This is a genomic window from Desulfitobacterium sp., assembly GCF_034927245.1.
In the GTDB taxonomy this organism is placed as follows: Bacteria; Bacillota; Desulfitobacteriia; order Desulfitobacteriales; family Desulfitobacteriaceae; genus Desulfitobacterium_A.
Map to the genome: position 1 here is coordinate 1 of NZ_JAYFQK010000007.1, position 57,671 is coordinate 57,671.

48 protein-coding genes and 1 riboswitch (1 of these 49 running past the window's edge) are annotated in these 57,671 nt (G+C 44.6%); of the genes, 15 read left to right on the forward strand and 33 right to left on the reverse strand.

The genetic code is table 11. The features are described from left to right. Positions 1–119 precede the first annotated feature (119 nt). The 6 genes from mutY to VB077_RS01695 all read right to left on the reverse strand — a co-directional run bounded on the left by mutY (position 120) and on the right by VB077_RS01695 (position 8,949). Positions 120–1,280: an A/G-specific adenine glycosylase gene (mutY, locus tag VB077_RS01670; protein WP_323413474.1), complete on the reverse strand. Its 1,161-nt coding sequence runs from the start codon at positions 1,278–1,280 to the stop codon at positions 120–122. A gap of 51 nt (positions 1,281–1,331) precedes the next feature. Then, positions 1,332–4,166 carry an EAL domain-containing protein gene (locus tag VB077_RS01675; RefSeq protein ID WP_323413475.1) on the reverse strand — a complete coding sequence of 945 codons (2,835 nt, stop codon included), beginning with the start codon at positions 4,164–4,166 and terminating at the stop codon, positions 1,332–1,334. A gap of 128 nt (positions 4,167–4,294) precedes the next feature. Beyond that, the gene (locus tag VB077_RS01680; protein WP_323413476.1) at positions 4,295–4,486 is read right to left on the reverse strand and encodes an aspartyl-phosphate phosphatase Spo0E family protein; all 192 of its coding nucleotides are present in this window, start codon (positions 4,484–4,486) and stop codon (positions 4,295–4,297) included. A gap of 255 nt (positions 4,487–4,741) precedes the next feature. After that, complete coding sequence (locus tag VB077_RS01685) at positions 4,742–6,109, reverse strand: PFL family protein (RefSeq protein ID WP_323413477.1); 1,368 nt, start codon at positions 6,107–6,109, stop codon at positions 4,742–4,744. Positions 6,110–6,509: 400 nt separating this feature from the next. Beyond that, a complete protein-coding gene (locus VB077_RS01690) occupies positions 6,510–6,809 on the reverse strand; it encodes an ACT domain-containing protein (RefSeq protein ID WP_323413478.1) in 300 nt (99 codons plus the stop codon). 81 nt (positions 6,810–6,890) lie between these two features. Continuing rightward, a riboswitch (glycine riboswitch) is annotated at positions 6,891–6,984 on the reverse strand. Between the two features lie 477 nt (positions 6,985–7,461). Then, positions 7,462–8,949: a DEAD/DEAH box helicase gene (locus tag VB077_RS01695; RefSeq protein WP_323413479.1), complete on the reverse strand. Its 1,488-nt coding sequence runs from the start codon at positions 8,947–8,949 to the stop codon at positions 7,462–7,464. 161 nt (positions 8,950–9,110) lie between these two features. On the opposite strand from VB077_RS01695, the gene VB077_RS01700 reads away from it, so the two are divergent. Continuing rightward, positions 9,111–9,506: a hypothetical protein gene (locus VB077_RS01700; protein ID WP_323413480.1), complete on the forward strand. Its 396-nt coding sequence runs from the start codon at positions 9,111–9,113 to the stop codon at positions 9,504–9,506. A 23-nt stretch (positions 9,507–9,529) separates the two neighbouring features. Here VB077_RS01700 and VB077_RS01705 read toward each other — a convergent pair whose 3' ends face one another. After that, positions 9,530–10,702 (reverse strand): amidohydrolase, encoded by a 1,173-nt coding sequence (locus tag VB077_RS01705; RefSeq protein ID WP_323413481.1) that lies wholly within the window; start codon positions 10,700–10,702, stop codon positions 9,530–9,532. A 140-nt stretch (positions 10,703–10,842) separates the two neighbouring features. Here VB077_RS01705 and VB077_RS01710 point away from each other — a divergent pair, with 140 nt between their 5' ends. Beyond that, positions 10,843–11,196, forward strand: a complete 354-nt coding sequence (locus tag VB077_RS01710; RefSeq protein WP_323413482.1) for a cupin domain-containing protein — start codon at positions 10,843–10,845, stop codon at positions 11,194–11,196. 89 nt (positions 11,197–11,285) lie between these two features. Here the strand turns inward: VB077_RS01710 and VB077_RS01715 are convergent, their stop codons facing one another. After that, positions 11,286–12,725: a sodium:solute symporter family protein gene (locus VB077_RS01715; protein WP_323413483.1), complete on the reverse strand. Its 1,440-nt coding sequence runs from the start codon at positions 12,723–12,725 to the stop codon at positions 11,286–11,288. Further along, positions 12,718–14,007 carry a nickel-dependent lactate racemase gene (gene larA / locus VB077_RS01720; protein WP_323413484.1) on the reverse strand — a complete coding sequence of 430 codons (1,290 nt, stop codon included), beginning with the start codon at positions 14,005–14,007 and terminating at the stop codon, positions 12,718–12,720. The genes VB077_RS01715 and larA overlap by 8 nt, the downstream gene beginning before the upstream one ends. Before the next feature lie 358 nt (positions 14,008–14,365). Between larA and VB077_RS01725 the strand changes: the two genes are divergently transcribed. Next, positions 14,366–15,532, forward strand: a complete 1,167-nt coding sequence (locus tag VB077_RS01725) for a Fic family protein (RefSeq protein WP_323413485.1) — start codon at positions 14,366–14,368, stop codon at positions 15,530–15,532. Positions 15,533–16,069: 537 nt separating this feature from the next. On the opposite strand, the gene VB077_RS01730 is transcribed toward VB077_RS01725, so the two are convergent. Next, positions 16,070–16,336 carry a type II toxin-antitoxin system Phd/YefM family antitoxin gene (locus tag VB077_RS01730; protein ID WP_323413486.1) on the reverse strand — a complete coding sequence of 89 codons (267 nt, stop codon included), beginning with the start codon at positions 16,334–16,336 and terminating at the stop codon, positions 16,070–16,072. 225 nt (positions 16,337–16,561) lie between these two features. Between VB077_RS01730 and VB077_RS01735 the strand changes: the two genes are divergently transcribed. Further along, positions 16,562–16,813: a type II toxin-antitoxin system RelE family toxin gene (locus VB077_RS01735; RefSeq protein WP_323413487.1), complete on the forward strand. Its 252-nt coding sequence runs from the start codon at positions 16,562–16,564 to the stop codon at positions 16,811–16,813. Between the two features lie 4 nt (positions 16,814–16,817). After that, on the forward strand, positions 16,818–16,997 hold the full coding sequence (locus tag VB077_RS01740; protein ID WP_323413488.1) for a hypothetical protein: 180 nt from the start codon (positions 16,818–16,820) through the stop codon (positions 16,995–16,997). 235 nt (positions 16,998–17,232) lie between these two features. Here the strand turns inward: VB077_RS01740 and VB077_RS01745 are convergent, their stop codons facing one another. The 3 genes from VB077_RS01745 to VB077_RS01755 all read right to left on the reverse strand — a co-directional run bounded on the left by VB077_RS01745 (position 17,233) and on the right by VB077_RS01755 (position 22,731). Beyond that, on the reverse strand, positions 17,233–20,364 hold the full coding sequence (locus tag VB077_RS01745; RefSeq protein ID WP_323413489.1) for an efflux RND transporter permease subunit: 3,132 nt from the start codon (positions 20,362–20,364) through the stop codon (positions 17,233–17,235). Continuing rightward, the gene (locus VB077_RS01750) at positions 20,361–21,497 is read right to left on the reverse strand and encodes an efflux RND transporter periplasmic adaptor subunit (RefSeq protein WP_323413490.1); all 1,137 of its coding nucleotides are present in this window, start codon (positions 21,495–21,497) and stop codon (positions 20,361–20,363) included. The genes VB077_RS01745 and VB077_RS01750 overlap by 4 nt, the downstream gene beginning before the upstream one ends. A 172-nt stretch (positions 21,498–21,669) precedes the next feature. Then, positions 21,670–22,731 (reverse strand): HD-GYP domain-containing protein, encoded by a 1,062-nt coding sequence (locus tag VB077_RS01755; RefSeq protein ID WP_323413491.1) that lies wholly within the window; start codon positions 22,729–22,731, stop codon positions 21,670–21,672. Positions 22,732–23,189: 458 nt separating this feature from the next. Here VB077_RS01755 and VB077_RS01760 point away from each other — a divergent pair, with 458 nt between their 5' ends. From VB077_RS01760 to VB077_RS01785, 6 genes are all read left to right on the forward strand, one after another. Then, complete coding sequence (locus VB077_RS01760; RefSeq protein ID WP_323413492.1) at positions 23,190–24,584, forward strand: polysaccharide deacetylase family protein; 1,395 nt, start codon at positions 23,190–23,192, stop codon at positions 24,582–24,584. A 128-nt stretch (positions 24,585–24,712) separates the two neighbouring features. Continuing rightward, positions 24,713–26,830 (forward strand): cell wall-binding repeat-containing protein, encoded by a 2,118-nt coding sequence (locus VB077_RS01765; RefSeq protein ID WP_323413493.1) that lies wholly within the window; start codon positions 24,713–24,715, stop codon positions 26,828–26,830. Positions 26,831–27,074: 244 nt separating this feature from the next. Beyond that, on the forward strand, positions 27,075–27,725 hold the full coding sequence (locus VB077_RS01770) for a sulfite reductase subunit beta (hemoprotein) (protein ID WP_323413539.1): 651 nt from the start codon (positions 27,075–27,077) through the stop codon (positions 27,723–27,725). A 288-nt stretch (positions 27,726–28,013) separates the two neighbouring features. Next, positions 28,014–29,285 carry a multiheme c-type cytochrome gene (locus VB077_RS01775; protein ID WP_323413494.1) on the forward strand — a complete coding sequence of 424 codons (1,272 nt, stop codon included), beginning with the start codon at positions 28,014–28,016 and terminating at the stop codon, positions 29,283–29,285. Between the two features lie 12 nt (positions 29,286–29,297). Beyond that, positions 29,298–30,122 carry a hypothetical protein gene (locus tag VB077_RS01780; protein WP_323413495.1) on the forward strand — a complete coding sequence of 275 codons (825 nt, stop codon included), beginning with the start codon at positions 29,298–29,300 and terminating at the stop codon, positions 30,120–30,122. A 75-nt stretch (positions 30,123–30,197) separates the two neighbouring features. Then, a complete protein-coding gene (locus tag VB077_RS01785; RefSeq protein WP_323413540.1) occupies positions 30,198–31,220 on the forward strand; it encodes a 4Fe-4S binding protein in 1,023 nt (340 codons plus the stop codon). A gap of 140 nt (positions 31,221–31,360) precedes the next feature. Here the strand turns inward: VB077_RS01785 and VB077_RS01790 are convergent, their stop codons facing one another. Continuing rightward, positions 31,361–31,585, reverse strand: coding sequence for a helix-turn-helix transcriptional regulator (locus VB077_RS01790; RefSeq protein WP_323413496.1), 225 nt, complete (start codon positions 31,583–31,585; stop codon positions 31,361–31,363). 190 nt (positions 31,586–31,775) lie between these two features. Here VB077_RS01790 and VB077_RS01795 point away from each other — a divergent pair, with 190 nt between their 5' ends. After that, complete coding sequence (locus VB077_RS01795; protein ID WP_323413497.1) at positions 31,776–32,150, forward strand: helix-turn-helix transcriptional regulator; 375 nt, start codon at positions 31,776–31,778, stop codon at positions 32,148–32,150. 208 nt (positions 32,151–32,358) lie between these two features. Here VB077_RS01795 and nrfD read toward each other — a convergent pair whose 3' ends face one another. The 11 genes from nrfD to allB (VB077_RS01850) all read right to left on the reverse strand — a co-directional run bounded on the left by nrfD (position 32,359) and on the right by allB (VB077_RS01850) (position 47,027). Next, positions 32,359–33,393: an NrfD/PsrC family molybdoenzyme membrane anchor subunit gene (gene nrfD, locus VB077_RS01800; RefSeq protein WP_323413498.1), complete on the reverse strand. Its 1,035-nt coding sequence runs from the start codon at positions 33,391–33,393 to the stop codon at positions 32,359–32,361. A 6-nt stretch (positions 33,394–33,399) separates the two neighbouring features. Beyond that, positions 33,400–34,002, reverse strand: coding sequence for a 4Fe-4S dicluster domain-containing protein (locus VB077_RS01805; RefSeq protein ID WP_323413499.1), 603 nt, complete (start codon positions 34,000–34,002; stop codon positions 33,400–33,402). Positions 34,003–34,018: 16 nt separating this feature from the next. Beyond that, complete coding sequence (locus VB077_RS01810) at positions 34,019–34,717, reverse strand: molecular chaperone TorD family protein (RefSeq protein WP_323413500.1); 699 nt, start codon at positions 34,715–34,717, stop codon at positions 34,019–34,021. An 11-nt stretch (positions 34,718–34,728) separates the two neighbouring features. Next, positions 34,729–37,005 carry a molybdopterin-dependent oxidoreductase gene (locus VB077_RS01815; protein WP_323413501.1) on the reverse strand — a complete coding sequence of 759 codons (2,277 nt, stop codon included), beginning with the start codon at positions 37,003–37,005 and terminating at the stop codon, positions 34,729–34,731. Positions 37,006–37,065: 60 nt separating this feature from the next. Next, a complete protein-coding gene (locus VB077_RS01820) occupies positions 37,066–37,824 on the reverse strand; it encodes a hypothetical protein (RefSeq protein ID WP_323413502.1) in 759 nt (252 codons plus the stop codon). A gap of 174 nt (positions 37,825–37,998) precedes the next feature. Further along, positions 37,999–39,459 carry a sigma-54 dependent transcriptional regulator gene (locus tag VB077_RS01825; RefSeq protein WP_323413541.1) on the reverse strand — a complete coding sequence of 487 codons (1,461 nt, stop codon included), beginning with the start codon at positions 39,457–39,459 and terminating at the stop codon, positions 37,999–38,001. After that, a complete protein-coding gene (locus VB077_RS01830) occupies positions 39,455–41,278 on the reverse strand; it encodes an ATP-binding protein (protein WP_323413503.1) in 1,824 nt (607 codons plus the stop codon). Before VB077_RS01830 ends, VB077_RS01825 begins: the two co-directional genes overlap by 5 nt. 31 nt (positions 41,279–41,309) lie before the next feature. Further along, positions 41,310–42,323: an ABC transporter substrate-binding protein gene (locus VB077_RS01835; protein WP_323413504.1), complete on the reverse strand. Its 1,014-nt coding sequence runs from the start codon at positions 42,321–42,323 to the stop codon at positions 41,310–41,312. A 52-nt stretch (positions 42,324–42,375) separates the two neighbouring features. Next, positions 42,376–44,028: a PucR family transcriptional regulator gene (locus VB077_RS01840; RefSeq protein ID WP_323413505.1), complete on the reverse strand. Its 1,653-nt coding sequence runs from the start codon at positions 44,026–44,028 to the stop codon at positions 42,376–42,378. Positions 44,029–44,180: 152 nt separating this feature from the next. Continuing rightward, positions 44,181–45,572 carry an NCS1 family transporter gene (locus VB077_RS01845; protein WP_323413506.1) on the reverse strand — a complete coding sequence of 464 codons (1,392 nt, stop codon included), beginning with the start codon at positions 45,570–45,572 and terminating at the stop codon, positions 44,181–44,183. A gap of 102 nt (positions 45,573–45,674) precedes the next feature. After that, positions 45,675–47,027 (reverse strand): allantoinase AllB, encoded by a 1,353-nt coding sequence (gene allB, locus VB077_RS01850; protein WP_323413507.1) that lies wholly within the window; start codon positions 47,025–47,027, stop codon positions 45,675–45,677. Between the two features lie 200 nt (positions 47,028–47,227). Between allB (VB077_RS01850) and VB077_RS01855 the strand changes: the two genes are divergently transcribed. Beyond that, positions 47,228–48,460 carry a Zn-dependent hydrolase gene (locus tag VB077_RS01855; RefSeq protein ID WP_323413508.1) on the forward strand — a complete coding sequence of 411 codons (1,233 nt, stop codon included), beginning with the start codon at positions 47,228–47,230 and terminating at the stop codon, positions 48,458–48,460. Between the two features lie 237 nt (positions 48,461–48,697). Here the strand turns inward: VB077_RS01855 and VB077_RS01860 are convergent, their stop codons facing one another. The 8 genes from VB077_RS01860 to VB077_RS01895 form a co-directional block, all read right to left on the reverse strand. Next, positions 48,698–49,699: a D-cysteine desulfhydrase gene (locus VB077_RS01860; protein WP_323413509.1), complete on the reverse strand. Its 1,002-nt coding sequence runs from the start codon at positions 49,697–49,699 to the stop codon at positions 48,698–48,700. A 48-nt stretch (positions 49,700–49,747) separates the two neighbouring features. Further along, positions 49,748–50,125, reverse strand: coding sequence for a RidA family protein (locus tag VB077_RS01865; RefSeq protein WP_323413542.1), 378 nt, complete (start codon positions 50,123–50,125; stop codon positions 49,748–49,750). Positions 50,126–50,177: 52 nt separating this feature from the next. Continuing rightward, positions 50,178–51,446, reverse strand: coding sequence for a dicarboxylate/amino acid:cation symporter (locus VB077_RS01870; protein WP_323413510.1), 1,269 nt, complete (start codon positions 51,444–51,446; stop codon positions 50,178–50,180). A 127-nt stretch (positions 51,447–51,573) separates the two neighbouring features. Further along, positions 51,574–52,281: an aspartate/glutamate racemase family protein gene (locus VB077_RS01875; protein WP_323413511.1), complete on the reverse strand. Its 708-nt coding sequence runs from the start codon at positions 52,279–52,281 to the stop codon at positions 51,574–51,576. Between the two features lie 249 nt (positions 52,282–52,530). Beyond that, on the reverse strand, positions 52,531–53,193 hold the full coding sequence (locus VB077_RS01880) for a helix-turn-helix transcriptional regulator (protein ID WP_323413512.1): 663 nt from the start codon (positions 53,191–53,193) through the stop codon (positions 52,531–52,533). A gap of 260 nt (positions 53,194–53,453) precedes the next feature. Further along, a complete protein-coding gene (gene allB / locus VB077_RS01885) occupies positions 53,454–54,830 on the reverse strand; it encodes an allantoinase AllB (protein WP_323413513.1) in 1,377 nt (458 codons plus the stop codon). A gap of 266 nt (positions 54,831–55,096) precedes the next feature. Then, the gene (allE, locus tag VB077_RS01890) at positions 55,097–55,861 is read right to left on the reverse strand and encodes a (S)-ureidoglycine aminohydrolase (RefSeq protein WP_323413514.1); all 765 of its coding nucleotides are present in this window, start codon (positions 55,859–55,861) and stop codon (positions 55,097–55,099) included. A 29-nt stretch (positions 55,862–55,890) separates the two neighbouring features. Next, the gene (locus VB077_RS01895) at positions 55,891–56,253 is read right to left on the reverse strand and encodes a cupin domain-containing protein (protein WP_323413515.1); all 363 of its coding nucleotides are present in this window, start codon (positions 56,251–56,253) and stop codon (positions 55,891–55,893) included. 128 nt (positions 56,254–56,381) lie between these two features. Here VB077_RS01895 and VB077_RS01900 point away from each other — a divergent pair, with 128 nt between their 5' ends. Both VB077_RS01900 and VB077_RS01905 read left to right on the forward strand, forming a co-directional pair. After that, the gene (locus tag VB077_RS01900; protein ID WP_323413516.1) at positions 56,382–57,398 is read left to right on the forward strand and encodes a FadR/GntR family transcriptional regulator; all 1,017 of its coding nucleotides are present in this window, start codon (positions 56,382–56,384) and stop codon (positions 57,396–57,398) included. A gap of 118 nt (positions 57,399–57,516) precedes the next feature. Further along, positions 57,517–57,671, forward strand: partial view of a hypothetical protein gene (locus tag VB077_RS01905; protein ID WP_323413517.1) — the 5' portion only. 178 nt of this gene lie beyond the right edge of the window; the window shows 155 of its 333 coding nt (coding positions 1–155); it begins with the start codon at positions 57,517–57,519; its stop codon lies beyond the right edge, outside the window.

Consider the following 57,671-nt stretch of genomic DNA (forward strand, 5'->3'; position numbering starts at 1 on the left):
CTTGGCTAGAACCCAAGGTTATCACATTCGCGCAGCCTCTTAATTTCTTGCAAATCTAGATTTTTAAGTCATCAACCGATGGCTTGCTTTGCTGTGCTCACTTGATTTTGCTGGTACCCCTAACTGATTATTTCAGACTTGACCTCCTCAAGCACCTTTTGAAATGCCACGGGAAATGCTATTTTTTCAAGCTCTTGATAAGTGACCCAACGGATATCCTCTTGATGCGGCATCTCTTTGGGGCATTGTATAACAACCCAATACATTTCCCAGCGGCGATGGCTAAAAACATGATAAATGGGTCCCTTAACCTTAAGCTGTTGTTCTAACATATCCCTGACTTCTTTATCCTGAGAGCGATCTTTGACCACCCGTTGATAAATTTCATACCAAACTTGCGCATTCATGACAACATGATGAGAATCTTCAGCGGGCTCCGCAACAGCAGCAGGCCACGATTGCTCCTTTTTTGTCATAATATCGTTTTGAACAATTTCTTTTCCGGGGAACTCCCAAAGATTGGCTAAGAGTCCCTCTGACGGACGCTTCTTAATCGCAAACTGATCCCCCCGGCGAAGGATCAAGGTTAAGCGCAGCGCTTCGGTCACCCGCTGTTGTCCTTGTTTTACCGGGTAAGCAAGCTCCCGCCCCAATTCGTGTGCTTCACACGCCATATTAAGAGGACATTCCTCGCATTTTACGATTTTGGGAGTACAAAGGGTGGCTCCCAGTTCCATCAACGCCTGATTAAAGTCTCCGGGATAATCCTTCGGCTGATCATCTAGGATTAGATCATGAAAAGCACGACGACTCTTCACTTTCCCTGTAGGTTCCTCCCAAGCGAGCATCCGAGCCAGCACCCGATTTACATTTCCATCAATAGCCGGTACCCTTTCCTTAAAGGCAATACTGGCGATTGCACCTGCCGTATACTCACCAACCCCGGGAATTTTTAACAAACTCTTATAACTTTCCGGAAACTTTCCTTCCTCATTTTCCATAATAAAGCGGGCTCCCTCCCAAAGATGGCGGGCACGCGTGTAATACCCCAGTCCTCTCCAGCTCTCCAGAACCTCCTCAAGCTCAGCTTTCGCCAAACTTCGAACGGACGGAAAACGTTCCAGAAAAGCCAAATAATAAGGAATCACGGTTTTCACCTGAGTTTGTTGCAGCATGATTTCAGATACCCAAATCGCATAGGGATCCTTCGTCTTGCGCCAGGGCAGATCCCGTTTAACCTTCCAAAACCACTGTAAAAGCTCCTTCGGCCATACCTTCATTTGTACATCTCCTTTAAGTCAAGCAAAACAGAAAAAACTCCTCTTGCGCATTTAGGCAAAGGATACTTTCTCCTTCTTTAAAAAGTCTTCTATCTGTCCAGCCGGAAGGGGTTTGCAATAATAATAGCCTTGCATCTCATCACAGCCCTTATATTTAAGGAAAGACATTTGGGCTTCTGTTTCAACCCCTTCGGCAATCACTTTCATATTTAAGTTCTGAGCCAGCTGGATGATTGCAATGACAATTGCCTCCCCATTCTCATTCTTTCCGATATCTTGGACAAAAGATTGATCAATTTTTAATGTATCAATAGAGAGTTTACGTAAATATTTTAAGGAAGAATACCCTGTCCCAAAATCATCAATCGCAACCGTCACTCCCAGCTCTTTGAGACGATTCAATTGTTTCCTCGAGTTTTCAATATTCTCCATAGCAATACTTTCCGTAATCTCAATCTCCAGCCACTCCGGAGTTAAACCCGTTTCTTCCAGCACCTCGGCAATACTTTCGATAAACATCGGTTCACGGAATTGACGGGCCGAAATATTAACCGAAATAGGCAAAAACGGATAACCCATCTTCTGCCATTTAAAGTTCTGAACACAAGCCGACCGCAAAACCCAAGCCCCGATCGGAACAATTAAACCGTTTTCTTCAGCAATCGGAATAAATACTCCCGGGGATACTTCCCCCTTGATTGGAGAATTCCAACGGATAAGAGCTTCCATTCCCTTAATGCGGCCTGTATGAATATCTACTTGAGGCTGATAATACAGGCAAAACTCTTTCTGTTCAAGCGCTTTGCGCAAAAGATTGCCTAAAGCAGCCTTTTCCTGAATCCTTGCATTAAGCATGCTCGTAAAGAACCGATAATTATTGCGTCCTTGCTCCTTAGCATAATACATAGCCGTATCCGCTTGTTTGAGCAGCGTTTCTCGGTCCTCTCCATCATTCGGGAAAATACTGATTCCGATGCTGGGTGTTATATAGACCTCATTTTCCTCGATCTGAAAAGGCGATACAAAAGCCTGGATAATCTTCTCTGCGGCCAAAGCAGCCTCTTCTGTCTGCTTAAGTTCGGCTAAGAGAATAACAAATTCATCACCGCCTAAGCGTCCAAGCGTCCCCTCAAGATTTAAACCTTCCATTCGCTTTGCCACAAGTTGTAACAACTGATCGCCGATATTATGTCCCATCGTATCGTTAATCAGTTTAAACTGGTCAAGATCAAGGAAAAGCACTGCACATTTATGCTGCTTTGCTTTCGCCTGATTAAGTGCATTATCTAAAAGTTTAGTAAAATAAAGCCGATTAGGCAGTTCGGTTAAAGCATCATAATGGGCCTTATGCCAGATTGCCTCCTCGGCCTTTTTTCTTTCGGAAATATCGCGAATTACACCCAGCAGTATAGGCTGTCCCTTGAGATTGGCACTCATGGAACTTATTTCAACAGGAAAGGCTCTTCCTTCCTTCGTAAAATGGACAGATTCCCATTGATATTCGTCCTTTTTTGATAAGTATTCGCGCTTCAGCTCTTCCTTAGAAAATCCAAAGGTTCGAATGTCTATGTTTAATAGTTCCTCCCGAGTATAGCCATACATTCTTTCTGCCGGTTCATTGACATCAATTATCCTGCCCTCTGTACTTACAAAAAAGAGCGCATCATTCACATGATCAGCGAGAATTTGAAAACGCTCTAAACGCTCCCGTTCTTTGATCAGAGCAAATGCATGGGCCAACTGATACGAAAAATGGGAATAAACCTGTATGCGTTTGGAATTAAAATAGTCCGGAAGATCGGAATAGAGAACAAAAACTCCCAAAACCGTTTCCTCGTGAAGAAGCGGGAATGCAGTTGCTGAGCAGATACCGCTCCCCTCAAAACCACTCCAAGCCTTATACGTTGGATTTCCTTCTACAGACAGAGTTTGAGGCTTGCCCTGCCGTATTGCTCTGCCGGCTGCACCCTGAGCATATTCCGACTCGTCCCAGCGTACATCTAAAGAGCTCAAAGCCTCTATTCCCGCAGAAGCCTGGACAACAACCCTACCATCGTCTTCTTTTGAGCCCACCCAAGCGAATATGAAGTCTAATTTTTCGACCATGCGCTGACAAAGTATTTCCGAGATTGACTTAAAGGATGTCCCCGCAAGCACCATTTTATCAATCTCGTTCAGAATTGATGTTATCATCTCCGTTCTTTTTTCCTCTGTTTGATCGACAAAAGTGAGGACAGTATTCTTTTCATGGGTCTCTGTATTCTCGATGGAATCTCTATTGACCCACAGCCAGTGCTTATGCCCATTCTTTTCAACGACTTTGATGAATAAATTTTTCTCCTGATCCGTACCTTGCACAAATTTCTGAACCAATTCCTCCCAAGACAATTCCTTTTCCTGAACACTATATTTCAAACCCGTCTTGTAATCAAAAACCTGCTTAGCAGAATCATTGGCATGAATTAAACTGCCGTTCTCACTGAGAACCATAATTCCGCTGGAAACCCCTTCATAAATCCCGCGGTAATAGTTTTCCCGCTCCCGAAGCTCCCCAAATTGCTGCCGCAGTTCCTCTTCTGCAGCCAGAAGTTCCTCATGTGTTGCACCGAGTTCCTTATAAACCTTTTCTAATTGAGAATAACTTTTAGATAGCTTTTCTTCTGAAGCTTTCAAAGATCGTACCGATTGATTGATCATTCCGTATAGAAAAAAAGATGTCACTAAAACGTAAGCCCATCCTTTTTCAGTTTGTGCCCATGTTAATAAGTGCTGATCAAGTCCAAGTGATTTAAGAAACTGATCGGAAGATAAGATCCAGGCTCCTCCCAGAAGTGCATAGAGCAGCGTTATCTTTAGAGGTATCTTGTTCTTAAATCCCTTTTTCATGATCATCCCCCTCAGAAATTACTTTACTCGATTTCATTTCCCCAAAGCGCTTTTACATTCGTTTATAAATAAAAAATCCAAGTTATTTCAAAGCTTAATTTGAATTCGCTTGGATTCAGCATGGGAATTTAATGTGTTATTAACGTATGATAAAGATTCAACAATTGATCAAGCTCCTGACTCATTCGAACCACCTCCGGATCAATTAACATTCGATTATTAGCCAGTATGTAAAGCCGATTTCTCTGCTCATTAATTTGATTTAATAATACACTTGCCTGCATCGGATTTTCGCTTCTTTCTTCTAACGTACCAGTCATGATATGCTCTCCCGCCCTTTCTAAAGAAGATGGGCTTTACTACCTAGCAATATCCTAACCTGAGTCAGTTTTATTAGGGAAATATCCATTTGCTCTAAATTATTCCCCTTAAACCATATTATACCATCATTATTTTATTTTTCTAGTAAATTATCTTAAATATTTGCTATTTTTTAGCAAAAGCAAAGAAATAATTACATTAAAAAGCCGATGCCCTTTTATAAAGGTTCATCGGCTTAAATCTATCTCACTCTTTTAATTTGACAAGCTGGTAATAGGAGCGGGTATCCTACCGCCCCGCCGTACGAATTGGCGCGCCGAAAACGGATTGACCGGAATAACAGGTGCCCCGCCAAGCAATCCGCCAAACTCAACACGATCTCCCGCTTTCTTTCCTATCGCCGGAATCACGCGAACCGCAGTTGTTTTCTTATTGATCATCCCGATTGCCGCTTCATCGGCAATAATTCCGGCAATCGTTTCCGGTTCTACATCTCCGGGGATGGCAATCATATCGAGTCCCACGGAACAAACACAGGTCATGGCTTCAAGTTTAGCCAAAGTTAAAGCTCCGGTTTCTACGGCATAGACCATCCCCGCATCTTCAGAAACAGGAATGAAGGCTCCGCTTAATCCTCCGACATGGGAAGATGCCATCGCCCCCCCTTTTTTCACGGCATCATTGAGCATCGCTAAGGCAGCCGTTGTTCCATGGGCACCACAGCGTTCAAGACCCATGTTTTCTAATATTTCGGCCACACTATCTCCAATCGCCGGCGTAGGAGCCAAGGATAGGTCAACAATTCCGAACGGAGCGTTCAATGCCTTCGAAGCTTCACGGCCAATGAGTTCTCCGGCCCGTGTAATCTTAAAGGTCGTTCGTTTAATCAAATTAGCCAATTCTCCCAAATCGGCGTCCGGATTTTTTTCTACCATTTTGGCAACAACACCGGGTCCGCTTACTCCCACATTGATGACCGTTTCCGGCTCACCCACTCCGTGGAAGGCGCCTGCCATAAATGGATTATCCTCCGGAGCATTACAGAAAACGACCAGCTTAGCTGCTCCGATCCCGTCCTGATCAGCTGTCAGCCGCGCACTTTCCAAAACGGTATGGCCCATTTTAAGAACGGCATCCATATTAATACCCGCTTTAGTCGAGCCGATATTAACTGACGAACATACAAATTCTGTCTCCGCAAGCGCTTGGGGGATTGCTTCGATCAGTGCTTCATCTCCCTTGGTGAACCCTTTTTGAACAAGGGCGGAAAATCCTCCGAGGAAATTGATACCTACTGTCTTGGCCGCTCGATCAAGGGCTTTGGCAAGACGAACCATCTCCTCCGGCTTAAAACTTGATCCTAAAAGGGCCACTGGGGTAACCGAAACACGCTTATTGACAATCGGAATCCCATATCGCTCGGCGAGTTCTTCGCCCACTTTCACAAGATTTTCAGCGCGGCGAGTGATTTTATCATAGATTTTCTTCTCTACAGAAGTTACATTATCCCCCGCACAATCGAGCAGAGAAATCCCCATCGTAATGGTACGGATATCTAGATTCTCCTGTTCAACCATTTCAAGGGTTCGCATTATCTCTTGAGGTGTTATATTAAGAGTCATTATTGTTCTCTCCTAACTTAAGTATTTGTTTAGTGCATGTGACCCGGAAGCGCAGCTGCACGCACAGAAGTGAACGATTTGCGCGGAAGGGCGATTCAGCGCACAATGCTTCCGCAGCTTAGCGAAGCCAGTGGTTTACTTCAGGTAGTACCCTGAGGTTTGGCTGAGCTGCTGCGGGAGCGAGTGCGCTAGCCCTGGAGTGCTGAGTGAGCAGATGTGCGTGCAGCTGCACGACCCAAACAAGATCACTTTTTTGTGGCAGTTTTAGTGAACCTAAGTGAGCGGATGTGCGAAAAGCTTTTCACATCAAATCGCTGCTGCCTGCGGCGGATAAGAATCATTTGCAGAATTCCGCCTTGGGCGAAAATGTCCACCGGACACTTTCGTGTTCTCAAGCCTCTTAGATACGATGCATAAACGTAAAGACATCTTCATGCTGGGCAGAAACTTTGAGTCCGCGTTTTTGCGCTTCTTGATCCAACCTCTTGGAGAGTTCCCCGAGGGAAATCGAAGATTGACTCATATCGACCACCATCATCATCGTGAAAAAGTCTTGAAGAATCGTCTGACTGATATCAAGGATATTTACCGAATATTCCGCTAAACGTCCCGTCACCCATGCAATAATTCCGATCTGATCCTTTCCGATAACTGTGACAATGACTCGATTAGATTTTTCATTATTATGGTTGTTGTTCATTTCTTTGACTCCCTTCAATCCGTGTAAATTAAATAATATAAAAAGTCTTATCCCTTTGGATAAGACCTGGAGAATTTTAAGGTTATACCCTCTGTCCTTTTGCCTGAGAGATTCTGCAGCCTTTAAGCTGTTTGCCCCTTCGGCGTCCTTAGCGGAACTCTCCAGAGATCTGTCCGCTTACAGTGAAGCAGCCGCTCTCCTGCAAAGCATCATCCAGTTTATCTTTATTATAAAATTCGACTAAATTATATCGCATAAACGCACCTAATTTCAATATGAAAAATGAAACAGAGGCCATGACCCTATTTTTATAACCCTGCTTCAGGGAAAAAGATCAGGAGCTGTCGCAAAACAGCCCCTTTTTCGTATTATGGACTATTGCAAAAGTCCCGAAAGCGTAGTTTCGCGCATAGAAGTGAACGATTCGCGGAGGGACGTACAGGTGAACAAAGCTTTCGTAGCGTAGCGCAGCCAGGGGTTCACATCAGGTATTTCCCAGAGGTTTGGCTGAGCTGCTACGAAGGCGAAGTGAACCAGTCCCAGAGCGCAAGAGTACGTGAGTCTCCGGTGGAGATTCACGCCCGAAGGTACGGATATGCGCGAAACTACATGACCATAGGTTTTGCAACAGCCCCTGGTCTTTTATATTCACTTAATCCTTCGGAAAAGAGTTTGGTTTCCAGCCGCCTCGCTTACTATCCCGTCTGCCCCGTTCTTTGTTAAAACCGCCCCGGTCATTCCCATAGGACCGATTATTTCGTCCCTTGTCATTTCTTCCATGCCCTCTTTGGTCATAAGCGCCACGATAAGCAGCCCTTGAGCGCAGCGGAGCAACTTCAGTTAAATGAACCTCCACCCTATCCGGTTCCTTGGTTAACATTTTTAGAGCTGCCGCCAACAAGGTCACTGAATCTGTTTCATCCAGCAAATCCTTTGCCAGTCCTCGATAAGGGCTGATATCTTCCTCATCAATCACACGCTGTAACTTCTCCATTGTGATCCGCTGCTGACCCTCAATCGCTTCGACTAGGGTGGGAATCGGCATGCGGGTCATCTTCCGTTTTGTGATCTGTTCAATCATGCGCAATTGCCCTATCTCACGCGGAGTCACAAAGGTTAGCGCCAATCCCGTTTTTCCCGCCCGCCCGGTTCGCCCAATCCGATGGACATAGCTTTCCGGATCTTGTGGAATATCAAAATTATAGACATGGGTCACACCGCTGATATCCAAACCCCGGGCGGCTACATCCGTAGCTACCAAAATCTCAATCGTTCCTTCTTTAAATTGACGCATGACACTATCGCGTTTACTCTGTGTCAAATCACCGTGAATTCCTTCAGCGGAATAGCCTCGTTTATTTAACCCTTCCGAAAGTTCATCCACCCGGCGCTTCGTGCGGCCAAACACTATCGCTAACTCCGGTGACTGCATATCTAAAAGCCGGCAAAGCACATCGAATTTTTGTTTTTCCGGAACCTCAAGGTAGTTTTGCTCAATATTCGCAACCGTGACCTCTTTAGCCTTAATGCTGATCGACTCCGGTTCTTTCATAAAGCGCTGCGCCAAATTCTGAATGCTTTTGGGCATCGTCGCCGAGAAAAGCAAGGTCTGGCGGTTTTCCGGGACTTCTTCCAGAATCGTCTGTATATCTTCAATAAAACCCATATTCAACATTTCATCTGCCTCGTCTAAGACAACCATCTTGATCTCACCGAGGCGAATCGTTTTGCGTCTCATATGATCCATTAATCGGCCCGGGGTAGCCACGATAATCTGCGGTCTTTTCTTTAACGCCCGAATCTGCCGGTCAATTTCCTGTCCGCCATAGATGGGTAAGGTTTGGATCCCCTTAAACTGTCCTATTTTATTCAATTCCTCGGCAACCTGCATCGCGAGTTCACGCGTCGGTGACAGAACAATACCTTGAATCTGCTCAGTTCCGGCCTCAATTTTCTCGACCAAAGGAATACCAAAGGCTGCGGTCTTGCCTGTTCCTGTCTGAGCCTGCCCAATCACATCTTTTCCTTCAAGCGCTTTGGGAATCGTTTGTTCTTGAATCGGAGTTGCCTCTTCAAAACCCATATTTTCCACGGAGCTAAGCACCCGTTCACTTAAACCTAATTCGCGAAATGTAGCCATTTAAACGTCTCCTTGCATTTTTAATAATTTTAGGATTTACATTCTTAGTTTTACCCGGCTTCTCAAATCCAAAACGAGCATTTGCCCTACCTTACAAAAATTTGTCGATGCGCCGTACTATATTATGTATGTAATGAGTTTATAAATGGAGGTCAATCCAAATGCTTGATAGCTATTCTTCAAGAAAACAGCGCCAGCATACATATTTAGTCAGTAATCTTTCCGTCGGTATATTGATTATCGCTCTTTCAGTTAGCTTATTTATCATCGGATTAACAAATATACTCCCCTTAACCATTCCTGTACAATTTGTTGATACCCAATCAAAAGATTACATCGAAGAAGAATTCAGGCATGCCCGCTGGTTTCCCTTAGTCGAAAGTATCGAAACGACAGAAAATCAGATCACGCTTAATACCTATATCTTCCCCGATCAAAATGGCCAAGAGCTTGCCGCTGAAATCGTAAAGAATCTTCGTACCGGAGGCGTCAAGGGTGAAATATCTGTCTATGGTAAAAATATGTCCAATCGCTTGCTTGTAAAGAGTAAGGAATAAAGAGTACAGAACAACTTTTCCGTCTATTGTCCGCCATTGCCACTCGCTTCTAAAAAGTCCGATGCATACTGAATATAAAGAGCGGTTCCGACTTCTAACGCATCTTCATCTACATCGTAATGGGGATTATGTTGGGGAAAGACCGCTCCTTTTTCTTGATTTCTTACACCTACTAGGGCAAATACCCCTGATACCTTATTCATATATTCCGAAAAATCTTCTCCCGCCGTGACCTTAAAATCTACCGGCTGAGCACCGACTTTACGGACAGCCTGGGTCGCGATCCTTGAAGCCTCGGGGTCATTGATGATCGAAGCAGAACCCCATTGAAACTCCAATGTTGCTTTGGCACGGTACGCGTGTGCCGTATTTTCAAGAATACGTGTGAGCATCCCCGGCAGCTGTTTTCGAACCTCAGGGTTAAAGGCGCGAACAGTCCCTGTCATGGTTCCTTCACTGGCAATCACATTATTCCCGGTTCCCGCATTAATGGAACCGATACTCACAACCACCGTTTCAAGCGGACTCACTTCCCGGCTCACGATCGACTGCAAATTCATGACGATCGCCGAAGCAGCAAGGACAGCATCAACCCCTTGCTGTGGAGCGGAACCATGTCCTCCTTTTCCTTGGACATGAATCTTGAAAAAGTCGGCTGAGGCCATTATTGCGCCTTCCTGAACACAAACCTGTCCTGTTTCCAGATCACTCCAGACATGCTCTCCGAAAACCCCGTCGACTCCTTCAAGCGCACGCTCATCGACCATCTTTTTGGCCCCGTGAGCCACTTCTTCCGCGGGCTGAAAGATGAGTTTTACAGTGCCTTGAAGTTGATCTTTCATCTCATTTAACACTTTAGCCGCACCTAAAAGCATTGCCATATGACAATCATGCCCGCAAGCATGCATCAAACCGTTGCTTCTCGATTTGTAATCCACATCTTTAAGTTCCGTAACCGCAAGACCATCCATATCTGCCCTTAACGCAAGCGTTCTCCCGGGTCTTTTCCCTTCAATTATCCCCACAACACCGGTGCCGGCAACGGTGGAGTAAGGAATTCCTAACTGCTCTAACTCTTGCCGTATCCTTTGCGAGGTTTTAACCTCCTGAAAACCCAATTCCGGAAATTGGTGGAATTCCCGTCTTAAATTTATGACATAATCTTTATTTTCGCATGCTAATTTACGGATATTCACATCTCTCCCTCCTTCAGAATAACACAAGTCACATACTTTTCCCTACCATATCACATACTTTCTCTGAATAGAAGCTTATAATAGAGTTACCCAAAAGTTATTCATTTAAAGCTTACCCATTAGAAGGAGGTCTTTTTGGTATGTCTAATATCATGAAAAACATTGGATTTTCCCAAGTACTTAATCTTAAGGATTTGATCTCTTATCAAAAAGGACAGGTTCTCAGCATGACAATTGCTCAGATTCCTGCGGTCAATGTAACCTTATTTTCTCTGGATGCAGGAGAAGGAATCAGCACCCATACGACCGCCGGTGATGCCATCGTTCAAATTCTCGACGGTGAAGCAGATATTACGATCGGAGATCAAACCCTTACCGTCAAAGAAGGCGAAACGGTGATCATGCCCTCCGATATCCCCCATGCCCTCGAAGCCCGCAAAGCCTTTAAAATGCTGCTCACTGTCATCAAGCAGCCTTCAACCTACAAAAGCTGAATCAAGCTTTAAGAACGAATTTAAAGCAAAAGGGATCGTTGCAAGATAATAGCAACGATCCTTTCTCGTCCTTAATTAGGCTAAAAGTTTTAGGCCTTAATCCCAAATGTCACCGATTCCGATACAACTTTCTTTCCGGCCGGATACTGAATCCGCTGTGAATCAAAAAGCGGAACCACCAAGAACGTCGCAAGGCAAATTATCCATTCAAGATAAATCACGTGCGGGAAAATCCGAATGGCCGGAACAAACTGCCACAGCACCAACCCAATAATTCCCACAAGGGTAGTGTAGAAAGCTGAGCTTTTGCGAGCCATACCCGGGAAAAATACCGTAAATAAGAACACGATAGTAAAGGCCGTCGTTAAGCTAAGGCCGATCAACAGAGTTTTAACAATCCCGCTGACGCTTAAGGCTAAAGCAAAGGTCAGAGCCCCCAGGGCCATAACCGCAATCTTCGTTACCCTCATCAGTTTCTTATCATCACACTCGGGGTTTAAAAACCTTTTATAAATATCCTGTGAAAAAAGCGTGGCTGAACCGAGCAGCAAAGTTCCGGCGGTTGAAACATCTGCAGCCCATAGCGCCGCTAATGTTACCCCTGCAATATAAGGGTTTAAGGACATAATCATCTGAGGCAAAGCTAACGTCGCGCTCATGGAAGGAAACATGGCTTTCCCCGCAATACCCATCAAAGCTGCGAGAAAACCGATCGGCAGCATCATCAAGCCCCCGATAACAAAACCATTCCGCGCTGTCTTCGAATCTTTAGCCCCACATGCGATTTGCACCACACCCTGTGCGGAAAAACATTGCGTAACCATGACTGCAAACCAACTGGCAATCGCGACCCAACCTAAACCATCCACAAAATGAAAATAAGGAACCTCTTGGGGAACTTGCGCTGCGATTGAAGCAATTCCCCCCTGGCCGCTGACGGTTAAGACTGTTGCAATTCCTATCCCCAGATAAATCAGAGCAACATTTAAGATATTGGAAAGTCCTGATGACCACATCCCACCGACAAAGGTAATTCCAATAAAAACGAGTGCACTTGTAACCATGCCTGTGCGCAGGGTAAAAACCGAGGGCAGCATAGATGCCAGGATGGCTCCCCCCGCTAGGTATTGCATCGAAGTCGTGACCAGAAGAATCGTAATTTGGCTCGCTACGGCGATAGCCCGTCCCTTCACATCATAGAATTTTTCAAACATCTCGGGTACAGTCGTTACATTGAGCTCGCGATATTTTCCGGCTGCAAACAGGCCCATGGCAATTGCGCCCGCGCCCCATGCCACATTATACCAGCCCGCAGCTAAGCCTACGCTATAGGCTTGTTCAGCTACCCCGATTGTGGATGCGCCGCCGATGGCCAAACCCGTAATCGAGACGGCTACTAAAGGCGTAGTCAGCTTACGGCCGGCCAGTACATAGCCCTCAGAGCCCTTGGCCAAGTGTTTAGCGAAAACACTAATCACAAAAAGAGCCGCAATATAGAGTAAAACGATAATCAACGGAATATTAATCATTTCGTCCTCGTCCCTTCCACAGTGGGATCGTTGCCCCGCCGTAAGGCATAATGATGATATCCTGTTTCTCTTTATTTACACCGGCAGCGTTCAAAGCCTCCTCTAAGGAGTTGACCCCCACAATATTCATCGGTTTTACCAGTTCCGGAGCAATCGTCGAATACAAAACCACGTTGGCCTTTCGGGAAGCTTCAACAGCCGCATAAAAGATATAGCCCGGAATCGTAAAGTTCTTCCGCAACTCCGGATCTAATGTACCTCTATGAAGAGGGTCACTCCACCCGAAAAACGCATCAGCTCCCGCTCCATCCCGGCACTCTGCCAGCATTAAGATGGTCCCCCCCGGTTTAACCGCCAAGGAAGCATTAAATAACGTTTTCGTCCCTTGATAGAGCGAAATATCCTTTGGAAAGCCTCCGCAGCTGGCAATGACTAAATCCGCTTTTTGTTCAATCGGAACACCGAATTTTTCATCAGCCCAGCGGCAGCCCTCTTCCCATGCCGTCAGCCAGTGGCCGCCTACTAAACGCGCAATTTTGCCGTTCGTATGAATAATGACATTAACCAGAAATTCCGGGTTAACGAATTCTGTCGCATCAACCATATCCGCATGTAAAGGGTTTCCCTCTAAAGCTCCTACCCCAATCAAAGGATTCGAGCGTTCAGCATTCGGATCGAGGGCATGCAAATGATTCTGAGCAATTGTCTTGCGGCTGGATACTCCGGGCAGAATCGATTTCCGTCCGCCGCCAAAACCGGCCATGAGATGATGAACAATACCCCCGGTCAGAATCACTTTGCGTTCCATGACCCATTTATTGACAATCACTTCTGTCCCACGCGGTGTTGTTCCGACATAGACCATTTCCGAATCATCACAATTATGATCGATAATCTCAATCCGGTTATAAAGATCCTCCCCCACGATTGTCTTATGTTCCTCAGGCGTTTGCCTGCGATGTGTTCCGGTAGCCACCAGTATCAAAATATCCCGATCGGGAATTCCTAACGCGTTCAAGCGCTTTACAATAAAAGGCAGAAATTCATGAAGCTTCACAAGCCGTGTGATATCACTGACCACAATCGTGACTTTATCTCCGGCATGAAAATGTTCATTAAAAGGTTGCGTTCCCACCGGATGATCTAAAATCTCTTGAACTGCCTTTTCAACATCATCAACGCACGCAATCTCCTGCGCGTGCAGCTCTTGAATCACGTTTTCTTGCTCTAAATTAAACATTAAATATCCTTCACCATATTTAAGCTTGTACTCTTGTTTCATTTAAATTCCTCCAATAACTGTAAAACCTAAAGAAAATAGAGAAAATAATAAAGCACCCCATAGGGGTGCTTTCAAAGACGCACACTACACCTCCTACCATCCTTCCCATTTTAAGTTTTCCAATCCGATCATTATTCTTCCAAGAACTGTACCCTACAATACTACTGACCTACATCTACTACACATCTACAGTTTCTTATATCTACAGTTTTATATTAGCTTAATTAACATACCCTGACAAGGCATAACCAAACAGTCTATATTTTCAAAACAATTGGTTAGAAAAAAAATGATCGTCAATACTATATGGTATACTGATACTAATTGATACCATTTTATATCAAAAGGCGGTGCAACCATGAATGCCAAAGAGCTTGCAAGAATGATCAATGACAAGCATTTTTTTGACCTCAAGAAGATGCAGTATAAATATTCTCCTGAGAGCGTTACAGAAATGCTCGAAGCACTGAGGGAGATGAGCTGTGCACAGTTAGCTTTGAAAGATTTTGAGGAACAGCCTTGTGTATATCTGCCCGCACAGAGTCTTATCCCCACAAGCATTATGAAAAAGCTATTAGCAGCCAACACCTTCAAGGAATCGTTTGGGTTAAAGGCGATGGAGGAAGAAATTGATTCCACATTGCAAATTGAAAACATTCAGTCAAACAGGGATAGTGTTCGGAAAATTTTACAGGGATTCGCCCCCGAGAATGAAGAAGAAAATCGTATTCTAGGCATGAAAAAAGGGCTTGAATTCATCGGTGATCCCACAAATAAAATTACCGAGGAAAACCTGCATCGACTGTATATGCTGTCTGTCGGGAATTTTTTAGAGAGAGATGACAAGCTGCCAAAGGGTAGTTTTTATCGGAACGACACCGTTTATATCGTGGGCGATAAGCCCTACCATGAAGGACTAAGCCCAAAACTGTTGCCAAACCACATGGGAGAACTTGTTCAGTTCGCAAACCAAAAGGATGATATTCCCGAACTTGCCAAGGCATGTATGCTGCATTTTTATATTGCCTATCTGCATCCCTATTTTGATGGCAACGGCAGAACGGCTCGGCTTGTTCACCTGTGGTATTTGGTACAGCAAGGCTTTTCCTCAACGCTTTTTTATGCATATTCTAAACATATCAACAACTCAAAAAGCAAGTACTACAACAGTTTCCTGAATATCGAAGAAAACTACAAAATCAGCAAGCTGCTTGATATGACGCCCTTTATCCGCTACTTCAAGGAAAATGTATACGACAAAATTGATGCCGCAAGCGGTGATATGCCCGTGCCCCAAATCTTCACCCAGGCGATGCGGGACGGCAAAATCACCGAGAAAGAGCGTGACTTGTGGAACTTTGTTCTCTCTGTCTATGGGGACGGTCAGTTCTCCACCAAGCAACTGGAAAAAGACTTCGGTAACGCCGCCTATGCTACCATCCGCAGCTTTGTGCTGAAGTTTGAAAAGCTCGGACTGCTGACTTCTCAAAGGTTTGGCAATCGGGTAAAGTATGGGGTGAGATAAAGGTAGACTTTCATTGAAAGTTTAAAGGGATGAACTGGCGCAGGGCGTTTTTCTGTTAATTCAGTTTTTCTCTAATTGTAGCTCTGCTAACATGATTTGTTCTAACCGTCTTATATCAGGAAAAACCACGTTTTTACCTCTATAAGTGAGTTGCCGGAGCTGTTGTATATTGGATCGAACTTCTTGTGAAGTATTCATCATTGATATGATAAACATATCCCTCTTGAAATTTCATAATTCACCACCTAATTATGAGTGTAGCCCTATCTTTCGATAGGGCTACACTACTATTTTCGAGCCGATCATTTTTAACGTCGCCAACGGTGGGCGAACAATATTTTTCGAGCCGATCATTTATAAGCCGCCAACGGTGGGCGAACAATATTTTCGGTGAGTGATATTTCCACTCTATACTAGTATTATACACAGAAGTCGAAAATATGTCGAAAAATTTCAATGCGGAGTAACGCCGGATGAACTGGACAGCTATTTAGAAAGCATTATAGATGAGGTTGAACATAGATAAGTAGCTCATATTTATCTTCCAAAATGCTTTTTCTTTAAGCTCGACAGGGCTTCTCTTGCATCTATAAGCTGACCGTCAGAAGTATACTCGGCTTCGGCCTCCGCGATTGCCGCATCGAGTTCACGATCCTCCAGCATGGAATCAAAGGTTTCAATGCTCATAACAACCAAGTCGCCATAGCCATTTTTCGTTATGAATATAGGTTCTTTCTTGGCATGGCAAAGGTCAGAAATTTCATTGGTTTTTCTCAAATCAGTAATCGGTCTTATTTGGGGCATGGTTGTAGCCTCCCTTCACGTACATCATTATAGCATTATTATATACATTGGAATACCCCCACCTATTGACCATCACCTTCGGTGTTAGCTTACGATTGTGTCGAGGTGATATATATGTTAAACTGCATCACATAGACCAAAGCCGACCGGGGTACCTGGGGAGAAAGGCGGCGTAAAGATTAAAGAGCTAGAAATGCTAAATCACTAACGAAAGGAGGCTGAGCAATGTACCAAGTAATCGTTACTAAGTCAGCAGACAAGGACATCGCGAAGCTCCATCCCACTGTTAGGCAAGCCGTAGAATCCGCGCTTCCTGGCCTTAAGAATTGGCAAGGGAATATAATTAAATTGACTGACACCCGTAATGAATATCGACTCCGCATCGGTCGGTATAGAGTACTATTTGAACTAAAAAATGGTACAATATACGTATACGGCGTGGATGATCGTAAAGAAGCTTACAAGCATAGGAGGTAAGCCCATGAATGTAAATGCAAAGGACCTCATTAAGGAGTACGTGGAGGGCATTCAGGATAGCGAAGCGGAAAAACTGCTCCGCTATATTCAGGAAAACTTCGAGGTCGTGAAAACTAAAGAGGATGAGGAAGTTTTCGAGCGTGGACGGAAAGAAGTTGAATCCGGCGAGTATCGGATACTCTAATCTTCCAGGAAGAACCTTAAGCATAGTCAAATGGCTATGCTTTTTGATTTGCCTAAAAGTGAGCTTTTGCTCTCGTTTGTACCTCCTGATTCGAGGGGCAGAAACGGAAACAAAAACTAAGAGGGACGGGCGGAAAGAATGGTTGAAATGGAATTAAGAATTAAGGAAACTAACAAAGGGCTGTTGCATTGCAACAGCCCTCAGTTTAGTGGATATCCACCTTATAGATTTACTTTTATACCTCTATCGTCGGCTTTTGGGAAATCTTATTCTTTTTCTTGCCAAACCTCTTTTTCTGGCGGATATCTTCAAATATCGTATAGATCACCGGTACCAGCAAAAGAGTCGAAAGGGTCGAAAGGATCATCCCGAAAACAACGACAATCGCCATCGGTGCCATCATTTCCGCACCTTCCCCTATGCCCAAGGCCATCGGAATCAATCCCAGCACCGTTGCTAATGATGTCATAAGGATCGGGCGCAAACGGATAGGTCCGGCGTTTTCAATCGCTTCCTCGCGTCCTTCCCCGCGTTCCCGGCGTTTATTGATATAATCGACAAGCACAATCGCATTGCTGACAACAATCCCAATCAAAAGAATTGCCCCAAGGAAAGCCGGAACACTGATATTTTTCCCCGTAATGAACAAACCAAAGAGTCCACCCGAAAAAGCCATAGGCAATGACAGAATAATGGTAAACGGATGGAGCAGGGATTCAAACTGCGAGGCTAATACCATATATACAAGAATGACCGCTAAAACCATCGCCATTCCTAAATCAGAGAAAGATTTCATCATCTCCTCACTCTGACCGCCGAATTTATACGAATACCCCTCAGGCATGCCATAATCCTTGAGCTTGTTTTCAATATCCTTCGTAATACTGTTCACGTCCCGATTCATAATTTGACATGTGACATTCACGTTCCGTGTTTGATCTGTCCGATTAATCGTAGTCGGTCCGCGATCCATCGAAATTGTCGCGACTTCACCCAAAGGTACGCTTATCCCCGACGCTGTCGGAATTGGAGTTTGCTCAAGGTTGGAGATGCTCGACTTTAAGGTTTCGTCCCCGCTGATCATAACATTGATCTCATTGCCCTGATAGCGGTATGTCGTCGCGGTAGTCCCCGAGATTGTCCCTTTTAGAGCGGTAGCAATCTGAGATGCCGTTAAGCCATACTGTGATGCATTAGCACGATTCACCTTAACTTGCACCTCCGGAACCCCTTCACCTATACTCGTCTGGACTTCTCGTGTTCCCTCAACCGAAGCAACGATCTCCTTAACGTCATTTCCGATTTGCTTGAGTTTGTTAAGGTCATCCCCTTTTATCGCAATATCAATGGGAGTAGAAGACGCCCCCATGGACATCATATCTGTCACGGTCACATCGAATTTAGCCCCGGCAATATCTTGGGTCGACTCCCGAATCTCATCAGCGACTTGCCCGACACTCCGGCTGCGTTCCTTAAGATCGACTAGTTTAACATTAATGGTTCCTTTATTTGAGGAACTCCCCTCCATTGACAAGGCTCCGCCGCTGCCCACTGAAACAAAAGCTGATTTGATCTCCTGAATTCCTTCAAGCTTCTCCTCAACCCGTGCAATGATACTGTCCGTATCTTCCAATTTAGCACCATCAGGCAGCTTAGCCGTGATGTTTATTTCTCCGGCGTCTGACGCGGGAATAAACTCCGCCCCCAGCTGAGTAACGGATAAACCGGAGAGCACAAAGATTCCTAGGGCAATCAGCAAAACCATTTTCCGGTGATAGAGCGCATAATGCAGGAATTTCCGATAAACATCTTCCAGTTTGCCGAAGGAACGATCAAACCCCCGACTGAAGCGATCCATCACACCGAAAAAGCCGGTTCTGCCTTCGGGTATACTTTCCGCTTTCATGATCTTCGAAGAAAGCGTAGGCACCAAAGTAAGAGACACAATCAGCGAGGATGCCAGCGAAACACAGACCGTTAAGGACAGCTCTTTGAAAAGCGTCGCTGTAATTCCTTGCACAAAGACCATGGGTAAAAAGACGCTGATCGTGGTCAAGGTTGAGGCCGTAATAGCCATTCCAATTTCGGAAACGGCCTTGACCGCCGCCTCCTTTTTACTGTACCCTTCCTGTCGAAAACGATAAATATTTTCCAGGGCTACGACATTGTCATCGACCAAACGCCCCATGGCCAGCGAAAGACCGCCCATGGTCATCATATTTAAGGAAACCCCCAGAAAATATAGAACACTGAAAGTGGCCATTAACGCGATAGGAATCGCAGTTGCGGTAATAAACGTTGTACGGAAGTTATGGAAAAAGAGAAACAGAACAAAAATCGCTAAAAGGCCGCCGACTAGGGCCTCTCTTTCCACGGTGTTGATCGATTGTTTAATATAAACCGACTGATCCATAACAATATCGAAGCTTAAATTCGGATAATCCACTTTGAGTTTATCAAGGGCTTTATACACATCTTTAGCCACTTTAACAGTATTCGTTCCTGATTGTTTTTGGATAGCTATACTAATACTATCTTGTCCATTAATCCGTGAGATTGTATTCACATCGGCATGACCGAGCGACACCTCGGCGATATCTTTGAGATGTACTTGCCCGCCCGCCGGCAAAGGAATCATGAGATTCTCAATCTCTTCAAGCGATTGGAATTCACCCATCGTTCGAATGGTTAACTCTTGATTTCCCTTTTGCACCTGTCCCCCGGAGGAATTCAGATTTTCCGCTCGTAGGATTCCTGCAAGGGTTGAGACACTCAAACCATACCCGTTCATTTTTTCGGCATTGGTTTTAATATTGACTTGTGTTTTATAACCCCCGCTTACCGTCACAGAACCCGCACCTTCAACGCGTTCTATGCGAGGTTTAATCTCATCATCAACTAAAGTTTGTAAAGCTGCCAAATCCGCATCTTTCTGCGTAACTGTCATCTGGATAATCGGCATCGAAGACGGATCGACTTTCATAATCATCGGCGCCTTAACATCATCCGGAAAAGCAAGCTTAACCAAATCGACCTTTTCCCGCATTTGCAGGGTGGCAAAGTTCATATCCGTCCCATAGTTGAACATCGCGATAACGATAGAATTTCCCTCAGACGTCATCGAAGTCACCGAATCAATATTTTCCACCGTGGAGAGTGCACCCTCGACCGGTTTCGTAATCAATTTCTCGATTTCCTCAGGCCCAACCCCGTTATACGAAGTCACCACAACGGCTACCGGAATTTCCATATCCGGAAGTAAATCAATGGGAAGACGAGTAAGGGATACAGAACCTAATAAGATGACAATCAGCATGATCATAATGATCGTAACAGGGCGTTTAACCGAGGTTTCAGCTAATTTCAAGATTCTTCCCCTCCTACAATCTTGACCTTACTCCCCTGTTTGACCAAGGTTTGCCCTTTGATAATCACTTGTTCATCCGGTTTTAACCCTTTTGTCACCTCAACCATAGCCCCCGCATCAAGACCTGTTGTTACTTCTCTTTCCACAGCAGCATCATTTTCGACAACATAGATAAAGTATTTTCCGTTCTTGCTTACAACAGCTTCGCTATTCACCGCCAAAACTTGGGATTTTGTATTGGTTACTATCTCAGCCTTGGCAAACATTCCCGGCTTAATTTTGCCATCCTGATTATCGATAGCCACCTTTATGGCATAAAGCTTTGTCTGAACATCCGCGGCCGGAGCAATACTCGAAATGACCCCTTTAATCTCTTGGGCATTTGCCGAAGTAATCGTCACCTTAGCCTCCTGTCCAAGCTGCACCGAATTCACGATATTTTCAGGAACATTGACATCAACATAGAGAGAGCCCAGTTGAGTCATCTTAACTGCCGGTTGAGCACTTGAGGCCATCTCACCGACTTTGACATTAACAGCGGTCACTGTCCCTTCGACCGGTGCGGTAACAACCGCATTATGTAAAGCATCCTGGGCCTGCTGCAAGCCCATCCTTGCCTGATCAACCTGAAGCTGTGCCGTTTGCAATGGGGTATCGGAAGCTTGACTTTCAAACGTTTCTAACTGAGCCTTCGAGATCGCTCCGGCCTCATAAAGCCCTTGCTGACGCTCAAGGTTCTTTTTCGCAAGATCTATTTTTTCTTTCGTCTGCTGATAGCCTGTTTCTGCCATACTCACCCCAATAGAAGCCGAATCGACAGATTTTTGCAAATCAGCGGTATCCAGTGTAAACAGCACCGTACCCGCACCCACCCTATCCCCGACTTGAACATTAACAGAGCTGACTTTACCCGGCATTTTGGGAACAAGACTCAAATCTTGATTAGAATTTACCTTGCCACTAAAATTCGTAGTTTCAAGCAGGTTCTGAACTGCAGCCGACTGCACTTCCACCGGTATGTACTTCTCCTCAGCAGTCTCGGTCGTTTTCGCTGAACCGCATCCCCCTGCCATGAGAATCAAGCCTAATCCTATTACCCCTGCCAATAATCGAACACTCTTAAGATTTTTCAAGCCCTGATATCCTCCTTTATATGAAGCTCCTCTAAGCCGACTGCTCAGTCACTCTCATATTATACAACTCTTTAGGCCTTATTGAAAAGAGGGCCATGAAGTGTCCCCTCATGGCCCTCTTTTCCAATCTTTTTCCGATGACCAACCGTGTGTTGGTGCTTTTGTTATAAGATCATTCGAGGATGGATTCAATGAATGTAGTTCGTTTCTTAACCAAATCATATTCCCGGGCCTTAACTTGGTTTAAATCCTTTCCCGCTTGCAGAACCCGCACAATCGGGCGCATGGGTAAGCTCTTATTTTGATCAACGATAATTCCTATCTCTCCGGTATTGAGTTTAACGGTGCAACCGGTTGGGTAAGCGGCAATATGTTTCAAAAACGTAACCACCAGATCATGGGGGAACAACTTATCGGAACAACCCATTAAAATTTCACACGCGTCATGGGGCAAAATTCGAGTATGTCCCGGTCCGTCATTGACCAAATTATCATAGAAATCAGAGATACCCACGATCAGAGCCAAATGATGAATACCGTCTCCCTCCAGTTTCCGAGGATAACCGCTTCCATTCAATCGTTCATGATGTTGAAAAGCGATATGGGCACTGATGAGGCTCAACTCCCGTTTTGAGCGTAAAATATCAAAACCCAGGCTTGTATGGGTTTCAAAAAGATCGGCTTCCTTGATTGTAAATGCTTCCCGCTTACGCAAAAGCTCTTTCGGCAGCTTCACGGTTCCAATATCATGAAATAAAGCCCCAATCGCTAAAGCCTCTAAATTATTTTGATCCAATCCCAAAGCCTTGCCTAAGACCGTAGCTAACACACACACACTGACAGAATGGGCAAAGACTTGATTATCATAGCTCCGCATATCCGTTAAACTGATAAAAATATCTTTTTGGGAAAAAATATCCTCAATGATGTTTTTAACAGCCTTCTTTACCTTGAAGCCGTCAAAATCTTTCCCCACTTGTATCGCTTGTCCTGACAATTCTAAGTAAGACATTGCTTCACGCCGATGTTCCTCAGAAATTATATCTTCAACAACGATATCCTTCGTTTCCTCATCATCCACATAGACAATAGTAATCCCCAATTCCCTTAACCGCTGAATGTATGAAGAAGTAAGCGCAATCCCCCTGCCCAAGAGGACACGGCCATCATTGGCATAAATCGTCCGTCCCAGCACATCTCCTTGTTTTAATCGATTGATACTTGACTGGCGCACCTAAAATCTTCCTTTCCTTTCATTTAATATAGTAACCAAGATAAAGAACCAAATTAAAAAACGCCTTGCATTGGGCAGGCGATAATTACTCAATATTTATTTATATAATACCATTATTTATGGGCTCAAAATAGATTTAAAGAAATATTTCATCATATTATTGTAATCTGTTATAACTCTCCTCAATATCCATACTTTACATGCGGCTTGACCGAAGGAAATAAAATAGTTACCTCGTATTAATTCAGTGAGAGGACTAGTTATAGGGAAGCTAGTTTTCCTCTTTCTCATGTAGTTGGTTTCTTTTTTGGGTCCTCGAATGAGGGCCTCTTTTTTTTGCCCATCACGGACAATGCTTTAACTATTTTGACAAAATAACATCATTTAAACTATCATAGAAACAGAAATATCTGCTAATTAAAGAACTTCTTAATGAACTTTAAAATGGAGGAGTCCTTGTGAAAAGAAGAATATTTACGCGTTCCAAACCTATTACGATAGTTTTAATCCTGTTAGCAATGGCCGGCATTTTTCTTTCCATCTATATTGTACGGGGATCTTTGAAAAACGATCAGGTTCAAGATGTTTATTCGGCTGGAACAGAAGGATCTACCGCTCAGGAATCCGACTCTTCAAGTTCATCCCCGGCTTTGACCCAAGAACAGCAAAAAGCCCTCGATCTCTATGAGCAAGGGCTTAAATTATACTATGATCGTCAGTTTGATTCCGCCCTTATCCTCTTTAATGAAGCCTTAAGTATCGATCCCAACTGTTACCAGGCTTTAAACGCCAAAGGAGCAACCTACGCATTTCAGGGGCGCTATGATGAAGGAATCAGCTTAATTAAAGAAGCCCTCGAGATGAAACCCGATTTTGTTTACGGTCATTTCAATTTAGGCTTGGCACATGAACTCGCCGGTCACTGGGATGAAGCAATTGCCGCTTACGAGGATGCGCTTAAACTGGATTCCAAAGATGTCTGGAGTTATTACGGCATTGCCAGCATTTACGGCAGGCAAGGCAATACAGAAAAAGTCATTGAATACTTAAAACCGGCAATAGCACTTGAACCCGATGTCCGCGCGGTTGCTCAAGAGGAAAAAGACTTTGACCCGGTTAGAAATGATCCTCAGTTTAAAGCTTTTATTCTATCTCCCCTGACAACATTTTCATCGGGGACAACTGCAGCCTCCGCTGTCCCCATCCTCTACTATCATTCTATCGCAGTCGAACCCGGCAATGAATTGCGTATGCCCCCTGAAGAATTCGAGGAACAGATGAATTACTTATCCCAAAACGGATATCACGTGATCACCCTTGATCAGCTTTATAACGCCTTCTATAACAATGGCTCGCTTCCCGCTAAACCGATTGTTATTACCTTTGATGACGGCTATTCCGACAATTTTACAAATGCCTTTCCCATTATGCGGAAATACAATTTTACAGGAACCGTTTTTATGGTTTCAGGCTATATTGATGGAGGGGGCTTTTTGACCTCTGATCAGCTTCTGCAATTACAAGCCGCCGGGTGGACAATCGGGGGGCATACCCAAAATCATGAGAATTTGTCAGAGATCAGTGATGAAATTGCAGCTCAAGAATTAAGAAATTCACGAGCCACTTTGGAAAGTCTCTTGGGTCGTCCCCTGAAATATATCGCCTATCCCTTTGGGGGATTCAGTACAAGTATAATGAAACTGGCCCAAACCGACGGTTATCTCGCCGGTCTCACAACGGTTCGCGGCTGGGCTAGTCCTGAATCAAATCCATATGCCCTGCAACGAATCTATTGTTATGCCAATATGGGCATTACAGAATTCGAACGTAGGATAACTAATCCTGAATACTAAGTAAAAGTTTTATATTATATATTTGAAATTATATCATCGAAATTGCAGGACTTTACCAACTATATACAGAATACGACACTGTATCTAAAACTATTTTACTGATTACATATTTATTAAGGAGGGAAAGTATGAAACTAAAAAAGAAACTCACCTGGATTACCTCAGTATTAACCATTCTCTTTGTCATGACCGGCTGTACACCCAATCAGCAGGCTGTTTTTGACGCGTCGATGAACATGCAAAATGTGCGTTCCGTGCAACAGCATACCACGATGTCCATCGAATTAAACGGATCGGGATTTGACGCAGCGACTCAGGAACAAATCAATACGACTGCCGCACTTCTCAAGAATGCCAAACTTGAAATCGATGCCAAAACAACGAATAACGAACAAAAAACTAAAGCTCAATCTGAAGCAAACATGAACTTGACAGCCCAAGGCTTAACACTGAATATGCCCTTTTGGGTCGATATGGATTTAACAGGGGACACTCCTAAACTTAAAGAAATTTATGGCGTTCCCGGAATTGCTCAACCGTATTTACCTTCTCAATTTGCCGGGAAAGATTATGCTGTCATGGATCCTTTTAACATGAAGGATGCCGAACTCAATGCAGCAGACTTAACGAATGTCCTTAAATTCAGCCTTGATTTTCAAACCAAAGGTACAGAATTCTTAAAAAATTATGCTCAAAAATATAATCCGAATATCGATGTTGTTAAGACACCCGCCGGCGACGGCACTTCCGCTCAAAAATATACGATAAAAATGAACGATAAGGAATTCAAAGAATTTACCCGTTATACCGTAAATAACTTTGCCAAAGATAAGGATGCCATGCTCTTAATTGAGGAGCTTCTCACAACAAGCGTTGAAATGAGTAAGTTGTCCGCTCCCGAAGGAAATCTGAATGAACCTGATTTAGATCTTGAAAAACTTAATGAAAACATTCCCGAGTTTTTAGATCAATTTAATCGTTTTATGGATCAACTGGAAACTGTAAAACTATTAGGAAATCAAGGGATTGAGTTAAACTATACCATTAATAACGGCTATATCGTCAATGAAAGCGGATTGATTAACTTCAATCTTGATTTGTCCCAAATGAACACTTTAATGAAGCTCCCCGAAGAACAAAAAGAAACAGCACCTAACAATGGTACCTTGAACTTAACCCTAAGGTTTAATACGGATACCACCAACATCAATAGCCCTCTTGACATTAAGATCCCCGCAGTTTCTTCAGATAACTCTTTTGACTACATGGACTTTATGAAGGTCGTGTCAACCCCCTCCCGCTTATCCGGAAAAGATCGCTATGAAACCGCTTTAATGATCGCCGAAGAGTATAATCGTCAAGGAGAATCAAAAAATATCATCTTAGCATCCGGCAATAACTTTCCGGATGCCTTATCCGCAACCATACTGTCACAGAAATTAGAGGCTCCTATTTTACTGGTAGGCAAAACCTCCGGTGAAGCTGACGAAGCCCTATCCTTTATTGATCTTAATGCCAAACCGGATACAAAAGTTTATATTATCGGCGGAACTGGAGTCATTGATGATTCTATAACAAATGAGATTCAAAACTCCGGGTACGCTGTCGAACGCTTAAGCGGGCAAGACCTCTATGAGACCAATATCGCCGTTGTAACCAAAGCCGATATTAAACAGGGAACGCCTGTTATCATTGCCTCCGGTGAAAGCTTCCCCGATGCTTTGAGTATTTCAAGTTTCGCCGGCGCCCATCAATACCCGGTTCTTCTTACCGGAAAGAATGAGCTTACCGAGCAAACACAAAACTATATTACTGCCACTAAGCCTTCAATGGTTTATATAACCGGCGGAGAATCAGTTGTTTCGCAGACTATCGAACAAAAAATCAAAGACCTTGTACCCGGAGCAACAATAAAACGCCTTGCCGGAAATAACCGTTTTGAAACTACGGCTTCAATCATCAATGAATTTGCCCCCAATCCCGAGAAAATATATTTAACAAGCGGTTTAAATTTCTCGGATGCTCTTGCCGGTAGCGCTTTAGCTGCAAGGACAGGATCACCCATCCTTCTGATCGATCCGAACAGCGAAACTCTCCCCCCTGCTATCGAAGCTTACCTTCAAAAGCTTAACAGCAATGGAGTTAAGCCAATCGTTCAGACCTTAGGCGGAGACTTTGCAGTCCCTGAAAATCTCGCTTCCCAAGCAAAAAGTGTCATCTTCCCGCTTCCGGGATTAAAATTCTAATCAAGTAAGCTTCAAGTTATTATGGATTGGTAAAAAGGACGGTTGCACTTCAATGTTACATCCGTCCTTTTCGACCCTACGATTTAAAAATCTCATAGCATTCCTCCTTCCCCTTTACGATTCTCGCCGTTCTCCTCTGATATAATAAAAATGGAAGCGAAATGCTTTTTTCTATTTTAAGGGGGAAATTAATAATCATGGCATTTACAAATGAAGAAGCAGCTAAACTAAAGGACAGGGTTATATTCTAAATAATGACGGCGAACACTTTTCCTGCCGAGTCGTCCTCCCAAGCGGCAGATTAAATGTAAAAGAAGCTCAAAAGGTCACAGAAATTATGGGGACTTATGGTCAAGGGTATTTTATGTTTACCGAACGGAAAAATATTGAGATCCCCGGGGTCGAATACGTCAACTTGGAGAAAGTAAAAGAATCTCTGGCGGAAGTCGGTTTAACGATTGGCTCAACAGGATCAAGACCGAGACCGGTCACCGCCTGCAATGGGACCGTCTGCAAATTCCGCCTCTTTGATACCGATGCTTTTACTGCGCAATTAAACGAAAGATTTTACAAAGGTTTTTATAATGTTGCCCTGCCAAGCAAAGTAAGAATAGTCGTCGGCGGCTGCTTTAACAAGTGTTCAATGCCCAACATTGGATGTATCGGTGTCTATGGCAAAAAGTTAAACCAAGTCGCCATAACCCTTGGAGGGATGGCCGCCAGAGAACAATACCTAGGTCAAGAAATCAAGGGCATCTACACACTTGACGAGGCAGCTGACCTGATCGAAAAAATCCTTCTCTATTACAAAGAAAACGGTCAAAAAGGCGAACGCATCGCTCAAATGGTTGCTCGTATCGGGTTTGAAACCGTAGAGAAATCCTTAATCGGGTAAATCAATTAAGGTTGGGATTATGTTTGGAAATCGGTAATAAAGCATGTAAATTATTGGCTTCACGGAAAGGCACAAAGTATACACTGCTTTGTGTCTTTCTTTCTGGGGAGGAGTGACAAAACCGTTTTTAGGCTCATCTAAGGCGTGATTCATATCACGTTTTTCGAAGTATATATCTGGTAAAATAGAATCATCTTGAAACCCTTTTTATTAATCATGTGAAAGGAGGTATTATCTTAATATAGATGATCTATATCCCTAAGAATCAATGAGAAAGGATTTTGCCCAATGAATTCAAAGTTTCATAAGATGTTGATTTTAGTAGGTCTTGGATCAATCCTAGGTGTTATTCTTCTTCTTTTTACATACCGATTTGCGATCGGGCCGCAAAAACTTAAAACATCATTTCCAACTTTAAGTCAAGTCAGCCTGACCACGACTTCCGAGAATGCCCAGTGCGTGGAGTGTCATCAAAATGAAAGCCCGGGTATTCTCGATCAATACCATAACAGCAAACACTCGCAAAGAGGAGTTAAATGTTTAGATTGCCATAAGCCCTTAGAGGGTCAGGAAAGCATGACAACCACGCACTATGATGTTCAAATGGTCGCAGCACCGACTCCCAATAACTGTGCCCAATGCCATGACCAAGAAGTCCATGATTTTTCGATAAGTGCTCATGCCGCGAAATCTTGGTATCCCGTTGTTGGTGCAGGAGATTTTACAGAGGAAGAACTAGCTCAATACCACCTTTTAGACCAAGATGGGAAGCCCTTAAATAACGGAAAACCCAACGTCATTCGTGATGTCATTGGTCAAGATGCCTCGGCCGCTTCCTGTGAAGTATGTCACGGTATCGGCAGGAAAAATGATGATGGAAGCTTCGGAGATTGCCGTTCGTGTCATCTTGGGCATGATTATGACATTGCCCAAGCGCGTCAACCGGAAACTTGCGGTCAATGTCACCTTGGTCCGGATCACCCGCAAATGGAAATCTATAACGAATCACCCCATGGTACTTATTATGCTGCGAACAAGGATAAGTTCAACTTGGGGGCTCCTGCAGGTACATTAACGACGAAAGATTTCCCCGCCCCGACGTGCACAACATGTCATATGTCCGGACTGGGTGATATCCAAGGAACACACAATGTATCCGAACGTTTAAAATGGAAATTGACCCCTGCAATTGCTTCCGTCCGCCCCAATGGAGAAGAAAATCGCCAGACTATGGAAGCGATTTGTCTTAATTGTCACGCCAAGGGCACTGTTGATGAACAAATGACCCAAGCTGAAAAAGTCATCAACCTGAGTAATGAGAATGTAGAAAAGGGTCAAGCAATAGTAAAAGACCTGCGTTCCCTAGGTCTTCTGGTAGGAGATCCGATGAGTAATCCCATCGAGTTCACAGAATTTGAACTTTGGCATCACGAGGGACGTCGAGCCCGCTTTGGAGCGGTGATGGGCGGAGCAGACTATGTGAACTGGCACGGAATCTACGAGCAAGATAAAGCTTTGGTGGAAATGAAAGCTGAAGCTGAAAAAATGAAAAAAGAATAGGGGGAGATTTGATTGATTCTGCCGCAATTCAAAAAAACTCCTATTTTGCTTGCATTTATGGCCATTAACTTCGCGTTTATTGGTGTAGATGTTCTGATTGCCCATTCACAGAATAACTTCTTTCGGCTCGAGATGATTCCGCTCATTTATACGCCATTTGCTGTTTTAGGTATCCTCTTAAAATTGTTTTTGCCGAATAAACGCTGGGCTCATCACTTCTTTCGAATCAGCATGGTTTTCGGCCTAGTCATCGGCCTCTTGGGTACATTCTTTCATCTTGCCGGCAATGCAACAGCCAAGCCGCAACCGATTTATGAGCTGATTGTTGAAGGTTCACCGGTTGCCGCACCTATTGCCTTTGCAGGGATAGCCTTATTTACATTGACCGCGGCAAAATCGGAGATTTCCCGCCGGAATTCCCAACTTCTAATTCTTGTCGGCCTGGGTTTTCTTGCCTCGGTAACTGCCGCCTTTCTCGACCATGCACGCTTGGCCTTTAGCCCAATCTATACTCTTTTCCCTCTTATATCAGGATTGATGGCTATGATTGCTTGTTTTTGGCTGGCCTACTCTAAGAAAACGAAACCTGAGGTCATATTTTTCCTAAGCATCATGGCACTCAATCTTTTCATCGGTTTGCTCGGCTTTGTCTTTCATGTCCTGGGAGATCTCGCCGGAACTCAAACCATTGTTTGGGCAAGATTCCTCTATCGCAATCCCCTTTTAGGACCGTTACTTTTCTGTGACGTAGCAATGCTGGGAGGACTCAGTCTTTTGCCGGAACAGTTCGGAGCAGCTCGGAAGCAGCCTGTGGAAAAAAGCAATTTAGCAAATTAGGAAAAACCGGCACGCGCTATTTTTTGAAGAAGAGACTGAAGAAATAATTATTTCAAAGGGGGTAGTTTTTTGGCTATGAATCAACCCGAGAGCAAACCCAAGCAAAAAGGCTTTCCTCTTTCCTTCCGCAATCTAGTCCAAATAGGGTTTGCCCTTGTCACACTCTATCTAGGAATTAAATTCATCTTTTTCGTGAATTACGTGACAAATCCCAGCACAGCTCCTGCCGTCAGCCGTCCGCCGGGAGTGGAAGCATTCCTGCCAATCAGTGCCCTTGTGTCCTTAAGGGCCTGGTTGGGACTCGGAACTTTTGACACCATCCATCCGGCAGGACTTGTGATTTTCTTAGGAGCTATTCTAATTTCGCTTCTCTTTAAAAGAGCGTTTTGTGCTTGGATTTGTCCCCTCGGAACCTTATCCGAAGGCTTGGCACTGCTGGGTCGAAAAATATTTAAGAAGAACTTTATTCTCCCGGAATGGCTGGATTATCCGCTTCGCTCCCTTAAATATATCCTTTTAGCCTTTTTTATGATCTTTATCTTTTGGGGGATGAGTCCGCGAGCAGCCTATTCCTTTCTGCAAACGCCCTATAACATGATTGCAGATGTAAAAATGCTGACCTTCTTTCAGAACATCACTTGGGTGGGCCTGAGCGTAATTGCCGGCTTAGTGATTTTATCCATCCTCATTAAACATTTTTGGTGTCGTTATCTTTGTCCTTACGGAGCACTTCTGGGGATTTTTAGTCTAATAAGTCCCTGGAAAATAACCCGGCAACAAGACACCTGCATCAGCTGCGGAAAATGCCGCCGAGCCTGCCCGCATCAGCTTAAGGTCGATAAAGCCCTCCGTGTTTATTCACCTGAGTGTACGGGGTGTTATAACTGTGTCGAGGCCTGTCCGGTAAAAGGAACTTTGAATTTTGAATTGCCCAAAAAGCTTCATCGCTTCCCATCTTCCTTGACAATCGGAGCAACTATCCTCGCAATCTGGATTTTATTGATTGGGATGGCAAAAGTCACAGGACACTGGGAATCCGCGGTTACGGATGAGATGTATAGGGTTTTAGTCACTCAGACGGAACAATTTAACCCGTAAATTTTTAAAGTACCTACTGGATACTTTCGTACTTAAGAAATGGGAATCTTAGTGGCGGTTAGTCATCGGATAAAACATAAGAAGAGAGCTGATTTACCTTTAGGTTTATCAGCTCTCTTCTTATGTTTGCTCTTTTTTATTTATTTTGCACTTATATAATACTCCGCTATTTTTTCTTTAAATAAATCATTCGTAGGGATCTGCAATTCTCTTGCCAGCTTAACCCAAGTATTTGGAGTTCCTTTACACAATCCCTTTTCTAAACGAACAAGATAACTATACTCATAACCTGTCCTCTGAGCAAGTTGCTTTAAGGTAAGTCCCTTTTTTAATCGGCAATCCCTTAAATTATTCTTCCTATTCACTTGTTCCCTCCACTTTTATTTGTTTAATTTTGTGAATATTATACCATAGTTTGTTTAACATTGTAAATTATTAGAGGAATACTGTATATTACAAAGAATGCCTGTTCAATGTCTGTTTTCACCCTTTCCGGTAATACTAGTGTAAGGTTTTTTAGAAATAGCCGTTCAAATCTTAGGGAGGGTAGTCTAATTGCTTCAACTCGGAAAAAAGATAAAGGAAATGCGCAAAATACGAAATTACACTGCTCGCCAACTATCCGAACTTTCAGGAATTGCTCGCAGTCTTATAAGTCAGCTGGAAACCGGTAAACGTCAATCCACAAGTATGGACACGATCTATCGATTAGCCAAAGCGTTAGATGTTCCTGTTTCATACTTTATGGCTGAAGAATCTGACGAAGGCATTCCCGCACCATATAATCAAGCTCACTCTATTTCTCACTTTGTCATTAACGAGGACACTTTACCCTATATGAGTACCCTTCAGAAAGCCCAAAAAGCGGGGATAACACCTGAGCTTTTAAACGAATTCATTGACCTTATTGTTCGTGTTCGCGAAAATTAGAATTTGACTATGCTCCTAAATGCTTAGTCTCTCCTCAAGTTCTCTTCCTCAATCTGACTGAAGTTTTCGACCAGGCGGATTCCAATACCGATAATGGAAACTATTATGCTACCTCTCCTGTTAGTATGAAAAAACCCTTTAGCGACTTTGAAAAAATCGCTAAAGGGTTTTAATTTTGAGCAAGGGTCATATCCCTTGTTTTTCTAATTTAGACGGCTTTACCAGAATTGCTGCTGACTTTAATACCTGTGAAAGCATTGAATATGCGCGGTATGACATAGATCAGAATCGCGGTAATGACTAAGAGCACCACGGTTGAAATCCAAGCACTTCCACCTTCAAAGCGGTAAAGGAAAGTGCCGGCTTGCGGAAGCTCTTCCCCGCCGAATACGAAGTTGTAGCGCAGCGCATAAACCCCGATTAAGCTTAAGAGACCGGAGATGCCCAAAGCGCTGGCTGAGCGTTTACTAAAGCATAAGATGAGAAGAGGCACAATCATGCCGATACCCACCTGCACACCGAGAAAGCTTAGGCTTTTTGTTCCGCTCAATAAGTTTTGCACCACGGCACGTCCTGCTTCACTGGGGAAAACAACGGCCAACAGATGGAAAACAAGCAGCAGGAATTCCAGGGTCACAATCCCCACCTTCAAGCTATGCATCGCTTCTTCCGCGCCGTCACCTCTAAGCAGCACGGCATTGGGGAAAAAGCCTTGCGCCATACTCATCAGGCTTAAGGCTGCAACCGCACCGGATATTAGGAAAAGAACCGGCAGCAGCGCGGAGTTCCATAAAGGACGTCCCGGAACAGCCGCCAGCAGAAAACCGGTGTAGAGACCCAGGGCTGCGGCAAAAATAACACCGACTTTCCCCCACGATTTGACCCTTGCGGAATTGTCTTTCCATAAGAAATAGGTGTAAACTAAAGCAACCACTCCATAAATGAGAAGGATAAATGAACCCCAACTCATGACTGATAAAGGATTCACACGGAAAAATAAGGTTAAAGCCCGCAGGGGCTGACCCAGATCAATAACCAGCGCCAAAAGCCCCGGGATCAGTGTTGCTAAAGCCATAGCTGCCGAAGGCTTGGCTATCGCTTTAAACTTTTCGAGTCCAAATACCGTACTCAGGCTTGAAAGAAGGAAGAGCCCGGCACTAAGCCCTGCAAGGAAGAAATACAGGACGATTAAGCTGCTAAATGCCGCTTGATGCTCTACCTGATAGATAAACGTGAGATCCATCTCCCCTTACCTCCTTTTGAACAGGTTGGCATAATCCGCTCCCGCGATCGCTTCATCCAACCCGATATAATAAACGCTTGGTTTTGTTCCTAACTCAGGACGGAGAACTTGGCAGGAATTCTCACTCAGCAATTTGGCGACTTCGCTCTGTGGATCATTCAGATCACCAAAGAAACGGGCGTGAGCGACACAACTGCTCACACAGGCGGGCATTAAACCGGCTTGAACCCGTTTGAGACACAGATCGCATTTTTCGGCAGTCCCGGTTTTCGGATTAAGAAAGCGCGCATCGTAAGGACAAGCCGAGATGCAGTACCGGCAGCCGATACATTTTTCTCCGTTGATCACAACCACTCCGCCCGCATCGCGATGTGTCGCCTTGACGGGACAAACATGCTCACAAGGGGCGCTCTCACACTGATTGCACAGCCGGGGCAGCTTAACCCTGGTAACATCGGGGTAGGTTCCCTTATCTGCTTCAACAACCCAGGACCGGAAAAACCCTTCCGGAATAGAATTCTCCATTTTACAGGTAACCGTACAAGCGTGGCACCCAATACAACGCCTTAAATCTATAACCATACCATAGTGCAAATTTTTTTCTGGCATAATTTTTCCACCTCCTCTAAGCGATTAAAACGCCTTCCGCCAAATCCTGATAATCACTTACCACCCACTGCTGAGCAGCCCTTGCTGCCCGCGCATAAAAGCCGGGCGCCTTCTCCTCCATCGCTAAAGCGAAATAAGTCAGAAATTGCTGTAAATGATCGTTAAGGAACTGCTTTTCAAGGTTTTGCCACTGCCGAACCTTCTCTAATTGCCCGGATTTCCAGGCCTCATTCTCCGAAAAACAGAGCCTCGCCATAAATGCCAGCTCAAAGCCAATATGATCAGGCAAGCGAATTTCCCGGAGGGGAGCAAACAGATTAAGCTCCCAGGGATTAAAGCCAACCGCCCCATAACATTTGGCGACATGATTTCCCTCGGAAGAATTCAGCGGCCCAAAAGGTTTGCGTTTTCCGGGGACAAAGTTTTGCAAGGCAGATTCAAACGGCGGCACATAACTTTTCGACATCGGGACGAAGAAACAATCGTAGAACTCCTGCCGGAGCTTTGCTACAGTCGTGGTCAAATCCTCAGGAATGATATTTCCCGGCGACTCACTCAGGCCTTGATTTTCCCCTTGTTCCTTAAGAAGCTCAGCCAAGGCTTGACGTTGCTCGGGCCAACGAGTGGGAGAGGGTTCCTGAAGAAAAATCTCGGCTAAAAAGGAATATACCTTCAGACGAGTTACCGTATTCTGCCGCAAATTTTCGTTGATCATTACCTCACCCCCTAAGCCTTTTCAATCCGGAAGGCGCCCCCATTACGGCTGGGACCTCCGGTTGACATTTCACTGAAGCCAAAGACTCCTTTAACCGTAGGATCTGTAAGACTTATGCCGCTGAGCAGTACACCCGAAGCAATACTTGAATCTCCGCCGTTTTTCTTGCCATCCACTTGGTATGCTTTGGAACCATACTCCCAGTGGCCATAGCCGAATGCCACAGCGACCGTACCGCGGGAAACGCCCTGACGAACAAGGAGTGTTCCGGCAGCCTCGCCGCCCGTAGCCGCAATCAGTTTAACCTTATCGCCGTTCTTTAGGTTAAGCTCTGCCGCATCAAGCGGGTTAATCTCAATCGCATTCGTTTTATTCAAATCACGGAGCAGCGTATTGGCCAGCATGGAAACACTGCGGAATTTTGCTTTATAAGAAACCCCTTTAAACGGCCATTCATTTACCGGATACTTATCCTTAAGCAGAGTACCGTCCGCAAAACCTTCCTCATTATAAACCAACGTTCCCGAGAAATTTTTCCCGGTAATAGAATTCTTCGCGGTTGCCATTTTTTCGACATAGATATTGGTACAACCTTTATAGGGATACTTGGAGTTGTCACCTTCGAAGCCCTCTGCATCCTCAAACCGGCCGCCGCGGGCCATAAGATAGAGCGTTTTCGGATATTCTTCGGCATTGAGCGCCTTTTTCCAAGCCGCTGTTGCTGTTTCGAGATCCTGCAGCTTCATTTCACTCGCCGAAATATCCGGCACCGGCTTGCCGTCATAGGCGGCATTCGCGGCACCCCGCAGGAATAAGTCCTCTGGGTTATTCAGCGGATAAAGCTTCTGATCGGCCCCTTTAATCGCGTTATCACCGAAACCCGGTAATCCCAAGGATTTAGCGATATCAATACAGAAGTTCTCAAAGCAGGCATAACGATTTTCCGAAATTTTAGCTGTCATCGGTTCAACGACAGGCCAACGCAAGGTCAAAACTTTGCCTGAGCAGTTTCCTTCACTGTTGGCAAGTGCCCAGCTTTCATAAGGTGTCGTATCCGGAATAATATAATCCGCAACGGCTGTCGACTCACCCATAAAGGCGTCGATGCCGATAATGAGCGGGACGCGTTCAACGTTCTTCAGTGCCTCAAGAACCTCTTGATGCGCTGCCGCCGGTGTCGTGATCAACGGGTTCGACATCCAGAACATGAGAATCTTAGCCTGATAAGGGTAGCCATTGACAACCGAGAACACCGTCTGATTATCTGAACCGCCCCCCACAGGATGCCAAGGCAGCTTTGAAGGATAAGGATTTTCCCCTTTGGCTTTGTGATTTTTGAACTCTGTCGTCTTCTCATAGGGAACACCGGCACGGCTGATGCTCAAACCCGCAGCCTTAGGTTTATCAGGGATACCGGCGAGATCATAGCGCGGTCCGGCGGCAATGCTCTTATAGCTATTGCGGCGCGTTATATTTCCGCCTCTTTTATTCATTGATCCGATCAGGGCTGACAGAACATACTGCGCCATCGAGGCATCAAATCCCGTCGAGGCAGCCGTATTGCCCATCCCGTCAACAGCGGCTTTCGTCCCGTGAGAGGTAAACTCTCGGGCAATCTCAATGATCGTCTCCTCAGGAACACCGCAAATCTTGGAGTAATCTGCCAAATCCTTTTGGAATACACTGTCCTTTAAAATCATAAAGGCGGTCTGGACTTTAATCACTTTGCCGCCGGCATCCGTTACTTCCCCTTTGAAGATTAAATCGCCTTCGTTTGATTGGTCGTAAATCATCGGTTTACCTGTTGCTTTGTCCATCACCACAAAATAATCCGGCGGGGGCGTCGGCGCTGCCGCTTTCGGATCCGGTTCCGGAGCGGAGGGAACCGGCAATCCCAAATCCTCGGCGCGCAAGACTTTGCGATAATTGGGATGTTCCGGGTCCATAATCACGAGATGGGCGGCATTCGTCCAGCTGTTAAAGCCCTTGCTCTTCGCTGCCGCGAAATTAGGCGAACTCAGGTAATCCGTATTAATGCGGTTATTATCAACCATCCAATGAATCATACCCATGGCAAAAGCACTATCTGTCGTCGGTTTGATAGGAATCCATTTTCCGGAATTCCCAATTGGGGTAATGGCCCCTCCCGCCATAACGGGATCGACCACGACAAACTTTAATTTTCCTGCGGCCGCCCGCAGTGCAACCTGACGCCCGATCGTTTGCATGGGTTTGCCGCTGTGACCGGGATAAGCTCCAATATAAAGGATAAATTCGGCATTTTCCACATCCGGTTTGAGGATATTGCCCCCGGCTATCGCCTGCGACGCAGGCGTCTTGGAGCCCCCTCATGAATAGCCGTGGCTAAAGTTGTTGATTGTACCGAAGACGCCGGAGAAACGGTTTCCAAAAGCGGTTCTTCCATCTCCCCGTCCGCCGATCATTACAAGTTGGTTGGACTTCGGTCCGAGTTCCGGTTGAGAAGGATCAAGCGGGGTTTTTACATCATGGACTTGACGGAAGCCTTCCACCGCTTTTTCCCCAAGATCTCCAAAGAGTTCGCCACCCTCGGCAGTCTCTTTAACCGCCTCTTCCCAGGTGATCGGTTTCCACTTTCCTTCGCCCCTTTTACCCACCCGTTTTAACGGGACGAGAATGCGCAGCGGATCATGATGGGCATCCAGGGTCGCATTGCCACGGGCGCACAAGGTTGCCCGTGCCGCATGTCCACGATCCTTATACGTGCTAAAAGCCAGATAACCGTCCGTCAGCGGTGCTTCATACGGTAAGGCTATGGCACATTGAGGATGATAAGGGTTTCCGCTGACTCTGATGATTTTACCGGTGCGCTTATCAATCTTGACCCGGTTTCCGCAGGAACTGTAGCACCCAAGGCAGGCACTGTGGCGCATTACGATATTCGGATTTACCTCAACTTGACCTGTCTGCGGATCGATTATTGCTTCGACTTCTGTCCCCGATCCTGCCGCAGGCGCAAACTGCGGGGGTTCCTCAGCAGCACTTACACTTAGTTTGTTGATTCCTAAGCCGGTTACTGCCGTTCCCCCTACTAACGCAGAGATCTTTAAAAACTCACGGCGTTTCATAGAATCGTCACCTCCATAAAGATTTGCGTAAATATAAAATAGATTCCATTGTGAAAGTGATTGCAAATACTATGCCAATGTTAAATCCCCACCTTAGGCTGTTTTGGGGTAATCAAAAAGGATGCCATTTTGACAAACCTTGTCAAAACAACATCCTTTTGCCAAAACGGCATGCTATAGACCGTACTCCTCTATTTTTCGGTAAAGGGTCCGCAGACCAATACCCAATAGCTTGGCAGCTTGTGTTTTATTTCCTCCGACTCGCTTTAGGACTTTTTGAATATGATGTTTTTCTAAGGTTTGGAGACTTAAATCACCTTGTAAACCAAGTTGTAAATCATCTTCCGGAAGGGACAGGGCTGTTTCCGGTGCAGCTTCCTCCGCCGCATGGTCGGGCATTTCAGCTAAACCTTTTTCACTCTTACTTGGACCTTCCCTGTTTAACCCTTCCCTATTTAATTCTTCCCTGTTTAACCCTTTAATACGGGGATAAAATAAATGTTCCGGTTCGATCCAGTACCCTTTTGCTAACAGATAGCCGCGTTCAATGATATTGCTCAATTCACGAACATTACCCGGAAAATCATAGTCTTGGAGAGCTGAGATTGATTCCTTGCTCAGTTCCTTTTTGACCCGAGATCCTCCTTTATTCTTTAAAAAGTACTCTGCCAAAAGCGGGATATCCTCTTTGCGCTCTCTTAAAGGCGGAATATCGATCATCACTACATTTAAGCGATAATAGAGATCTTCGCGGAACCGTCCCTCGGCGACTTCTTCCTTAAGGTTGCGATTGGTAGCCACAACCACACGAACATTGACACGGCGTGTTCGGGTCGAACCCACGCGGATAAACTCCCCATTTTCTAAAAAGCGCAAAAGCTTCGCTTGAACGGAAAGATCCATATCGCCAATCTCATCTAAAAATAAGGTCCCCCCATCGGCAACCTCAACAAGTCCTTTTTTCGCAGAATTTGCACCCGTAAATGCTCCCTTTTCATAGCCAAAAAGTTCACTCTCTAACAATTGTGCAGGTATGGCCGCAGAATTCAAAGCCTGAAAGGGGCAATCCCTATTTTCACCCCAAAAATGAAGAGCCCTGGCTACAAGCTCTTTACCTGTGCCGCTTTCCCCGCAAATCATCACCGTAGCCTTACTGTCTAGGACGCGGTGCACCATTTCGATGACTTCCTTAATCGCCCGACTGGTCCCGATAATCGGACCTGCCCCCGACTGCCTGCGCAAGGCCTCTGATAAAACAGCAGCCTGTTCCGCTAAACGACGCTTTTCCCAAGCCTTATATAGGGTAAACTCTAATTTTGCGGCATTGCACGGTTTCGTAAGATAATCGTAGGCTCCGTCCTTTAAAGCCTCTTTCGCACTTTCGATCGTTCCATATCCGGTAAGAATGACAGCCTCAAGATTTGGATCGGCAGCCTTTGCCGTGTGCAATAGCTTCAAGCCATCCCCATCCGGCAACCGCTGATCAAGCAAAGCAATTTCGAAGGTATGGTTTTGGAGCTTTGCCAAAGCATCCTCTATCGTATGGACAAGAGTCACATCAAATCCCTTGCGTTCGAGCCGCTCACTCAATAACTGAGCATAGCTGACTTCATCATCAACAATAAGCAGATCAATTCTTTCCATAGTACTCCCCTCTTCGCGGCAGCCGGACCGTAACAATCGTTCCTACCTCAAGCGTACTTTCGATTTTAATTTGACCTTGTGCCTTTTGAACGAGTCCATAACAAACAGATAACCCTAACCCTGTTCCCTTACCCGGCGGTTTAGTTGTAAAAAAGGGTTCGAAAATCCGGGTAAGGTGTTCTTCGGGAATACCGATGCCATCATCCTCGATTCTCAGTGAAACCCATTCACCCTCGCATGATGTCCCGATTTTAAGGCTTCCCCCTTCAGGCATGGCATCCAGCGCATTACAGATCAGATTAAAAATGACTTGCTGGATTGCGCTTTTATCTCCTAAAAGAGGGGGTAAATTCGCCTCAAGATTCTCTTCCAATGCGATTTGCTGCTTACGAAAACGATAGTGAAGCAAGCCTAAGTTCTTCTCAATCAAATCATTCAAATTATAAAGCGATTCCTGAACATCTTCTTGTCGACTTTGGTGAGCAAAATCAAGGAGCTGGCTCGTAATCCCTGAGCAGCGCTCCGCTTGTTCGGCGATCGTTTTAAGGTAACGCTGCATCGCTTGACGCTCCTTAGGATTCGCATCTCCCTCCGCTAACCGCTCAAGCACCTCTTCTACCGATAAATAAATCGCGGCCAGCGGATTATTGATCTCATGAGCCACACCTGCGGCAAGCTGACCGACGGTAACCATCTGATCGGCCCGCATCATCGCTGCTTCCACCAGTTTCTTCTTCTCAAGTTCAACACTGAGTTCATTGAAAGCATGCAGAACCTCTCCGATTTCATCCTCTTTCTTAACCGGAATGGTATAACCCCATTCTCCTTCATGAATTTTGAGAACCCCTTGCCGTAAGCTGTCCAAACGTCGTCCGAAGCTGAGACTATAGCTGATACTGATGAGTAAGACCAACAAAACCAGGCCCAATGTGCTTATGATGAACGTTTCCTTTAGCTTTGTAAACGAAGCATAAGCATAAGCTTCCGGCTCCTCAAGAATCACTGCCCATTTAGTTCCTTCGATCGGCAGGTAAGAACCGACAACCTGCTCCCCCGTATAGGATTGATAATTGCGAACGAGCGGATTTTTCTCCCCGCTGCTTTCTGATGTTACCTCAACCGAAGGCAGGCTTTTGCTGATATCCGGCTGCCTCAAGACTTGGCTGTAATCATTATGTCCGATTAAACGACCTTCTTCATCAACTAAAAAGATCGATTCTTTTCCCCCCGAAACGAGCGAAATCTGCTGCACGATACTGCGCAAACTAATTTTAGCGGTGATACCGCCGGTAAAACGATTTTCCGAACTCAAAAAAGGAACAGCCAATATAAATGCGGGTTGTTCATCTTCATCCATATATACTTCACTGATATAAGGCTTCAGCGGCTCCAGCTCTTTAATAATATCCTCTGAGTTCTCTGGCTTAAAAAAATTCCCCGTATCAAGCCGAAAACGCGAAACCTGAGCAAGTTCAAGCCCATCTTTATCGATCGCCGTGATTTCATCAACATACGGTAAACTCGTGAGACAGGCATAGAGGATTCGTTCGCGTTCTTTCAACGGTTTATCGGCAAAATTTAAACCTTCCGCCCTCGCCAGGATCAAAAAGGTCTGTTTTGCTTCTTCAAGCATAGAGCTGATATCTGCGGCAATTCCCTGGGTAACGTAAGCCTGGTGGTTCCATACCGAAGACTCTAAGTTAGCCCGTGCGGCCTTCAAATTATAGCCGCCGAGAACAAGCAAGGGAACAAGCGAGATGAGTGATGCAAAAAGGAGAAGACGAAACTGAATTGTCTTAACAAATTTCATGCAGCTCTTACTCCTTAAATCTTTGGATTAGTCATCGGATGAACTTAGTAACACAGGTCAGCCCTGCAGAATCAAGTGTAAGTCCCAACTTTTCTGCGGTTTCCAAATTGACAATAAACTCGACCTTTTCCGGCGGCTCGACGGGAATCAGGGAGGGATTTTCGCCATTGAGTACCTTGGCAATCATACGAGCGGCTTGTTCTCCTTGCTCATAATAGGGCATGCCATAGGAAGCCAGCAAGCCATTTTGGGTTTGTTCCTCGCTTACACCCATAATTGGGATTTGCTTCTCGATCGCAATCGGACTTACTTCATCCGTTATGGATTCCAATAAATCACAGCATAAAAACATGACCCCATCGAAATCTTGACGATCAATCCCATCGAGCGCATTAAGAACATCTTCCAAGCTGCAGACAGGGAAGGACTGGAGGGTGAGGTTCAGATTTTGGGCTACATCATCCAGAAAAACTAAAGTCGATTGAGTCGGGGTAACACGCGGATCAAAGATAACGGCAATCCTTTTCACATCGGGGAGAAGCCGCTGAAAATATTCAAGCCGCTTACCGGATAACAGGAGATAGTAATTTTCTACACCTGTAATATTTTTCTCGGGTGAAGCATTGCTTTCGACTAAACCCAGCTTCTTCGCCGAATCAACGCCAACGAAAATGATCGGGATCTGAGTTTCCTCCGCCGCTTTTTGGGCTGCTAAAGCTTCCGCTTCCCCTGCCACAAAGATCACATCAGGTTGTTCATCCACGAGCTCCTGAGCAAGAATCGGCAGCTGCTCCCTGTCCCGATCTGCATTTTTAAGGCTGTAAGTGATCGTTTCCCCTTCAATATAGCCATACTTTTTCATGGTGTCTTTTAAGCCCACGATTTTAGGCAGACGGAAGTCGGAGGAGATCAAAATGCCGACCGTCTTCTTTGGCTCTTCGGCTTTGGCCTGCGGGAATGCATGAATTGAAAAAAAGAAGGCCATAGTTATTGAAGCCACAATCACGACCGTAAGAATGCTGTGTTTGCGCGATAATGCCTTCATTCCCCTATCACCCTTTCAATCCTGCCAAATATTACAATTCAATTATACACCACTACTTCAAGAGATGCATTATCTTTAAGCCTAGCTCTAATTCAAGCCGGTTCTTATTATCTTCCAAATCAAGTTCGGTAATCTCTTTGATTCGTTCAATTCTGTAAAGCAAAGTTTTATAATGAATAAAAAGTTCTTTAGCCGCTTTGCTCGCGTTTCCGTTGCAATCCAAAAATACTTCCAAGCTTTTGAGAAGCTCCCCTTGATTTTGCCGATCATATTCCAGAAGTTTTTTCAGGGGCCGCGGTACAAACTCCGCGATATCACCGTATTCGCTATACTTGCAAAGCATGCGAAAAACACCGAGTTCTTGAAAACTATAGATCATGTTTTCGCCCTGGAGCATCTCGCCGAAAAGATGGGCATCCTGGGCTTCTTTATAGCTGCGCGGAATCTCCTTGATATCTGCCGCCACATCACCGATTCCGATGCTCATCGAGATTTTTTTCAGCTTTTTCCTCGTCTGATTTTGAATTTCCAAACCCGCCTTCTTGATGTCCCGGATCGTTTTCTCGCTTTTTTCCTTAGCCGGCCATAAAACAATAATTGAATCACCTTTATGCCCGAGAATAAAATCCCGCGTGTGCATTTTAAGCACATTGGTAATTAAAGTCTGTATCTCAGCCTTGATCCCCTGTAAAGCAAACTGATCCCGCTTAATTTTCTTTTCCGCAAGATAATCATCAATATGTTTAAGGTTAAATAGGACAACCACAAAAGGATGATTGATATCCCATCCCAGCAGATTTGCCCGCTCCCGTATATTTTGGACCTCCCCCTCGCCGCTGATGAGATGATCAATTATATCATTGCTAAACTTTTGTTCCACCTCTTTAACCGCAAAACGCTTCACCATCTCTAAGGTAACCACTGTTGCCGCCTGTTCCAAACAGATTAAATCCATAACCTGCAAAGATTGATTGATCTCTGTAACTGTTAAATAAGCCCTAATCTGGGACAGCGCCCGAATCGGCACGACGATTTGCGGGATGGATTCTTCCCTCAGCTCGGGAAACATGACCCTTTGACGATAATAACTGAATTTCTCACTGAGTAATTCACGTTCGGAAAGGGATGAGATTTCCGTGAAGCGGTTTAATTTTTGTTCTGTCGTCTGCAGACATTTCTGATTACTGTCAAAAACAGCAACCGGATTTCCGATCAATTCCGCCAGAGTTGCGGTAATCTTATCAAGCCCTTCACATTGAAGCGCTAATGATGTAAATTTTTCCTGTATATCTTTATAGTACTTAAGCTCAAAAACCTGCTGATTAAATAACAGCTGCATGACCGGGTACATGATATCGATAAAACGAACATTTCCGTCTAATTCAATGATCGGCAAGCCGACCTCATCCGCTGTCTCCAAAATCTCTGAAGGAATGCGATCGACAAAACGCCGGACTTTAATCGCGAGCGCACAAATGCCTTTGGCCCTCAGCTTTTTGACAAAATCGCGATAATCTACATTTCCCCCAAGCGTAGAATAAAGACTCGTCAGGAGCAATTCTCCGCCGGATAACCAATCTCCAATATCCGGAGCCTCAATAATGGTAACACCTTGGACGACATTTTCCAGATGGTCGCTGCCGGCAACGACATTCGAGGATTTGAGAGGTCCTTCTTCGATTAAACGTTTAACTGTTACTTCCACTGTTACCCCTCCTTGTCTATCTATGTACTATTCGCTGCTTCTTTTTTTATTCCCTTCATATTTGCAAGCCATGCCGGAAAACGGGACAAGGGGGCTGTTGCAACAACAGTCCCCGCGATTATGTGTGATGTTTCAGCTATGCCGAAACGGGTTTACTTTTCAAATATCGTCCCTTTTTTAAAGGGGGAATTTTTAAAGGCATATTTCGTAAGAACGTAATAGGAAATTCCTCCGACCACAAGACCGATGATCCAAGCCAGATCGACGAACATAAAGGCTGCCGCCGCTCCAATGAGCATGGCTGTGATGGCGGCCGGGTTATACCCGGAGAATGGACCGTCCGCTTTGTATAGATCGGCCACATTCACCTTTTGTTTTCGCAAGAGATAATATTCCACCAAGAGGATGGCAACGATAGGTCCTAAGAAAGCGGAGTAGATAAGAACGAACGTAGCCAGACCTTTGGAAGAAGAGTCTTGAACCAAAACCCAGGGGAAGGAACAAAGTCCAAGGAGACCGGTGATAACAACGGCCGGTTTGTAACTGATTTTTGTGAGCAATTGAATGATATAGGTTGGGGCAACAATGTTGGCAACCATGTTCACCGCAATTGCACCCATGACGATAAAGAAGGAGACAAAGACTGTGATGGCATCATTATTGAAAACAATGGCTAAAGCTTTGACAGGGTTGGAGTTGCCGGTTGCCGAAGCGAGCATTGCCCCGATACAAATAACAGTACCGTAAGCAAGGATAATGGGTGAGAAGTAGAAGAAACCGCGTTTTGCATCGTTATATCCGGGTTTGAGCTCACGGGAGTAATCGGCTGCACTGAGGAATATGGCCGCATAGTTGCCCATCAAGACCATAATGAAAGCCCAGAATTCAATGCCCCAAGTGCCGCCGGTATGGATCCACTTATCGGCGATGACACCGCTGTAATTGGTAATCAGAAGAATGAATACGTAAACGAAAGCGGCCATGAGTACCGTGGAGATAAGGGTTTCTACCCATTTAATGGCATGGAAGCCATACATGGAAAGGACAATCTGCACAGCCTGAAGGACTACGAAGCAGATGGGGATACTATCAAAGGAACCGCCGGTAAAAACTTTAAGAATTTCATTTAAGGCAGTGGCCCCAACCCAGCTCTGGAATCCGTACCAGACAATGGCAGGAACACCACGCAAGAGTGAAGAAATAATAGAACCCTTCTCACCGAAGGACATCCGCAGTTGTATAACATAAGGGATACCCGTTTTATAACCCAGTCTATCATTTAAAGCAAAAACAACCGAGATAATTCCAATGGCTATGATCGCCGCAGCAAAGGTTTGGAATATATTTAAGGTCGCCACTCCGGCAATAATCATGCTGCCCCCGAGTGTCATATTACCCAGGTTAACTCCATCGCCGACCCACATGAACATATAAGGGATGGGTCCCATGGTGCGGTCCTTGGTCTTTTTCGGATAGAGTGATTCGTTTACACCGGGAGTGCGTTCAATATTCACATCGCTTTGATCTTCAATGTTTAGGGACATAGCCTTCACTTCCTTCTTTTGAATTAGTCTTTAGGGATAAGTCAGCTAAACTTCAGATGGAGTTAAAACTCCACCCGAAGTAAGCTTCCTTTATAACTTTGACTATTGATTGGGACGAAGATGTTTACCCATAGGCTTGGAGACAATTTTTCCATCCTTAAAGAGGGTTGTGCCTCTAAGAATAGTCTGGGTTACATGGCCACGGAAGCGGTCTCCCACATAAGGACTGACCTTGTGTTTGTAGAACAAATCTTCTGCCTTTAGGGTGAATTCCTGATCCAAATCTACTAGGGCAAAGTCTGCGTCATAGCCCACTTCGATTTTCCCTTTATCTTTGATGTTAAATATCTCGTTAACATTTTGAGCGGTCAATTTAGCAATATCGGTGAGAGGGAATTTCCGATTATGATAGGCATGGGTGAGTAATCCCTGCAAAGTGGTTTGGCAGGCAGATATGCCGCCCCAAACCCGCATAAATTCCCCGTCTTTTAGCTTGGGATCACAGGGTGAGTGGTCAGAAGAAATGAAGTCTATTTCATTATTAAAGAGTTTTCCCCACATCTTGGATTGGTTTGCCTTGTCACGAATTGGGGGAGAGCATTTGGCTACAGTTCCTAAACGTTCCACATCTTCGTCTGTAAGGTAGAGATAATGTCCGATCGTTTCGCAGTGGACATCCACTCCCCTGCGGCGGGCTTCTGTAACAAGCTCAACCGATTTCGCCATACTGACATGGGCAATAATCAATTTGCAACCGGTTTCTTCGGCGTAAGCAATCATGCGGGAAACATTTTCGATCTCCGTAATCGGACAGTGAGCTGCAAAATAGTCCCGTACTCCGGTCCGATTATTCGCCAGGGCAAGATCGGTCAGTTTTTTAGTGATTTCAGCATTTTCGCAATGGACCATTAAGGGCAGCCCCAGCTTAGCCAGTTTTTCCATACCCGCTAAAGCGGTATAATCATCCATTCTCGGAAATTCATCGATTCCACTGTGGCAGGAGAAAGCCTTAAATCCAATGACTCCGCATTCAGCCAGCTCATCCAATTTATCCAAGTTTACAGGGGTCAATCCCCCCCAGAAACCATAATCCACCAAGGAGTCCTTTTGAGCAACGGCAAGCTTATTATTAAAGTTTACAGCGTCCAAAGTACAGGGACTGCAATTCAGCGGCATATCAAAATAGGCAACACCGCCGCCGGCTGCAAGGGCGCTGCTTCCCGTTTCGATCGTTTCCCACTCTGTTCTTCCCGGATCATTAAAATGGACATGTCCGTCGGTTGTGCCGGGAAATACATATTTTCCGGCTGCATCAATGGTTTCTTGAGCATCGCCGGATATTTCTTCGGCAATTTCCGCAATCTTCTCATCATAAACGGCAATATCCGCTTTCTTTACGCCATCCGGACACACAAGCATCCCGTTTCTAATGATTAAATCATAACGCTTACTCATGAATTATTCCCCCTTCATCTGGTGTAACTTTTTTGAACTATCTTACATCAAGAATATACTGAACATTTATATTTTTCATTATCAATTATTACTAATATACTTGATTTCTTTTATCCTGAGTTGCCAAAGACAAAAGACAAAAAATATAGAAAAATAACTACAAAGGGGTAAATAGCTAAGATGTAATAGGGGTGGTAATTGTGATTAACAAAGAACGCGTCTCCAAGCGTTTGTCGGAATTGGGTGAGATTGGTAAGAATCAGGAAACCGGCGGCCTTACCCGCCATGCTTTCACAAAAGAAGATAGATTAGCCAAGGATTTAGTTGCTAAGTATATGAAAGAAGCGGGACTGACGGTCAGAGAAGATGCGGTCGGCAATATGATTGGCCGCAGAGAGGGGCGCAACCCCCAAGCCCCCGTCGTTCTCACAGGGTCCCATATTGATACGGTCTGTGACGGGGGTAAATACGATGGGAGTCTGGGCATTATCGGTGCGCTCGAGGTCTTGCAGACTTTTAATGAGCAAGGCATAGAAACAGAGCACCCGATCGAGGTCTACGCCTTTAACGATGAGGAAGGTTCCCGCTTCAGCTTTAGCATGTTTGGAAGCCGCGGGGTCATCGGCGATCTTAAACGCAAGGATCTCGAAATGAAAGATAAAAACGGAATAACAGTTGCCGAAGCTATGAAAGCCCAAGGCTTTGATCCTGAAAGAATTAGTGAAGCCGACCGCTCCCGAGAAGCAATAAAAGCGTTTATCGAGCTCCACATCGAGCAGGGAAAAGTCTTGGAAAGCCATAACCTCTCTGTCGGCATAGTCAGCGGAATTGTTAATGAACTCTGGATTAAGTGTACTGTTCAAGGAGAGGCAGGTCATGCCGGAGCCACGCCGATGTCCATGCGTCATGATGCCTTGGTCGCGGCAGCGGAAATGGTTCAGGTTGTCGATCGGGAAGCCAAGAAAACAGGGACTACGGTGGCAACCGTAGGCAGGCTCAGCGTCTTGCCCGGCGGGATCAACATCATCCCGGGAACCGTACAATTCACCCTTGATCTGCGGGATACATCTCAGGAGATCAGCGATCGGGTTGAAGCACAGATTTTCAAGGAATTCGATCGGGTCTGCCAAGAACGCGGGGTTACATTATCGACCGAACTGCTCCAGCGCATTCCTCCTGCCCCTTGCACAGAGGAGTTCCGCCAAGTCGCCCAAAAAGCCTGCCCTGAGGCAGGGGTCCCCTACTTTTCCCTTCCCAGCGGTGCGGGACATGATGCCATGCAAATGATCAATATCTGCCCGATCGGCATGATCTTTGTCCGTTCAAAAGATGGGATCAGTCATAACCCCTTGGAATACAGCACATTGGAGGATTGCGCGGACGGTATCAATGTTCTTTATCATATCCTTTTAGATATCGCCGTAAAAGCCTGAACGCGAATGTAAATAACTGGGTGTTTTAAACGTACGCAAATCTTTATAAGGCGCGGCAAGTTAGTGATGATTTATAAACGTAATTGACCGTCGGAATTAATATCTAAAGCGAAAAAATAAGTAAAGATCAGGGTCTGTTGTAAAACAGGCCCTGATCTTTTTCGTACACACATAATTATGGACTATTGCAAAAAAGCCGAAACTACATGACCATAGGTTTTGCGACAGCCCCTATCCCTATTTACCCAAAATAGTTGGGATATAAGCATATAACGCCGGTGATCCACCCGTATGGATGAACAGAACATTCTCACCCTTTTTGAACTCACCTTTTCGGGTCAAACCAATGAGTCCGGCCATTGCTTTTCCCGTATACACCGGATCAAGCAAGATTCCTTCTGTTCTTGCGAGAAGTTGTACGGCTTCGACCATCGTATCCGTGGGCAGCGAATAACCCGGCCCGACATATTCATCAATAACTTTGACTTGCTCCCGAGGAACACCCGCCTTAAAGCCTACTCTTTGAGCCGTTTTATTCGCCAATTCAAAGACTAATTTCTCTTGAACATCTGTTTTACGGTTAACACTAATCCCGGTCAGCGGTATATTCATATTGTTCCCTAAGAAACCAACCAGCAATCCGCTATGGGTTCCGGCACTTCCGCTTGCACATACAATGTGGTCAATATTGATCCCTAAATCGAAGGTTTGTTCCATAATTTCTTGGGCGCAGGCGACATAGCCGGTTGCACCGATAGGATTTGAACCCCCGCCTGGAATAATATAGGCTTTCCTGCCCTCGGCAGCGACTTCATCCGCAACCTTTTGCATCGCTTCCATCATATTGGAACCCCCGGGAACAACATAGACCTTTTCCACCCCGAGTAATTGGAACAGGAAGTTGTTACCGCTTGCATCGGGGTTATAGCTGTCCTTTACCCTCTCTTCCAGGACAAGTCTGCACTTTAATCCTTCTTTGACTGCAGCGGCCAATGTTAGACGGCAATGGTTGGACTGAACCGCACCACAGGTAATTATTGTGTCTGTCTTTTGATTCAGAGCATCTGCCATGAGGAATTCAAGTTTTCTTGTTTTATTTCCGCCTGAAGTGAGTCCTAATAAGTCATCTCTTTTAATGTAGATATTGGGACCCCCTAGAGCTTTCGTAAAGTTAGGCAAAAACTCTAATGGTGTTTTCCCTTCTGTGTAGCGTCTCCGTGGAAATTGTGCTAGATTCATAGTAATTCTCCTCCTAATTTTTATTTTTAATGAGTATTCTGTTGCCATCTAGATGTAGGCAATGGCTTCGATTTCAACATGGGCCCCTTTGGGCAATGCCGCAACCTGGACCGCTGATCGTGCAGGAGGATTCTCCTTCATAAATGCAGCATAGACCCCATTAACAGCGTTAAAATCCTTCATATCTGTTAAGAACACGGTTGTTTTTATGATATTTGCCAGATCACCTCCCGCCGCCTGAAGAACAGCCTGAACATTCTTAATCGATTGGGCTGTCTGAGACTTAATGTCCTCAGGAAGCACCCCGGTAACCGGATCGAGAGGCAGTTGTCCCGAAACAAATAGATATTTTTCTGCCAGTATCCCTTGAGAATAGGGTCCGATGGCCGCCGGTGCTTTCCCTGTTTGAATACTCTTTTTCAAGATGAATCACTCCTCTCCCCGTTTTTTGTTTTGACTCCATCTAAATTTTCCTGATCTAGGCACTCGTTACTGAACTATCGACATCACGATTATAATCTGTTTCAGATAATTCTCCTTCAAACTTGGAAATCACTAATGCAGTTGTTGCATCACCCATGACATTAAGTGTTGTCCGAGCCATATCTAAAATTCGGTCAACACCGGCTACGAGGGCAACACCTTCGATTGGAAGTCCAACAGAAGTAAAGACCATGGTCATTACCACCAGCGCGGAGGAAGGAACCCCTACAGAGCCAATCGAAGCCAGTACAGACATCAGAAGAATTGTTAACTGTTGACCAAAGCTTAAATCAATACCATAGACTTGAGCAACAAACACTGCCGCAATTCCAAGATATATTGCCGCTCCATCCATGTTGATGGTATTGCCTAAAGGAATCGTAAAACTGGCAACGCTTTTCGATGCGCCCAGACGCTGTGTAGCTTTTAGATTCACGGCTAAAGCGGCGGCACTCGAGCATGTTGTAAAAGCAACAAGCAACGGTTCTGCTGCTCCCTTTAGAAATTCTCTAATACCCTTTTTGGTAATAAATTTGATTGACGTAAAATAAACTAAACAGATATGGACCAGACACACAACATACAGAAGAATGATAACCTTCAATAAAGGAAGAAGTACGCCAATTCCGTTTTGCGCAACAGTTACCGTAATTAACGCAAAGACACCGATAGGGGCATACCCCATGACTATTCCGGTAAGCTTAATCATCGTTTCCGAAAGTTGCTCGAAAATATTAACAAGGGGTTTAACTTTTTCACCAAGCATACTTAATGCAAATCCAAAGAGCATCGCAAAGAAAATGATTTGAAGTAAGTTCCCCGTAGAAAACGCTTCCATCGGGTTAATCGGAACAATATTGAGCAGAGTATCCACAAAATTCGGGGGAGCAATCTCTTTAGCCGCTAACCCTTCGGTACTCAGGTTCAGTCCGACACCCGGCTTAAAGACATTTGCAAAGATTAGCCCCAATCCAGTTGCAATTGCCGAAGTTCCAAACATCCAAACGAGCGATTTAGTGGCCACACTTCCTAATTTTTTAGCATTCCCCATACTCGCAGCCCCTGTAACCAAAGATGCGAATACGAGGGGAACAACAACCATGCGAATTAAACGAATAAATAAATCACCAAAAGGCTTAATATATATGTTTGTGTTTAAATTTATCGCTTGACATATGACACCGGCAACAATACCGGCGATCATACCAATAGCCATCTTAGCCGGCAAACTCAACTTTTTACGACTCGATGTTTTATCGGACATAACTTTTCCTCCTTTTAACCGAATTAATTCTCCTCGTGAAAATTAAGACTAGAACAAAGGGTATCATCTAAGTTATGCTTACGACCAATCGCTAAACTAACGGTGTGAATTGAACTAACAGTTTAAATTATATAGCCTTTCGTACTTTTTTTCCGCAATACTTAATCGCACTGCATGCTAATACGGTTGTTGAATCAATATATTTCTCCTGAATATTAAACACTTTAAAAGCAATGGGAAGTTCGGTACATCCTAACACCATCATCTCCGCATTTTTCTTTTTTAATTGATCTAAGACTTTATAAATGTTTGTCAGGTCATAAGTGGTTTGTCCTCTTTTGACCGCTAGAATGAGTTCGGCAAGATCTTGCCGGCCTTCCGAATCCGGCTTAATAACCTCAATATCATATGGAGCAAATATTTTGTCGTAAACGCCTGTGCTGTAAGTCCCTTTCGATGCCAATAAGCCTATTTTTTTGCAGGAGGGTAAGGTCGCTCTTATTTCTTTTGCGGTTTCATCGACCATATTGATAAAGTCAATCCCTATATATTTCTTAATCGCATCATAAAAGTAATGTGCAGTATTACAAGGCATGATTAAAACATCCGCGCCCATACATTCGAGTTTAATAGCCGATTGAATTAAGGCCTTTTCCGGACTTTCCCCGTCCCTGAAAATATAATTAAGCCGATCAGGAATCCCGGGGTTATTATCAATGATGATATGGATATGATCTTGGTCGATATTAGCATCTGTTAACGAGACAATTTTGTGGAAAATATCAACAGTAGCCAAGGGACCCATTCCACCTAGAATTCCTATGGTTTTACCCATGAGTTTTACCCCCTTCCCCTTTCTTTCTTATTTTTTACTTTTTTCTTTTTTCTCCTTTCTTCGTTTTTCGTCTTACGTCTTACGTCTTACATCTTTCTTCTTTTGTCTTTCCCCTTTCTCCTTAAGGAGCTCTTAAACTTGTGATAGTTTTAACTCTCACATATACTCTTATAATCATCATCCCCCTTTCATTTATTTATTGATCGATTTATTATTGATTCATTATTGACTCCTTATTGGTAAAGTTTTTTAATCATTTTTATGGACTTCAATGATAGCCCGATATCTGTTCAGGTAATTGTATACTGTAAATTTTGATACATTGAGAATTGCCGCGATGTAATCAACGGCTCCTTTAATCATAAAGGCGCCTCTTTCTTCGAGAATACCCACAAACCGGACCTTTTCGTCCATAGACATCGCCGTAGGGTGTTTTCCCACCTTGGTAATCGTTTGATTCACAAGGGACTCAATCGTCTCCTGAACCGTTGTCGCAAATGTTTCTTCTTTCTCTTCGTTATTATTTTGGTTAGGATTGATAAAATCCTGTAAGAGCGTCGTAAAGTTCAGCATCTCCGTAATATCATAGTTGATACAAAGCGTAGCAAAAACCTTATTGTGTTCATCGCGGATAAAGGTTGTTGAAGATCTCAGGATTCGTCCATCCTTTGTAATTGTTTTATAACCAATCATGTCATGGGCCGAACCGTTTTGCTGCTGCAGTGTCTTAACAACAAGATCTGTAATCGGAGCACCCACAGACCTGCCGGTAACTTCCCCTGCAATAAAGATGAGAGAGTGTTCAAGATCCCGCAGATCATGTACGACTACTTCACAACGACTGCCAAAAGTGTCCTTTATCATTTGAGCTATTCCTTTTAAATTCTCCAGAATCGCTTCTTGTGTACTCATCATGAATTTCTCCTTCACTAATCCCATCTATTTCTTATAATTATCATATAACATTTTTGTATCGTTTACAACAATATTTTTGTAGCCATTACAAAAATATTTGAAACACCTAGACTTGACCAACTTATCACTTAAGGGGAAAAGCTAGACTAACGCTGGCGGGTACCCTAACGCTAGCGGGTCTTTTGCATCAATATCCCGGCATACATAGCTTGAGGGGCTGTTGCACGATGCAACAGCCCCTCAAAGTCAGCTGAAATTTAAAGTTGTCTTGGCCCACAGTCCTGCCGTTTAAGCAATTTTCCCGTACCTGGTGCAGCCGTAATTTTACCATCATCAAACACGACCTTACCGCGAACAAGGGTCTTTTCGATACTGCCTTTCCCTTTTAGACCGACAAAGGCGGATATTTTATTGACATAGAATAGGGATTCCGGAGTGATCTCCCACTCTTTCTCGGGGTCTAAGATCACAATATCCGCATCATAGCCGGGAGCGAGCACTCCTTTGCGCGGGAATAAATTAAAGGCTTGAGCCGGTCCATATGACAGCACCTGAGCAAGAAGTTTAGGGCTTAATTTTCTTTGATTCACCGCGGCATCAAACATAACCTGGAAGGTGGACTGAATCCCGCTGAGCCCTCCCCAGGATTTCCAGATATCGCCCGAATCTACAGCCTTCTCCTCAAGAGTGCAGGGTGAATGGTCGGAGGCTACGCAGCTTAAAGTTCCATCTAAGACATATTCCCAAAGGGCTTCTTGGTCCTCTTGTCTCCTTAGAGGCGGCGCACACTTAAAAATAGGACCGTTGTTGAGGAAATCGTCCTCATTAAAAACGAGGTAATGTGAACAGGTTTCCCCTGAGATCTTTACCCCTTCCGCTTTAGCTTCACGGATAAGTTGAGCTACTTCCGGATGGCTGACATGGCAAATATGCACCCGTGCACCGGTTTCTTTTGCCAAGCAAATAACGTTTTCCACAGAAATCATTTCCGCACTGACCGGTCGCGCATCAAGGAAATCTCGAATCGTACGGCGGTTCTCCTGAATCGCCTTATTTTCTTCATATTTAATAATCGAATAATCTTCACAATGGAAGCCGAACACGATATCGCGGGGAACAACCTCCCGCATCGCATGCCGCATAATACCTGAGGTTACGCTGGTATAATCCGGGGAACAGGGTCCGATAAAAGCCTTATAACCCACCGCTCCGGCTTCATACAAACCCACAAGCTCCTTAACATTATTATCAATGAGTCCGCCCCAAAATGCATAATCGACAATTCCTTTATCCTTGAGCAGTTCTTCTTTGCGATTAAAAAGGGCAGCCGTTGTCAGTGCCGGCTCATTTTGCATGGGCATATCGATGAAAGTTGTAATACCGCCGGCTGCCGCAGCCTGTGTGCCGTGAACATAATCTTCGCGCCAATTGTAGCCGGGATCATTTAAATGGGCATGGGTATCGATTCCACCGGGGAAAACGTATTTACCTTGAGCATCAATGACTTCCTTGCCCTCAATCTCTGTTTCCGCGGAAGTGATCGCTGCTATCTTACCATTCTGAATCGCGATATTTCCGGCAGAAACATTTTCATGGGTAACTATCAGTCCGTTACGAATGACCAAATCATACATTTTTGTCCCTCCCAAAAGCCACTAATTTAGATTGATCTGATATGTTTTTAAAGTTGAATTGTTCTGTTAATTTAGATTATACCCCTTGCCTTTCCCTTAATCTTTAGCAAATATGGATAAGGATTAACCCCTCAATTTAGAAAAAGGCCAGGGTCTGTCGCAAAACCTATAGTCGTATAGTTTTGGGTCTTTTACAATAGTCCATGATTATGGGCGCATGAAAAAGGGACTGTTTTGCGACAGCCCCTGTGGTTCACGTTTATCTATTATAATGCGACGTCTCGGTTGCAATCCTTAGAGTAAATATAGGTAAAGTTTGTTCTTCCCACACCATAGGCAGCTTGCGCTACATAGGGGCCGAACCAGACAAAATCGTCTTTTTTAATCATGGACCAGTTATCATCTAAGAGATAACAGCCTTCGCCTTCTAAAATGTAAGCGCCATGCTCTTGGACATGCGTTTCCACGAAGGGATGACATCCGCCGGGGGCAAATGAAAGGATATGCATATTCATGTCAAAATTGACATCCACCGGCAGCAGATCCTTAACAAAGACATTTTCCATATCATCATAAATTTTGTATTCAATATCATTGGTATTTCCATAATAGACATAGGGCTGCATTCCCTCGCAGGGAACGTAGACTTGTTTGTATAAAAGAACCTTCATCGGCTTATCAGAGGTGTTTTTGAATTCCAGACCGACACCGGCAGGGGCATAGATATAGGCGCCGTCTGTTACCTTATAATCTTTTCCGGCAACGGTGTAAACTCCTTCCCCTTCGATACAGTAAATAAAGGTTTCAATATTGGGCTGGTTGCCAAAAACCTTTGTTGTTCCGCCGTTCTTTTCGGCAGTAATGACATACTGAACAAAACTTGCTCCCATCTTCGGTGAAGCGACAATACTGATCCTGCACCCTTCAATCCCGGGAACAACATTGTTCACCAGACCTGTTTCCGGCAAAACTGCATAATTGCCATGCTTCACTACTGCCCTTGTTGATAAGATGTCACTTGGATAACCCATTAAACCCACCCTTTCATTCATTATCGTTATTATTGTTGTTTTTGTTGGGTATAGAGGATCACTGCTATATATTCCAGATCACAGTCTCCAATATTTTCGATCGCGTGGTAATCTCCGTCTTTGCATCCGGTCATATCGCCGGGGCCTAAAATCTGCTCATTGCCGTTATCATTGACGCGCGCTTTGCCCTTTAAGATGTAATAGGTTTCAAAATCGCCGTCATGACGGTGCTTACCAATGGATCCGCCCACAGGAATGATGCTGACACCAAAGAGCCTCCCTGTCCCATAGTTATCCTCATTCTCCAGGATATTAATAATCTTTACGGTTTCTTTTCCGCCTTTTAAGTTGGGGCTGTATTCAACCCTCAACTCATCTGCCCTTTTTATCATTGAATCATCCTCCTCTTTGAATCATTCTTATAAACCATACGTGCGGTCGACCACTTTATTTGCAACTTCATTTTAACTCATGTATATTTATATTGCAATCTATTAATTTGCAATCAGAAAGGCATGATATGACTATGGAAAAGCTCTATTCCTCATATATTCCCGAAAATTTGCTGTTATTGAGACGCATCCTAATGCTATCCCAAACGGAATTTATCAATAAATATCTGACCGATGAACTCAATCAACCTCTGCTCAGCATTTCCAAACTATCCACTCTGGAAAAAAAGGAATGCAATGACAGCGAGTATTATGCGTCAGTGATTGCTCAGAAATTTGCCGTCGACGCAAAACTGTTTCAGCTTCCACCCGACGATTTTGCGAAGAATATTGATCTATTCATCCATCACCAAAATACATCTCAGAATAATACCTTAAAAGATATAGCTCCTCTTGTCAAAAAAACAAGCCAGGTAGAGATACTCGTCAATATCATCAGTGACTACCTGGTTGACCGGATCATCACAGGTGAATTGAAGCCCGGTGATAAAATTCCCTCAGACCGGGATCTTTCCGCCTTGTTTAACGTCGGCCGCACCTCCATCCGCGAAGCTTTAAAGGTATTAAGCGTCCTAGGGCTGATCAATATTCTTCCCGGACAAGGCACGTTTATTGCATCGCAAAGTTCTGAGTTTTTCCTGACCCCTCTTTCTTGGTCCTTCCTCATCGGCGAAAAGAATTTAGAGCATTTAATTTCGGTGCGAAATGTCCTGGAAATCGAATCTGCTCGACTTGCCGCTTTAAACGCTACAAAAGAGGACTTAGAAATTCTTAAGGATATCTTCGAACAATCCAAAAAAGCCTATACGCAAAGCAACTATCAGCTTTTTCTTGATTCAGACCTCGATTTCCATCTAACCATCGCTCAGTGCTCCCATAATCCCATTCTTTATAATTTACTGCTGACCTCCCGCAAACTAATCAAGCACATCAGTCAAAGCGGAATGCTGAATTTAGATGATTTAAGCGCGGTCTATCAAGAGCATACACGTATTTATCTGAGTATCACCCAGCAAAACTCCGCTGAAGCAGTCTCATCCATGCGTCATCATTTAGAAAATGCGCATCGCCGATATCATTTGTAAAGGGATGTAAAGGAAATCGATACTCCGATCGCGAATATAAAAGAATCTTGGCTCTTTACGGCTTCATCAATCGAAACATTATCAATCTCAATCGAACTATAGCAGCGGGGTGAACTTTTTGAAACGCAATGAATCGAAACGCAATGAAAATGTAATTGTCTGGACCTTTTTTTCTATTGCTTTAATCGGAACATATATGTTCCTCCTCCAGCAGCCAAATGAGGCCCTTTCCTCAAGAGCTTATTTAATCAGTGCTTTTGTCGCTATCAGCCT

Excerpts from the sequence above, each read along its gene's own strand:
- mutY (WP_323413474.1), bottom strand. The coding sequence starts at position 1,280 with ATGAAGGTATGGCCGAAGGAGCTTTTACAGTGGTTTTGGAAGGTTAAA.
- VB077_RS01675 (WP_323413475.1), bottom strand. The coding sequence starts at position 4,166 with ATGAAAAAGGGATTTAAGAACAAGATACCTCTAAAGATAACGCTGCTC.
- VB077_RS01680 (WP_323413476.1), bottom strand. The coding sequence starts at position 4,486 with ATGACTGGTACGTTAGAAGAAAGAAGCGAAAATCCGATGCAGGCAAGT.
- VB077_RS01685 (WP_323413477.1), bottom strand. The coding sequence starts at position 6,109 with ATGACTCTTAATATAACACCTCAAGAGATAATGCGAACCCTTGAAATG.
- VB077_RS01690 (WP_323413478.1), bottom strand. The coding sequence starts at position 6,809 with ATGAACAACAACCATAATAATGAAAAATCTAATCGAGTCATTGTCACA.
- VB077_RS01695 (WP_323413479.1), bottom strand. The coding sequence starts at position 8,949 with ATGGCTACATTTCGCGAATTAGGTTTAAGTGAACGGGTGCTTAGCTCC.
- VB077_RS01700 (WP_323413480.1), top strand. The coding sequence starts at position 9,111 with ATGCTTGATAGCTATTCTTCAAGAAAACAGCGCCAGCATACATATTTA.
- VB077_RS01710 (WP_323413482.1), top strand. The coding sequence starts at position 10,843 with ATGTCTAATATCATGAAAAACATTGGATTTTCCCAAGTACTTAATCTT.
- VB077_RS01715 (WP_323413483.1), bottom strand. The coding sequence starts at position 12,725 with ATGATTAATATTCCGTTGATTATCGTTTTACTCTATATTGCGGCTCTT.
- larA (WP_323413484.1), bottom strand. The coding sequence starts at position 14,007 with ATGAAACAAGAGTACAAGCTTAAATATGGTGAAGGATATTTAATGTTT.
- VB077_RS01725 (WP_323413485.1), top strand. The coding sequence starts at position 14,366 with ATGAATGCCAAAGAGCTTGCAAGAATGATCAATGACAAGCATTTTTTT.
- VB077_RS01730 (WP_323413486.1), bottom strand. The coding sequence starts at position 16,336 with ATGCCCCAAATAAGACCGATTACTGATTTGAGAAAAACCAATGAAATT.
- VB077_RS01735 (WP_323413487.1), top strand. The coding sequence starts at position 16,562 with ATGTACCAAGTAATCGTTACTAAGTCAGCAGACAAGGACATCGCGAAG.
- VB077_RS01740 (WP_323413488.1), top strand. The coding sequence starts at position 16,818 with ATGAATGTAAATGCAAAGGACCTCATTAAGGAGTACGTGGAGGGCATT.
- VB077_RS01765 (WP_323413493.1), top strand. The coding sequence starts at position 24,713 with ATGAAACTAAAAAAGAAACTCACCTGGATTACCTCAGTATTAACCATT.
- VB077_RS01775 (WP_323413494.1), top strand. The coding sequence starts at position 28,014 with ATGAATTCAAAGTTTCATAAGATGTTGATTTTAGTAGGTCTTGGATCA.
- VB077_RS01785 (WP_323413540.1), top strand. The coding sequence starts at position 30,198 with ATGAATCAACCCGAGAGCAAACCCAAGCAAAAAGGCTTTCCTCTTTCC.
- nrfD (WP_323413498.1), bottom strand. The coding sequence starts at position 33,393 with ATGGATCTCACGTTTATCTATCAGGTAGAGCATCAAGCGGCATTTAGC.
- VB077_RS01805 (WP_323413499.1), bottom strand. The coding sequence starts at position 34,002 with ATGCCAGAAAAAAATTTGCACTATGGTATGGTTATAGATTTAAGGCGT.
- VB077_RS01810 (WP_323413500.1), bottom strand. The coding sequence starts at position 34,717 with ATGATCAACGAAAATTTGCGGCAGAATACGGTAACTCGTCTGAAGGTA.
- VB077_RS01820 (WP_323413502.1), bottom strand. The coding sequence starts at position 37,824 with ATGAAACGCCGTGAGTTTTTAAAGATCTCTGCGTTAGTAGGGGGAACG.
- VB077_RS01830 (WP_323413503.1), bottom strand. The coding sequence starts at position 41,278 with ATGAAATTTGTTAAGACAATTCAGTTTCGTCTTCTCCTTTTTGCATCA.
- VB077_RS01835 (WP_323413504.1), bottom strand. The coding sequence starts at position 42,323 with ATGAAGGCATTATCGCGCAAACACAGCATTCTTACGGTCGTGATTGTG.
- VB077_RS01845 (WP_323413506.1), bottom strand. The coding sequence starts at position 45,572 with ATGTCCCTAAACATTGAAGATCAAAGCGATGTGAATATTGAACGCACT.
- allB (WP_323413507.1), bottom strand. The coding sequence starts at position 47,027 with ATGAGTAAGCGTTATGATTTAATCATTAGAAACGGGATGCTTGTGTGT.
- VB077_RS01860 (WP_323413509.1), bottom strand. The coding sequence starts at position 49,699 with ATGAATCTAGCACAATTTCCACGGAGACGCTACACAGAAGGGAAAACA.
- VB077_RS01870 (WP_323413510.1), bottom strand. The coding sequence starts at position 51,446 with ATGTCCGATAAAACATCGAGTCGTAAAAAGTTGAGTTTGCCGGCTAAG.
- VB077_RS01875 (WP_323413511.1), bottom strand. The coding sequence starts at position 52,281 with ATGGGTAAAACCATAGGAATTCTAGGTGGAATGGGTCCCTTGGCTACT.
- VB077_RS01880 (WP_323413512.1), bottom strand. The coding sequence starts at position 53,193 with ATGAGTACACAAGAAGCGATTCTGGAGAATTTAAAAGGAATAGCTCAA.
- allB (WP_323413513.1), bottom strand. The coding sequence starts at position 54,830 with ATGTATGATTTGGTCATTCGTAACGGACTGATAGTTACCCATGAAAAT.
- allE (WP_323413514.1), bottom strand. The coding sequence starts at position 55,861 with ATGGGTTATCCAAGTGACATCTTATCAACAAGGGCAGTAGTGAAGCAT.
- VB077_RS01895 (WP_323413515.1), bottom strand. The coding sequence starts at position 56,253 with ATGATAAAAAGGGCAGATGAGTTGAGGGTTGAATACAGCCCCAACTTA.
- VB077_RS01900 (WP_323413516.1), top strand. The coding sequence starts at position 56,382 with ATGACTATGGAAAAGCTCTATTCCTCATATATTCCCGAAAATTTGCTG.